Origin of the sequence: Arcicella sp. LKC2W, from assembly GCF_034931005.1 — a bacterium.
In the GTDB taxonomy this organism is placed as follows: Bacteria; Bacteroidota; Bacteroidia; order Cytophagales; family Spirosomataceae; genus Arcicella.
In genome coordinates, this window is sequence record NZ_JAYGIN010000004.1 from 230687 (window position 1) to 288357 (window position 57671).

The 57671-nt window shown below is 34.8% G+C and carries 59 protein-coding genes (2 of these 59 running past the window's edge); 20 read left to right on the plus strand and 39 right to left on the minus strand.

The window, feature by feature from the left end:
* The 9 genes from VB796_RS04520 to VB796_RS04560 form a co-directional block, all read right to left on the minus strand.
* On the minus strand, positions 1-402 hold the beginning of the coding sequence (locus VB796_RS04520; protein ID WP_323345322.1) for an AAA family ATPase. The gene continues 930 nt to the left of window position 1, outside the view; 402 of the gene's 1332 nt are visible here — the first part of the coding sequence; the start codon lies at positions 400-402; its stop codon lies beyond the left edge, outside the window.
* Positions 403-527: 125 nt separating this feature from the next.
* Positions 528-710: a hypothetical protein gene (locus VB796_RS04525; protein ID WP_323345323.1), complete on the minus strand. Its 183-nt coding sequence runs from the start codon at positions 708-710 to the stop codon at positions 528-530.
* Between the two features lie 138 nt (positions 711-848).
* Complete coding sequence (locus tag VB796_RS04530) at positions 849-1025, minus strand: hypothetical protein (protein ID WP_323345324.1); 177 nt, start codon at positions 1023-1025, stop codon at positions 849-851.
* Between the two features lie 291 nt (positions 1026-1316).
* Entirely contained in the window at positions 1317-1805 is a 489-nt protein-coding gene (locus VB796_RS04535) for a GtrA family protein (RefSeq protein WP_323345325.1), read from the minus strand.
* Between the two features lie 4 nt (positions 1806-1809).
* The gene (locus VB796_RS04540) at positions 1810-3225 is read right to left on the minus strand and encodes an NADH-quinone oxidoreductase subunit N (protein ID WP_323345326.1); all 1416 of its coding nucleotides are present in this window, start codon (positions 3223-3225) and stop codon (positions 1810-1812) included.
* Between the two features lie 121 nt (positions 3226-3346).
* Positions 3347-4801, minus strand: coding sequence for an NADH-quinone oxidoreductase subunit M (locus VB796_RS04545; RefSeq protein ID WP_323345327.1), 1455 nt, complete (start codon positions 4799-4801; stop codon positions 3347-3349).
* A gap of 14 nt (positions 4802-4815) precedes the next feature.
* Positions 4816-6717: an NADH-quinone oxidoreductase subunit L gene (gene nuoL / locus VB796_RS04550; protein ID WP_323345328.1), complete on the minus strand. Its 1902-nt coding sequence runs from the start codon at positions 6715-6717 to the stop codon at positions 4816-4818.
* A 166-nt stretch (positions 6718-6883) separates the two neighbouring features.
* Positions 6884-7210, minus strand: a complete 327-nt coding sequence (gene nuoK / locus VB796_RS04555) for an NADH-quinone oxidoreductase subunit NuoK (RefSeq protein ID WP_109742430.1) — start codon at positions 7208-7210, stop codon at positions 6884-6886.
* A 66-nt stretch (positions 7211-7276) separates the two neighbouring features.
* Entirely contained in the window at positions 7277-8092 is an 816-nt protein-coding gene (locus VB796_RS04560) for a 3'-5' exonuclease (protein ID WP_323345329.1), read from the minus strand.
* Between the two features lie 209 nt (positions 8093-8301).
* Between VB796_RS04560 and VB796_RS04565 the strand changes: the two genes are divergently transcribed.
* Both VB796_RS04565 and VB796_RS04570 read left to right on the plus strand, forming a co-directional pair.
* Entirely contained in the window at positions 8302-9273 is a 972-nt protein-coding gene (locus tag VB796_RS04565; RefSeq protein WP_323345330.1) for a polyprenyl synthetase family protein, read from the plus strand.
* A 47-nt stretch (positions 9274-9320) separates the two neighbouring features.
* Positions 9321-9947: a rhomboid family intramembrane serine protease gene (locus VB796_RS04570; RefSeq protein WP_323345331.1), complete on the plus strand. Its 627-nt coding sequence runs from the start codon at positions 9321-9323 to the stop codon at positions 9945-9947.
* Between the two features lie 56 nt (positions 9948-10003).
* Here the strand turns inward: VB796_RS04570 and VB796_RS04575 are convergent, their stop codons facing one another.
* Positions 10004-10753, minus strand: coding sequence for a copper homeostasis protein CutC (locus VB796_RS04575; protein WP_323345332.1), 750 nt, complete (start codon positions 10751-10753; stop codon positions 10004-10006).
* A gap of 207 nt (positions 10754-10960) precedes the next feature.
* On the opposite strand from VB796_RS04575, the gene VB796_RS04580 reads away from it, so the two are divergent.
* The 3 genes from VB796_RS04580 to VB796_RS04590 all read left to right on the plus strand — a co-directional run bounded on the left by VB796_RS04580 (position 10961) and on the right by VB796_RS04590 (position 14131).
* On the plus strand, positions 10961-11182 hold the full coding sequence (locus tag VB796_RS04580) for a DUF2795 domain-containing protein (RefSeq protein ID WP_026997867.1): 222 nt from the start codon (positions 10961-10963) through the stop codon (positions 11180-11182).
* Positions 11183-11301: 119 nt separating this feature from the next.
* A complete protein-coding gene (locus VB796_RS04585) occupies positions 11302-12753 on the plus strand; it encodes a leucyl aminopeptidase family protein (RefSeq protein ID WP_323345333.1) in 1452 nt (483 codons plus the stop codon).
* A 163-nt stretch (positions 12754-12916) separates the two neighbouring features.
* On the plus strand, positions 12917-14131 hold the full coding sequence (locus tag VB796_RS04590) for an ATP-grasp domain-containing protein (protein WP_323345334.1): 1215 nt from the start codon (positions 12917-12919) through the stop codon (positions 14129-14131).
* Positions 14132-14142: 11 nt separating this feature from the next.
* Here the strand turns inward: VB796_RS04590 and VB796_RS04595 are convergent, their stop codons facing one another.
* Positions 14143-14514 (minus strand): LytTR family DNA-binding domain-containing protein, encoded by a 372-nt coding sequence (locus tag VB796_RS04595; RefSeq protein ID WP_323345335.1) that lies wholly within the window; start codon positions 14512-14514, stop codon positions 14143-14145.
* 184 nt (positions 14515-14698) lie between these two features.
* On the opposite strand from VB796_RS04595, the gene VB796_RS04600 reads away from it, so the two are divergent.
* Positions 14699-15550, plus strand: coding sequence for a hypothetical protein (locus VB796_RS04600; RefSeq protein ID WP_323345336.1), 852 nt, complete (start codon positions 14699-14701; stop codon positions 15548-15550).
* Positions 15551-15572: 22 nt separating this feature from the next.
* Here VB796_RS04600 and VB796_RS04605 read toward each other — a convergent pair whose 3' ends face one another.
* From VB796_RS04605 to mutY, 5 genes are all read right to left on the minus strand, one after another.
* A complete protein-coding gene (locus VB796_RS04605; RefSeq protein WP_323345337.1) occupies positions 15573-16007 on the minus strand; it encodes a nuclear transport factor 2 family protein in 435 nt (144 codons plus the stop codon).
* Between the two features lie 61 nt (positions 16008-16068).
* Positions 16069-16956, minus strand: coding sequence for a hypothetical protein (locus VB796_RS04610; protein WP_323345338.1), 888 nt, complete (start codon positions 16954-16956; stop codon positions 16069-16071).
* 10 nt (positions 16957-16966) lie between these two features.
* The gene (gene gldE, locus VB796_RS04615) at positions 16967-18334 is read right to left on the minus strand and encodes a gliding motility-associated protein GldE (RefSeq protein WP_323345339.1); all 1368 of its coding nucleotides are present in this window, start codon (positions 18332-18334) and stop codon (positions 16967-16969) included.
* Positions 18335-18449: 115 nt separating this feature from the next.
* Complete coding sequence (locus VB796_RS04620; protein WP_323345340.1) at positions 18450-18920, minus strand: single-stranded DNA-binding protein; 471 nt, start codon at positions 18918-18920, stop codon at positions 18450-18452.
* Between the two features lie 45 nt (positions 18921-18965).
* Positions 18966-20030 carry an A/G-specific adenine glycosylase gene (gene mutY, locus VB796_RS04625; protein ID WP_323345341.1) on the minus strand — a complete coding sequence of 355 codons (1065 nt, stop codon included), beginning with the start codon at positions 20028-20030 and terminating at the stop codon, positions 18966-18968.
* A 361-nt stretch (positions 20031-20391) separates the two neighbouring features.
* Here mutY and VB796_RS04630 point away from each other — a divergent pair, with 361 nt between their 5' ends.
* The 3 genes from VB796_RS04630 to VB796_RS04640 all read left to right on the plus strand — a co-directional run bounded on the left by VB796_RS04630 (position 20392) and on the right by VB796_RS04640 (position 24036).
* On the plus strand, positions 20392-20676 hold the full coding sequence (locus tag VB796_RS04630) for an HU family DNA-binding protein (protein WP_323345342.1): 285 nt from the start codon (positions 20392-20394) through the stop codon (positions 20674-20676).
* Between the two features lie 100 nt (positions 20677-20776).
* Positions 20777-21631 (plus strand): tetratricopeptide repeat protein, encoded by an 855-nt coding sequence (locus VB796_RS04635; RefSeq protein WP_323345343.1) that lies wholly within the window; start codon positions 20777-20779, stop codon positions 21629-21631.
* A gap of 848 nt (positions 21632-22479) precedes the next feature.
* Positions 22480-24036 (plus strand): Rne/Rng family ribonuclease, encoded by a 1557-nt coding sequence (locus VB796_RS04640; RefSeq protein ID WP_323345453.1) that lies wholly within the window; start codon positions 22480-22482, stop codon positions 24034-24036.
* A 38-nt stretch (positions 24037-24074) separates the two neighbouring features.
* Here VB796_RS04640 and VB796_RS04645 read toward each other — a convergent pair whose 3' ends face one another.
* Together VB796_RS04645 and VB796_RS04650 are read right to left on the minus strand one after the other, a co-directional pair.
* Complete coding sequence (locus tag VB796_RS04645) at positions 24075-24326, minus strand: DUF2442 domain-containing protein (RefSeq protein ID WP_323345344.1); 252 nt, start codon at positions 24324-24326, stop codon at positions 24075-24077.
* A gap of 4 nt (positions 24327-24330) precedes the next feature.
* Positions 24331-24594 carry a DUF4160 domain-containing protein gene (locus VB796_RS04650; protein ID WP_323345345.1) on the minus strand — a complete coding sequence of 88 codons (264 nt, stop codon included), beginning with the start codon at positions 24592-24594 and terminating at the stop codon, positions 24331-24333.
* A 94-nt stretch (positions 24595-24688) separates the two neighbouring features.
* Between VB796_RS04650 and VB796_RS04655 the strand changes: the two genes are divergently transcribed.
* From VB796_RS04655 to VB796_RS04680, 6 genes are all read left to right on the plus strand, one after another.
* Complete coding sequence (locus VB796_RS04655; protein ID WP_323345346.1) at positions 24689-25294, plus strand: SprT-like domain-containing protein; 606 nt, start codon at positions 24689-24691, stop codon at positions 25292-25294.
* Positions 25295-25371: 77 nt separating this feature from the next.
* A complete protein-coding gene (porU, locus tag VB796_RS04660) occupies positions 25372-28788 on the plus strand; it encodes a type IX secretion system sortase PorU (protein ID WP_323345347.1) in 3417 nt (1138 codons plus the stop codon).
* A gap of 142 nt (positions 28789-28930) precedes the next feature.
* Positions 28931-30112 (plus strand): type IX secretion system outer membrane channel protein PorV, encoded by a 1182-nt coding sequence (gene porV, locus VB796_RS04665; protein WP_323345348.1) that lies wholly within the window; start codon positions 28931-28933, stop codon positions 30110-30112.
* Positions 30113-30247: 135 nt separating this feature from the next.
* Positions 30248-31525 carry a pitrilysin family protein gene (locus VB796_RS04670; protein ID WP_323345349.1) on the plus strand — a complete coding sequence of 426 codons (1278 nt, stop codon included), beginning with the start codon at positions 30248-30250 and terminating at the stop codon, positions 31523-31525.
* Positions 31526-31814: 289 nt separating this feature from the next.
* A complete protein-coding gene (gene rpmG, locus VB796_RS04675; RefSeq protein WP_323345350.1) occupies positions 31815-31997 on the plus strand; it encodes a 50S ribosomal protein L33 in 183 nt (60 codons plus the stop codon).
* A 94-nt stretch (positions 31998-32091) separates the two neighbouring features.
* Positions 32092-32244 (plus strand): DUF4295 domain-containing protein, encoded by a 153-nt coding sequence (locus tag VB796_RS04680; RefSeq protein ID WP_323345351.1) that lies wholly within the window; start codon positions 32092-32094, stop codon positions 32242-32244.
* Positions 32245-32679: 435 nt separating this feature from the next.
* On the opposite strand, the gene VB796_RS04685 is transcribed toward VB796_RS04680, so the two are convergent.
* Positions 32680-34473 carry a hypothetical protein gene (locus VB796_RS04685; RefSeq protein WP_323345352.1) on the minus strand — a complete coding sequence of 598 codons (1794 nt, stop codon included), beginning with the start codon at positions 34471-34473 and terminating at the stop codon, positions 32680-32682.
* Between the two features lie 329 nt (positions 34474-34802).
* Here VB796_RS04685 and panB point away from each other — a divergent pair, with 329 nt between their 5' ends.
* Both panB and VB796_RS04695 read left to right on the plus strand, forming a co-directional pair.
* Positions 34803-35618: a 3-methyl-2-oxobutanoate hydroxymethyltransferase gene (gene panB, locus VB796_RS04690; protein WP_323345353.1), complete on the plus strand. Its 816-nt coding sequence runs from the start codon at positions 34803-34805 to the stop codon at positions 35616-35618.
* 98 nt (positions 35619-35716) lie between these two features.
* Positions 35717-36442, plus strand: a complete 726-nt coding sequence (locus VB796_RS04695; protein WP_323345354.1) for an RluA family pseudouridine synthase — start codon at positions 35717-35719, stop codon at positions 36440-36442.
* Here VB796_RS04695 and VB796_RS04700 read toward each other — a convergent pair.
* The 6 genes from VB796_RS04700 to VB796_RS04725 form a co-directional block, all read right to left on the minus strand.
* Positions 36408-36593 (minus strand): hypothetical protein, encoded by a 186-nt coding sequence (locus tag VB796_RS04700; RefSeq protein ID WP_323345355.1) that lies wholly within the window; start codon positions 36591-36593, stop codon positions 36408-36410. The genes VB796_RS04695 and VB796_RS04700 overlap by 35 nt on opposite strands.
* 283 nt (positions 36594-36876) lie before the next feature.
* Entirely contained in the window at positions 36877-37434 is a 558-nt protein-coding gene (locus tag VB796_RS04705; RefSeq protein ID WP_323345356.1) for a YceI family protein, read from the minus strand.
* Positions 37435-37600: 166 nt separating this feature from the next.
* On the minus strand, positions 37601-38506 hold the full coding sequence (locus tag VB796_RS04710; RefSeq protein ID WP_323345357.1) for a DUF5777 family beta-barrel protein: 906 nt from the start codon (positions 38504-38506) through the stop codon (positions 37601-37603).
* Between the two features lie 159 nt (positions 38507-38665).
* Positions 38666-39121: a Rieske 2Fe-2S domain-containing protein gene (locus VB796_RS04715; protein WP_323345358.1), complete on the minus strand. Its 456-nt coding sequence runs from the start codon at positions 39119-39121 to the stop codon at positions 38666-38668.
* A gap of 493 nt (positions 39122-39614) precedes the next feature.
* Positions 39615-40028: an Rrf2 family transcriptional regulator gene (locus VB796_RS04720; RefSeq protein WP_323345359.1), complete on the minus strand. Its 414-nt coding sequence runs from the start codon at positions 40026-40028 to the stop codon at positions 39615-39617.
* Positions 40029-40252: 224 nt separating this feature from the next.
* Positions 40253-40375: a hypothetical protein gene (locus VB796_RS04725; protein WP_323345360.1), complete on the minus strand. Its 123-nt coding sequence runs from the start codon at positions 40373-40375 to the stop codon at positions 40253-40255.
* 20 nt (positions 40376-40395) lie between these two features.
* Between VB796_RS04725 and VB796_RS04730 the strand changes: the two genes are divergently transcribed.
* Positions 40396-41235: a hypothetical protein gene (locus VB796_RS04730; protein WP_323345361.1), complete on the plus strand. Its 840-nt coding sequence runs from the start codon at positions 40396-40398 to the stop codon at positions 41233-41235.
* A gap of 159 nt (positions 41236-41394) precedes the next feature.
* On the opposite strand, the gene VB796_RS04735 is transcribed toward VB796_RS04730, so the two are convergent.
* The 6 genes from VB796_RS04735 to VB796_RS04760 form a co-directional block, all read right to left on the minus strand.
* On the minus strand, positions 41395-42153 hold the full coding sequence (locus VB796_RS04735) for a WG repeat-containing protein (protein ID WP_323345362.1): 759 nt from the start codon (positions 42151-42153) through the stop codon (positions 41395-41397).
* A gap of 355 nt (positions 42154-42508) precedes the next feature.
* Positions 42509-43141: an LON peptidase substrate-binding domain-containing protein gene (locus VB796_RS04740; RefSeq protein ID WP_323345363.1), complete on the minus strand. Its 633-nt coding sequence runs from the start codon at positions 43139-43141 to the stop codon at positions 42509-42511.
* A 14-nt stretch (positions 43142-43155) separates the two neighbouring features.
* Positions 43156-43635 (minus strand): gliding motility lipoprotein GldH, encoded by a 480-nt coding sequence (locus VB796_RS04745; protein WP_323345364.1) that lies wholly within the window; start codon positions 43633-43635, stop codon positions 43156-43158.
* A gap of 106 nt (positions 43636-43741) precedes the next feature.
* Entirely contained in the window at positions 43742-45553 is a 1812-nt protein-coding gene (gene ricT / locus VB796_RS04750) for a regulatory iron-sulfur-containing complex subunit RicT (protein ID WP_323345365.1), read from the minus strand.
* Positions 45554-45710: 157 nt separating this feature from the next.
* Positions 45711-46991, minus strand: a complete 1281-nt coding sequence (gene purD / locus VB796_RS04755) for a phosphoribosylamine--glycine ligase (RefSeq protein ID WP_323345366.1) — start codon at positions 46989-46991, stop codon at positions 45711-45713.
* A gap of 103 nt (positions 46992-47094) precedes the next feature.
* Entirely contained in the window at positions 47095-49449 is a 2355-nt protein-coding gene (locus VB796_RS04760; RefSeq protein ID WP_323345367.1) for an ATP-dependent DNA helicase RecQ, read from the minus strand.
* A gap of 300 nt (positions 49450-49749) precedes the next feature.
* On the opposite strand from VB796_RS04760, the gene VB796_RS04765 reads away from it, so the two are divergent.
* Complete coding sequence (locus VB796_RS04765; RefSeq protein WP_323345368.1) at positions 49750-50718, plus strand: KpsF/GutQ family sugar-phosphate isomerase; 969 nt, start codon at positions 49750-49752, stop codon at positions 50716-50718.
* A gap of 86 nt (positions 50719-50804) precedes the next feature.
* Here VB796_RS04765 and VB796_RS04770 read toward each other — a convergent pair whose 3' ends face one another.
* From VB796_RS04770 to VB796_RS04785, 4 genes are all read right to left on the minus strand, one after another.
* Positions 50805-51281: a DUF4293 domain-containing protein gene (locus tag VB796_RS04770; RefSeq protein ID WP_323345369.1), complete on the minus strand. Its 477-nt coding sequence runs from the start codon at positions 51279-51281 to the stop codon at positions 50805-50807.
* Between the two features lie 123 nt (positions 51282-51404).
* A complete protein-coding gene (rpsG, locus tag VB796_RS04775) occupies positions 51405-51875 on the minus strand; it encodes a 30S ribosomal protein S7 (RefSeq protein WP_184130865.1) in 471 nt (156 codons plus the stop codon).
* A gap of 129 nt (positions 51876-52004) precedes the next feature.
* Positions 52005-52415 (minus strand): 30S ribosomal protein S12, encoded by a 411-nt coding sequence (gene rpsL / locus VB796_RS04780; protein WP_323345370.1) that lies wholly within the window; start codon positions 52413-52415, stop codon positions 52005-52007.
* A gap of 1070 nt (positions 52416-53485) precedes the next feature.
* Positions 53486-54313 (minus strand): PepSY-like domain-containing protein, encoded by an 828-nt coding sequence (locus VB796_RS04785; RefSeq protein ID WP_323345371.1) that lies wholly within the window; start codon positions 54311-54313, stop codon positions 53486-53488.
* 295 nt (positions 54314-54608) lie between these two features.
* Between VB796_RS04785 and VB796_RS04790 the strand changes: the two genes are divergently transcribed.
* A complete protein-coding gene (locus tag VB796_RS04790) occupies positions 54609-55217 on the plus strand; it encodes a PepSY-like domain-containing protein (protein ID WP_323345372.1) in 609 nt (202 codons plus the stop codon).
* A gap of 129 nt (positions 55218-55346) precedes the next feature.
* Here the strand turns inward: VB796_RS04790 and fabG are convergent, their stop codons facing one another.
* From fabG to VB796_RS04810, 4 genes are all read right to left on the minus strand, one after another.
* The gene (gene fabG / locus VB796_RS04795; protein ID WP_323345373.1) at positions 55347-56084 is read right to left on the minus strand and encodes a 3-oxoacyl-ACP reductase FabG; all 738 of its coding nucleotides are present in this window, start codon (positions 56082-56084) and stop codon (positions 55347-55349) included.
* 80 nt (positions 56085-56164) lie between these two features.
* Complete coding sequence (locus VB796_RS04800; protein WP_323345374.1) at positions 56165-56623, minus strand: MaoC family dehydratase; 459 nt, start codon at positions 56621-56623, stop codon at positions 56165-56167.
* Positions 56624-56756: 133 nt separating this feature from the next.
* Complete coding sequence (locus VB796_RS04805) at positions 56757-57149, minus strand: hypothetical protein (RefSeq protein WP_323345375.1); 393 nt, start codon at positions 57147-57149, stop codon at positions 56757-56759.
* Between the two features lie 160 nt (positions 57150-57309).
* On the minus strand, positions 57310-57671 hold the 3' portion of the coding sequence (locus VB796_RS04810; RefSeq protein WP_323345376.1) for a hypothetical protein. 31 nt of this gene lie beyond the right edge of the window; 362 of the gene's 393 nt are visible here — the last part of the coding sequence; its start codon lies off the right edge, out of view — the gene reads right to left on this strand; it ends in the stop codon at positions 57310-57312.

Sequence of the window (57671 nt, forward strand, 5' to 3'; positions counted from 1 at the left end):
CGCCTCAAATTCATCTTCATTTAGCTTAAATAAACTTCCTTGATTATTTTTTAGAATATCAGAATCTTTAAAAAAATGGATAGCTTTCAAATCGTCCCAGTCGATAGGTTCTGGAACTTTATCAATTAGTTTCAAAGAAATAACTTCATCTAATTTTGTGTCACGATGTAATGGTTTGATAATTTCAAAAATGGCTTTTATTTGTTTGATAGGGGTTGATTCGTAGCCAATAACTAAATCTCCTTTCTGCACCATTTCAAAGTTTTTATAGATGCGTCTTTTATTCCCAAACTCATTGTAAGATGTATAATGCAGAATTTGGTCAACCTTAAATGAATTAATTGTCCAGATTCGTGGATTAGCATTTAGCCACCAATAATTTCGAGTTTTCTTATCTTGCATTTATATGAATTTTGGATGGTAACAAATATAATCAAAAGTGCTTTTATGTTATTCATAAAAAAAGAGCCTTGACATAGTCAAGACTCTTTTTTTTGTTTTCTTTCGAAAGAAACTATTGGCTCTAATTACTTAGCAGCAGCAGTATCAGCAGACATAGCAGCAGCAGTATCAACAACAGCAGCAGTATCAACAACTACAGTAGTATCAACAGTTACTGAATCAGTTGCAGTAGTTTCAGCTTTTTTCTCAGAACAAGCAGCTAATGACATCATTGAAGCTACTAATGCGAATGCAAAGAATTTTTTCATTTTATTGTTAAGTTATTTTTATTAAATACTATAATATTGTTTTTCTAAGGAAGGAGAATGTTTAATTTGAAAACATAAAAGTCCTGACTATGTCAAGACTTTTATATGTTCTCTTTCGAAAGAAACTATTGGCTCTAATTACTTAGCAGCAGCAGTATCAACAGCAACAGCAGTATCAACAACAGCAACAGTATCAACAGCTACAGTAGTATCAACAGTTACTGAATCAGTTGCAGTAGTTTCAGCTTTTTTCTCAGAACAAGCAGCTAATGACATCATTGAAGCTACTAATGCGAATGCAAAGAATTTTTTCATTTCTGTGGTGAATTTGGGTTTGATTTGATACAAATTTATGTACAAGTTTTATTCTGTGCAAGAAATCTTAATGAAATTTTAATAATTCTTAAAAGTTCTTTCTTTTTGATTGCTTTTTCTGAGAAAAGTACAAATTTATCCTTAAAACTATGTTAAACTTAACGACATTTTCACTTTTTTAAGGCTACTTTATTAAGTTTTAGACCTGTTAAATCTTGAATAAGTAATATTTTTGGTTTTTTTTATAAAAAAAGCTTCCGTATTAAACGGAAGCTTTTTGATGTTTTCTAATTAAGAAACAAGTTTCTTTAGTCTATCATAAAAACCTGTGCTTCTAAAAGTGAAAGTTTTATGTAAAATATAATTAAATACAAAACTTACGCCCATTCCGACAATCTGACAACCCAATTCATTAAGATTCATGGGTTTTTCTGAAAATGGTAGTATTATCGTGTTTTTACCTAAAGTTGATTCTACAAACTTGAGTGAAGTAACAGAGAAAAAGACCGTTATTCCCCAAGAACCTACTGCGACCATCATGAACTTGAGCATCTCCCTGCGAGTCTGATTGGTATTACGGGCATCAAAAGCGAACATTTTAGTCAAAACAAAACCAACAATGAACGAGATAAGATAAGCCAACGAAACGGCAGAACTGTATGAAAAATGGAAACTATTCCGAAGAAAACTTCCAGCTATCAGTTGAACTGCTGCTCCCGTTCCTGCTACTAAAAAATAGGCAATGAGGTCTTTTTTATTGATTAAGTTTGATTTCGGCAATGTGTTAGAATAGTTTTTTGACTAAGTCTGGAGCAATTCCCAAAATGATAGTCAAGGCTGTTGTTAAGATTAGAGTATATTTATAAATGGGCGAAATTTCGATTTTTTCAGTATCTCCATTTCTCATGTAAGCGGCAATGATTGGTTTAAAATAATAGTAAATACCAACTGCTGACATTAAAATTGCGATTACCAATAACCCTTTAAATAATATTGATGGATTGGCAAAAGCATCTGTAAAGATAAAGAATTTACCGAAAAATCCTGCGGTTAAAGGAATTCCTGCTAACGACAACATCGAAACTGTTAATACAAATGCTAAGAATGGATTGTTTTTAGCTAAGCCATTTAAAGCATCAAAACTTTCATCTGCTTTTCCTGCTTTTGCTTTCGCTTCTGAAACCACAATTAATACGGCAAAAGCTGAAATTGTTGCAATCGAATATGCCAATGAGTAAAATAAAATTGATGAGTTTGTTTCAGGTCGTTTTGCTAATACGGTAATCAATAAATATCCTGCGTGCGATATGCTTGAGTAAGCCAACATACGCTTGAAACTTTGTTGATAGACTGCCGTGATATTACCGATGATTAAAGTTAAACCTGTAATATATACTAATGGATTTCCCCAAAGACCGTACATTGCTGGAAATGAAGTAGATAATAAACGGTATGTTGCGGCAACACCTGCTGTTTTTACAACTGTTGACATGAAGGCTGTAAAAATTGTCGGGGCTCCGTCATAAACGTCTGGCGTCCAGAAGTGAAATGGTGCTGCTGAAATTTTAAATAACAAACCTACCATTATCAAAATAGTACCAGCCATCAAGATTGGGCCATATTGTCCGCCCATTTGTGCTTTTGCTTCGTTTACTGCTGCACCAATTCCATGAATTTGGAATGAACCTGTTGCTCCATAAACCAGTGCTACTCCGAAGAGTAAAATACCCGTTGCAAATGAACCCATCAAGAAATACTTTAATGCCGCTTCATTTGAACGTAAATTTCTCTTATCTGACCCTGTAAGTACATACATGGACACCGAAAGAATCTCTAAACCTACAAAAAGCATTATTAAGTTTTCGTAAGTTACCATCATAATTGCTCCAACGACCGAGAAAAGCATGATGGCATAGTATTCAGCAGGATGTGAATGTTCTTCATCATCACCAAAATGTCTTGAGATTGCAACTACAAGCAGTGCTGCTACTAAGATTACGGTACTAAAATTGATGGATAAATTATCGGTTTTTAGCATACCGTTAAACCAAAAATACTCATGATTCCAGTCTGCAAAATTTAACCCCAAAGCAATGAGGATAAAAATTAAGGTCGCAGGTAATAAGATTTTACGGTTGTTTAAAAACCCTAAAAACAAACTACTTATTCCAAAAAGTGATAATGCTATAATTGCGTTCATAATATCAGTTATCAGTTATCAGTTGTCAGTTATCAGTTATCAGTTTCGGTTAGTGATTCAGTTTTACGCTAATTTCACTTACCTCAATCCCATATCTCATACCTCATACCTAAACTTCCTATTACTTAATGATTGATAATAATTGAATAACGGCTGGTTCTGTTAATTTTAAGAACATATTAGGAGCAAGTCCTAAGGCAATAACCATAAATGACAAAGGGAGTAATACTGCTTTTTCAGAGAAAGTTAAGTCTGTAAAACCTTCAGTGATTTTTGAAGTTATTCCAAACATTGATTTTTGAACCATTCTCAACATATACACGGCACCCAAAATGATTGTCAAACCTGCTATTGCTCCAACCCATACATTGTAAGCGTAAACTCCTTTCAATAATAAAAATTCACCCACAAAACCATTGGTTAATGGAAGTGCAACCGAACCTAACATTAAGATAATGAAGTACACGGTCAAGTTTGGTGTTGTTTGCGTGATACCACCTAAACGAGCCAATTCACGAGAATTAGTGCGTTGTTGAATAATTTCAACGATGAAGAAAAGACCTACTACGTTGATACCGTGAGCCAACATTTGGATTAATGCTCCTTGAATACCGTCAATATTTCCACTAAAAATACCCGCCGACATCAAACCTACGTGTGCAAATGATGAATACGCAATTAAACGTTTCATATCTTTTTGCTGAATGGCAATGATTGAACCATACACAATACCGATGACAGAAAGAATAACTGCAATCATTCCGTATTTATCAACTGCCAATGGAACGATGGGTAATATAAAGCGAATTAAACCGTAAGTACCCATTTTCAACATAATACCTGATAATAACATTGTTCCAGCCGTTGGAGCTTCCACATAAGTATCTGGTTGCCAAGTGTGGAATGGGAACAAAGGCATTTTGATAGCAAATGCAATGAAGAATGCTCCGAAAATATAACCTTGTTGTGTAATATCTAACATTTTCGCTGCATCATAAATAGAAGCAAAGTCTGATTTATGAGCAATCCCTGGTGTTTGAAGATACAAATAAACCAAAGCCAACAACATAAATAATGACCCGAAGATGGTATATACAAAGAATTTGAAAGTAACCTTAATACGATTTTCTCCTCCCCAAATAGCAGCGATAAAATACACTGGAATTAAGGCAACTTCAAAGAAGAAATAAAATAAGAAAATATCCCTTGCCGTAAATACACCAATTAATGCTGCTTGCATAAACAAGATAAGAGCATAGAAAGTTGGAGCATTTTTATAATCATTCCCAAAAGTTGATAGAATGATAAATGGAACCATCAAAGTGGTAAGACAAACCAGAGTTAAACTAATTCCGTCGATACCCACTGAGAATTTAATCCCCGCTGAATGAATCCAATCGAAACTTGTGGCAAATTGCGTGGTTGCATCAGGGACAAATGAGCCATAAATAAATAGACCCAAAGCTAATTCTGCAAAAGCAAAAGCAGCCGCAACTTTTTTAGTATTTTCCCCTTTAGTCGTGAGGGTGATTAGCCCTGCAATGATGGGTAGGAGAATTAGTGAAATTGTTAGCATCTTTATATTTTATATTACCCTAAAATAAAACTTTTCAAACTATAGATAATGATGATGGCAATTGACAATACCATCGCAAAAATGTAGTAACCCGTAGTACCATTTTGTAATAAACGAGCTTCTGCCGATAACGATTTTACCAATTTGCCTACGCCTTCTACAATTAAATCTATTACTAAGAATTCAAATACAGAAGAGAAGAAATTAGACAATGCCGTGATTGGCTTCACAAATACTTTATCATAAAGTTCGTCAATATAGTATTTATTATAAACAACTTTTTGGAATCCAGCTACTTGTTCATCTGCTACAGGAACTGTCTTTTTACCTACATAAATAACATAGGCTAATCCTGCTGAAATCAAAGCGGCAATTACTGAAACAACCATTAATGTTTTTTCTAATGATTCATCAACTGCGGCGTGTTCTACATTTGAATGAGCAAAAAGTGGAGCCATAAATTCAGCTAAACTTGCGTGACCACCAAAAATATGCGGTAAGTTGAAGAATCCACCCACTGCCGAAAGCACTGCCAAAATCATTAATGGAGCAGTCATCGTAATTGGAGATTCGTGCAAATGGTGTTTTTGTTCGTGCGTTCCTCTGAATTCTCCGAAGAATGTCAAAAACAACAAACGGAACATATAGAATGAAGTCATCATTGAACCAAATACGGCAAAACCCCACATCACTTTATCATGCTCGAAAACGTGAGCTAAAATTTCATCTTTCGAGAAGAAACCTGCAAATGGAGGAATACCTGAAATGGCAATAGTTGCAATCAAGAACGTAATAAATGTAATTGGTAAAGCTTTACGCAAACCACCCATTTTACGAATATCTTGCTCGTCTGACATAGCGTGAATTACCGAACCTGCTCCCAAGAATAATAATGCTTTGAAGAAGGCGTGAGTCATTACGTGGAAGAATGACGAAGAATAAGCCATTACACCCAAGCCCATAAACATATATCCCAATTGAGAAACCGTTGAGTAAGCCAATACTTTTTTAATATCGTTTTGGAATAAACCAATTGAAGCCGCTAAAATTGCCGTTGCCGTACCAACCCAAGCCACAATGTGCAAGGTATCTGGTGCAAGCGAATACATAAAGTTTGAACGGATAATCATGTAAATACCCGCCGTTACCATCGTAGCTGCGTGGATAAGTGCAGATACAGGTGTTGGACCTGCCATCGCATCGGGTAACCATGTGTATAATGGAATTTGAGCTGATTTACCCATTGCTCCTACAAATAACAAAAGTGTAATGTAGAATAATGTTTTATCTCCTGATAAATATCCGCCGTCAGTTACTCTTTCTAAAACATCTGCATATTCAACTGAACCGAAATGCGTAATGATTAAGAAAATACCTAATAAAAAGCCTAAGTCACCAATACGGTTCATAATAAAGGCTTTGCGAGCGGCATTTCCATAGTTGTTGTTTTTGTTCCAGAATCCAATTAATAGATAAGAACACAAACCAACACCTTCCCAACCAATGAACATTACCACGTAATTTGACCCCATTACTAAAAGTAGCATGAAGAATAAAAAAAGGTTTAGGAAAGCAAAAAACTTACCGAAACCTTCGTCGTGGCTCATGTAGCCGATTGAATAAATATGGATTAATGAACCAACTCCCGTGATGATTAACAACATCAATAAAGATAATTGGTCAATTAGAAATGACATTGATATGTTCAATTTTCCGACGGTAATCCAATCGAAAACTGAAACTACTTGTGGTTTACCGTCGAATCCGAAGAATAAAGACAATACACAAGCAAAAGATGCTAAAGCTGCTCCCGAACTGATGATTCCAGCCAATGACTTGGGTACATGGCGAAACCCGATTCCGTTAATAAGGAAACCAAGGAGGGGAAGAAGTGGAATTAGTGTAATTAAAGACATAATTTTTAGCTATGAGTGATGAGTTACGAGTTATGAATTTGTGAAGTTTACTCCTTGATAACTTTTTAACTCAATTCTAAGTATCTGTAAAGAATTAGTTTAAGATTTAGAATTAATGTTATTTCCTGAACACTAACCCCCAACTCCCAAAACCTAACCCCTAACATTACCATTTCAATTTATTCAACAAGCCAACATCAATGGTTTGGATATTGCGGTAAATCATAACGATGATTGCCAGTCCAACTGCTACCTCTGCGGCGGCTACTGCCATGATGAAAAATACAAAAATTTGACCAGACGGGTCAGACTTGTACGATGAAAATGCTGCTAAGAGGAGATTCACAGAGTTGAGCATTAACTCAACAGACATGAAAATAATAATGGCATTTCGGCGAGTCAATACGCCGATGATTCCGATACAAAACAGAGCTGTGCTGAACCAAATGTAGTAGTTCAAAGGAATTTGTCGGATAATGTCAGGTATTTGCATAATGCTTGGTTTACGTAATAAGATGCAAAAATACGGTTTTGCCTTTAAAATTGAAACGATTATTTTCTACTTATTGTTAAAAGCTCTCAACTTTATTTCAGTTAATTTTCTTTTAGTGTCCATCGGGAAATCTCCTTTCATCATCCAGTCATAATAAGAAGGCTCTTCTTTTAAGACTTGCAAAACGGGTTTTCCTGCGTGTTTTCCAAAATTAATTACCTCAATTCCATCTTTATTGTAGGTCATTCTTTGAGCGAAATCCACTAATTTTGAAGCAGTTATCTCATGTAAGGCATCCATATCGTTCTTTACAGGTTCGATTTCTTCTCCTTGTGAATTTTTGATTTTTACGCCTTCATAATGTTGAACTTGAGCGTTGAGAACCTCCAAAGTAGCGATGGTATCGGCTTCGGCAGAGTGGGCATCAATTAATTCTTTTTGACAATAAAATTTATACGCAGCTCCAAGATTACGAGGTTCCATCAAATGAAAAATACGTTGAGCATCAATCAAACGACGATTTTTTACATCAAAATCAACTTCATTTCTCAAAAATTCTTCTACCAACATAGGTACATCAAAACGATTTGAGTTGAAGCCCGCCAAATCACAACCTTCCAAAAACTGAGCCATCGATTTGGCAATTTGCTTGAAATTGGGTTCGTTTGCCACATCTTCGTCATAAATTCCGTGAATTAACGATGACTCCAAAGGAATGGGCATTCCTGGATTTACTCTTCTTGTTTTTACCGTAACTGTTCCATCAATATTAGCTTTGGCGATACTGATTTCTACAATACGGTCTTTTATCATATTGATACCCGTAGTTTCTAAATCGAAAACTGCGAGTGGCTTACGGAGTTTTAATTGATGAGTTAACATTATGCTTGTTTACAGTTTGGGAATTTTAATGTAAAGTTCCTTCGACCGCAAAGTTAGCCAAAATAAATCTGAAACGAGTGAGGGGTTTAAATTCTTCTTTCTAAATTTGGTGGAATTTAATGTTTGTTAAACATGACTTCATTTTTTTAGTTGAACTAAAATGAGTATTTTATTCATAATTAGAGATTCATTTTCCAAATTTCGTTTTAATGACTACCAAACACTTCCAACAAGCTCTCAACGAAGAATTTGCCCAACAGACTTACGGTGAAAATCCTCCAGAATTATACGAACCAATCCGTTATTTGATGTCATTAGGCGGTAAACGATTACGCCCAATGATGACTTTAATGGCTACTGCTTTATTTACCGACGATTGGCAAAAAGCCGTGAAACCTGCTTCTGCGGTTGAAGTTTTTCATAATTTTACCTTGATGCACGACGATATTATGGATAACGCTCCTTTACGTCGTGGAAAACTAACGGTTCATGAAAAATGGAACGCCAATATTGCTATTCTTTCGGGTGATGTGATGCTCGTGCAGGCGTATGAATTATTGATGGAAGTAGAAGATAGCCGTTTCAAAAAAGCCATGAAACGCTTTAATCGCACGGCGGCTGAGGTTTGCGAAGGTCAGCAATTGGATATGAATTTCGAGAGTCGTGAAAACGTAACTGAATCGGAATATTTAGAAATGATAAAGCTAAAAACCTCTGTTTTATTAGGTTATGCCTTAGAATTAGGTGGGATTATTGGCGGAGCAAGCGATAAATCTTGCGAATTATTGTATGAAGTTGGTATCAATATCGGCTTAGGATTTCAATTAAAAGATGATTTGTTGGATGTTTACGGCGACCCTGTAAAATTTGGAAAGCAAGTCGGGGGCGATATTATTTCCAATAAAAAAACCTATATGCTTATTGAAGCTATTGAAAAAGCAACGGGCGAAACTAAAGAATCATTGAATTATTGGTTAAATGCCAAGGAATTTGACAATGCCGAAAAAGTAAAAGCTGTTACCGCTATTTATGATACTTTGGGCATCAAACAATTAGCCGAAGCCAAAATCAATGCGTATTTTGATAAAGGTTTGGAATGTCTTGCCAAATTAAAGGTAGAAGATGAACGTAAAACCGAACTCAAAGCTTTTGCAGAAATGTTAATTGATAGAGAAGTGTAGTCAGTGAATAATTAACAGAAAACAGTTAACATTTTTAACAGAAAACCATGTCATTAACTTTCATTTTTATAGGAATTACCGTTGCTTTGAGTCTCTATGCTTGGAACAATTATAGTATCATGAACAAATGGATTATGAATCCGTATTCAGTGCAGCGAAACCATGAATATTACCGTTTTCTAACGTCGGGTTTTCTTCATGCTGACTATGGACATTTGTTCTTCAATATGCTGAGTTTATACTTTTTTGGAGCGAATGTAGAATATTATTTTTCCGTTCTTTTTGGCGAAAGCACAGGAAGTCTTTTATACGCTGCCTTATATTTAATTGGAATTATTGTGGCTAATTATCCTGATTTTGCAAAATATAAAAACAGTAGCGGATATAATGCACTTGGGGCATCTGGAGGAGTTTCTGCCGTTGTTTTTTCGGCAATTTTATTTAACCCAACCGCCACAATTTTGATTTATTTTATTCCAATGCCAGCATTTATGTATGCAGTACTTTATTCGTTTTATTCATATTATATGTCAAAACGAAATTTGGATAATATCGGACACTCTGCTCACCTTTACGGAGCAGGTTTTGGCGTTGTATTTACCTTATTATTAAAACCCGATTTAGCATTGAGTTGTATGGCTCAGATAACGGAATATTTGCAGCGTTTCTTATAGTAACACAGACTTCAGTCTGTCTGTAACGATTAACGGACAGACTGAAGTCTGTGCTACTAAAATAAATCCACTACCGCCCGAATTTTATCTGCATCCGAATAAACAATATCATATTCTGGCACTTCTGACAGCCCGCCCATCGCAATTCCTTCTTTTCTGTACACCATTTCAGAATCTCTGCTTGACTTTCCTGTTAGGTGTAAGGCATTTACGCCCGTGCTTGCGAGAGTTTGTGCATTTTGAACATTTACGCCACTGCCAGCCATGATTTGAATACGTCCGTCGGCACGTTTTACCAATTCGGTAAGGTCTTTAACTCCCTCCATTGCGGTATTTTTTTGTCCAGACGTTAAAATTCTATGGCAACCCGCTTCAATAATATCTTCAAGAGCCTCAAAATAGTCACGAGCCATATCAATAGCACGGTGAAAAGTAACTTGTAGGGGTTTTGCTAAATCAACCAATTCTTTTGTTTGGGCAATATTTACCCGACCATCTTTTTGTAAAATACCCAAAACGATACCGTCGCAAGTCAAAGATTTAACCATTTGAATATCGGCTTTCATTACTTCGATTTCATCATCAGAATAACAAAAATCACCCCCACGTGGGCGAATCATGGCATGAATTTCGATAGAAGTTTGTTGTTTAGCTAAAGAGATTAATCCTGCTGACGGAGTAGTGCCACCTTCGTATATACCAGCACAAAGTTCAACTCGTTTTGCTCCGCCTTGTTGGGCAGTAAGGCACGATTCGAGGGAAAAAGCACACACCTCAATGATAGGTGAAAACTTAGAAAGAGTCATAGAAATAAAATTTATTTTAGGCAAAATATAATGTTTTCAGAAATTTTGTGTTATTTGGAAGTAATAATTTTTAAATGGAAACAGTTTTTCATAAGGAAAAAAATTATACTTTTGCAATCCTAAGAAAAATAGCTAAAAATACGAAGTATAAGAAACTTATTCTCAGGGTTTTAAATTAGTAATTAATCGTAACCAAATTCATAGATTATGTACTGGACACTTGAATTGGCATCATACCTTGAAGATGCACCATGGCCTGCAACCAAAGACGAACTCATTGACTACGCTATCCGTACTGGGTCGCCGTTAGAAGTAGTTGAAAATTTACAAGAACTTGAAGATGACGGTCAGCCGTATGAAAGCATCGAAGAAATCTGGCCTGATTATCCGACCAAAGACGATTTCTTCTTTAATGAAGACGAATATTGACAAACACAAAATGCCACCCGCAAGGTGGCATTTTTTTATGTAACTCGAATCTCCTGATTCGAGAACTTTCATTTATTTTCGATGAGAAACGAATTTCCGCCCAGCTCGGGTTACAAAACATGAAAATCAACCATATTACTCAATTAAATGCTGATTCAAAGGTTATTGTTCAGTCTTTCTTACAAGATGAAAATTTTGATGGTCAACTACAAAAATCTTGTGCTGATTATGCTCTTAATTTCGATTTAGTAAATCAGGATTTTAAAGCTGAATTGAAGGAATTTCAAATCTTTCATTCAGCTAATAATCAAAAGGTTATATATGTGGGTTTAGGGGAGAAACCTAATTCGTTAGACATTATCAAAGCTTTTAGAACGCTATTTTTAAAGCAAAAAACGAAATTGCCTGATGGCGTAACAATTGATGTTCAAAATTTGCCTAATGAATGGATTGAATATGCCGTGATTGGCTCAATGTTAGGAGGTTATGATTTGGATTTATATAAAACTGAAAGAAAGGGGACATCGCCAATTTTTCAGAAAGATGGGGTTTTGAATATCCTTTCATCCCTTGAAAATACGAATGATATTATCTCAAGAGCGAAAGCAATTGCTAAAACTCAAATGCAGATTTTTGACTTGATGAATGCTCCTGCCAATAAAAAAACACCTCAAACGTTGGCGGATTGGGCGGTAAATTCGGGTAAAAAGTTTGGATATTCTGTCAATATTTTAGAAAAACAACAACTAAAATCGCAAAAATTAGAGGCACTTTTAGCCGTTGGACAAGGTAGCGAACACCCGCCAGTTTTGATTGTGATGGAATATAAATCACCAGAAGCAAAGCAAAAAGTAGGTTTAGTGGGTAAAGGCGTGACGTTTGATACAGGTGGAATTTCGATAAAATCTTCAACCAATATGCACTTGATGAAGTCGGATATGGGCGGAGCAGCTGCCGTTTTGGGTACGATTGAATTGGCGGCAAAATTGCAATTACCCGTTCATTTAATTGGCGTAATTCCCGCTTGCGAAAATGCCGTTGATGGAAAATCTTTCAAACCAAGTGACGTAATTGGCTCGTATTCTGGAAAAACCATTGAAATAATTGATACCGATGCGGAAGGTCGTTTGATTTTGGCAGACGGTTTAAATTATCTCGTGAAAAATTATCAACCAGATACGATGATTGACTTGGCAACGCTTACAGGTAGTTGCGTGGCTACTTTGGGTTATCATGCGGCAGGTTTATTTACAAACAATGATGAATTAGCCCAAAATCTTGCCAAAGCAGGCGACCAAACAGGAGAAAGATTGTGGCGTTTACCACTTTGGGATATTTATAAAGAAGACATTACTTCTGATGTTGCCGATGTCCGTAATTATTCTGGAAAACCAATGGCAGGTGCAATTTCTGCAACAAAATTCTTAGAAGTTTTTACCGAAAATCACCCAAATTGGGCTCATCTGGATATTGCAGGGACGGCTTTTGGTGATATTGAATTTGCTCCACAAAGAGCAGGGACAGCTTTTGGCGTTAGGTTGTTATTGGAGTTTTTAGAGAAGATGGTTTAGGTTTTGATTTTCAGAAAATTAATGATTAATTTAAACCTTATGGAATAAAGAACACTGGTTTTATGGATTAGACACGAATTTTATTTTTAAAATGATTTTTTCATATTATTAATCCGTGTCCAATCGGTAAAATCAGTGTTCCATTTAAAACTCTAAAATCAAAATGACTCAATCGCTCTCTTTTCTCTGCATTTCAACTTTTTTTAAAGGCAATGAATTTTTACGCTCGTGCAAACAAGCGGGGAATACCGTTTATCTTTTGACCAATAAAAAATTGGAATATAAACCTTGGGTTCGGGAATTTATTGATGAAGTTTTCTACATTGAAGAAAAACCTGATGGCTCATTTTCGATGGATGAAATCATTGCGGGTTTGGCATACATGATGCGGTCGAAGAAAGTAGATAGAATTGTGGCTTTGGATGATTTTGATGTAGAAAGAGCGGCACATTTACGGGAACATTTCCGTATTCCAGGAATGGGACAAACCACCAGCCGACATTTTAGAGATAAATTGGCGATGCGAATGAAAGCTCAAGAAGCAGGTATAAAAGTGCCAATGTTTACAAGTCTATTTAATGACCACGATATTTTTGAATTTACCCAGAAAGTAACGTTTCCATGTGTGGTAAAACCACGTTCTGAAGCTTCTGCAACTGGTATTAAGAAGGTCTATAATTCAGAACAACTATGGGAAGTGGTTCATCATTTGGGAGATAGACGACACGAATATTTAGTGGAGCAATTTAAACCTGGCGATGTTTTCCACGTAGATTCGCTTTCGGTAAATGGTAAATTTGTCTTCACTCGTTGTAGTCAATATTTATCAACGCCAATGGAAGTGGCTCATGGCGGAGGAATATTTAGGTCAGTAACCGTACCGTTTGGCTCAAAAGATGATAAAGCTTTGCAAAAAGCTAATACCCAAGTGATGAAAGCTTTTGGCATGAATTATTCTGCGAGTCATTCAGAGTTTATCAAAGACCACGAAACGGGCGAAATTATCTTTTTGGAGACGGCTTCAAGAGTAGGAGGGGCAAATTTAGCCGAAATGGTGGAAGCCTCTTCAGGCATCAATTTATGGCGTGAATGGGCGATTATCGAAACGGCAATGGCAAAAGGCGAGGAATACGTTTTACCATCTGTTGAAAATAGCTATTCGGGAATTATTATTTCTTTATCCAATCATCAACATCCTAATACAGAAGGTTTTAACGACCCAGAAATTTATTGGAGAATGGAGATGGAATACCATATTGGTTTTATTGTAAAGTCAGATAAGCGAGAAAGAGTTATAGCGTTATTGGACGATTATGCCCAAAGAATTTATGATAATTTTCATGCTTCTGCTCCTATTTCTGCGAAATCAACACATTAAATAAATAGAGGTTAGGCTGATTTTAGCCAAACTCTATTCATTTGTTTTTCAAAAACTTCCTTCTTCCTACGAGACGTAGAAACGGTATAATTATTCGTTAGACGTGCTTGTCCCAAAGTCGAATCATAGGCTTGTAAATGTTGAGAATTTATCAGAAATGCTCTATGAATTCTATAAAAATGGTGGTTGAATAATAATTCTTCAAATGATTTCAGGGTTTTAGAAACCATAATTTTCTTGCCATTCATTAAGTGAATCGTCGTATAGTTAATGTGTGCTTCAAACATAATGATGTCAGCAATTTCAATCTTCAATCTACTTTTGTATAAATATAAATCGAAGGCTTTAGTAGAGATACTTAAATTGTTTAGGGTATTCATCATAAATTTAATTTAGAGATTTGACAATTGAGGGTTTTATTTATTTTAACAGAAGGCGGTCTGTGAATGAATAATGGGGCTATTTTATAAACTCAAAATTATTTTTTAAATGGTTAATTTGAGTGCAAATGACTTTCTTATTTTTTCCCTTATATTTACTTTATGAAATAAACACTGCCGAAAATTTATGAAAACTTCCCGTTTTATTACCGAAATCCTTCCTTCTGCCTTTCTTGATAAAGATTTTAGCCTAAAAAACTTGAGAGATGATGTCAAAAAACGTTATCTGTATTATCATAAGTTAGATACAGACCGCTTCCCGATTTTTGAGTACAATACAAATAGAAAGAATTATGAATCGTTGAAAGAGTCTTTTGAAGAGGAGTTTTTTACTCGAAGAGGTATAAGCAGAACGAAGAATAATTTGCATATACCAAGCACAAATACCTTAGCATTGCTTTTTACAGATAATAACTACACGCCAAGCCAAAAGATTTTAAATACTTGTCGCTCATATACAAAAGAAAGTAGCATCAAAACAAGTGCTTTGCTTGAAGATGAAACATTAAACTCATTGTCAAAACCTACACCCACCAATCCTCCATTTATAGTAGGTAAGCCATTATTATTGGTAGCTATTATTCTACTTTTAGGTTTCGTTTTTTATCAATTATTTATGGATAAACACGAAAGACTTTACATTGATAGTCCTTCTACAAATACTATCGTCCCTCGTATTTTACCTATCGAAGGCACAGCCGAAAATACAAATGAAGTTTGGGTCGTTGTGAAATCTAAAAGTACAAACAAATATTATGTTCAACAGCCAATAGAAGTTCAAAATGGGAGGGATTGGGTTGGAAGAGTCATCATTGGTAGTGTAAGTAGTGAAGATGTAGGGCAAGTATTTGAAATTAGGGCTTTTATAAATCCTGTAAAGACAATAAAAAAAGGTGACGAACTCACCGCATGGCCAATCTCGGAAGTTTCCACAGAAAGTATCGAAGTTATTCGTGGCTCAAAGCTCACTGAGGAATAGAATAGCATTCAAAATAAACTTATCAAAAGTTATCATAATAGGTAAAGTCCTTTGTGATAATGCCATTTTTGATGGTAAAAATAGTACAGATTGGAAGTTTGAATGCTGATTTGTCGGCAGCCGTTCCAGTGGAAATAAATTCGACAATGATATGATTTGAGTCAGAAGGGTAAACACTCACAACTTCATCTTTTATATTAGGAAATACAGTATTCAATTCACTATATTTTTTGATGGTCTGTTCTTTGGTTTGCGTTACAATTCCTTGTCCGAGTGATGGGTCTTTAAATTCAGTAGTATCGGCATACATATTTGCCATTTTTACCCAATCGTGATTATTGAAGTGCTGATAATACTGTTTGATTAACTGCTCATTAAAGTCCGTTTTTTCTTGTTGTTTAGGAGCATTACAGGCACTCAGACATATTAAAGCAAAGTGAATAAAAAACCTTTTCATAGCTGATAATTTGTTTAAGTTTTGTATAATGTTTCAGCCTAAATTTAGAGAATTTTTAAATTTATTTTCTCTGATAATAATGTAGTTTTACAGGTATTTTATTAGAACTTTCTTCACTAATTGTATAATATCCTGCTCCATCTTCCCCAAAACAAATGCCTTCACCTTGTGCCTCTGCGGTGTAAGGAAGCATAATTGGTGTACGTTTTAAAGCCTCGGCAATACTTTCATTTGTATTACGTCTCCAATGAAAAATTTGGAGGTAATTTTTAATGATAATTTCCTGATTGTCAGCCGAAATATTGCCGTCAGTAATGAATAATGGAGTGGCAGTACCAGTTGAAAATGCTAATTCTTGCACAAATTCTGCCGTTATTGTACTGGTATAAGACTGTGGATATGGCAAACGATAAAGGCGTTTTAGATTATCTCTTTTACTAATAATGTAAATATCTTTTGAAACTTGGTCAATCAAAAAACATTCTACATCTCTTGCTCCGTCTGGATATTTGTAGGTAATTTTTTGGACGTTTTTTAGCGTATTGCTCTGCGGGGTTGTACTGGTAATAGTTGGTTCGGGAACACGATAAATGGCAGAAGTAGCGTATTCTGCATTATTATCGCCAATTTCACCGATATACAAATATGAACCTTCTGTAAATTTGGCAATAGCAATTGCTTCCCAATCACGATTTGTAGCTCCTTCTAAATAAAACTCACGAGTGCCTTTTCCCTTGGTATCTATTGAAAAAATACGATTACTATCTCCACTGTCATTATGCGTCCAAAGCAACCCTTTGTTTTGATAACTCGCCACAATGCCAGATGCTTCTTTGATTTGAACGTTTTCAATTATCCCCAAATCTTGAGCATCATTGAAACTATCAGAAGGCGAAACCACCTTTTGGCACGATAACAATGGAATAAGGAATAAGAGGTATTTTTTCATGATTGTTGTATTACGAAAGCTCCTTACTCACTTCATCAATTTCCATTTTCGGAGTTACTTTCACTTTTTTAATTCTTCGGGTATCTACCGAAGCAATTCTAAATTTAAACTTTTCGTATTCAATTTCTTCGCCAGCGTGAGGCAGACGAGTGAACAATTCAATGATAAGCCCACCCAATGACTCACTGTCACCTCTGACTTTATCAAAATAATCATTGTCAATATCTAACGCACGACATACGTCATTTAGTGCAACTTTTCCTTCAAATTCATAAGAACCATCTGGCAATTTTACATAACCCAAATCTTCAACGTCCGATTCATCGTGAATATCTCCCACAATTTCCTCAATAATATCTTCCATCGTTACGAGTCCTTCAGTTTCTCCGTATTCATTCACAACAAGTGCCATGTGGACTCTTTTTTCCTGAAAATCATACAATAAATCATCAATTTTCTTACTTTCAGGAATAAAAAATGGTTGACGAATTAACTCTTGCCAAAGGTAATGTTCGTCTTTTTCGAGGTGTGGCAGCAAATCTTTGATATACAGAACCCCTTCAATTTTATCAATCGTTTCTTTATAAACAGGCACTCGTGAATATCCCGATTTATTGATTTTATCCATCAATTCATGGAAATCATAAGTAATGTCAAATGCGGTAATATCTCTTCTTGAACGCATCACACTTTTGGCAGAAATACTCCCAAAATTGACAATGCCTTTCAAAATATCTTTTTCTTGTTCAGAAGTATCTTTTCCAGTGGTTATTTCTAAGGCGTGATTTAATTCATCCGCTGTGATGGTATAACCTTTTCGTTCCACCCGTTTTTCGATGATATTGCTAAGCCCCAATAATAAAGACGAAAGTGGTTGAAAAATGGTTGTTGCAATGCTAATCAATGGAGCAGTTATTTTGGCAAAACGCAGATTGTTTTGTTGAGCCCAAACTTTAGGGATTAATTCTCCGAAAAAGGTAATGATAAAAGTTACGCCCACTAATAAAATTAATGTAGCGACCAAACCTTCTTTTTGCTCTTCGCCTACAATTTGTTCTGTAACATACGTCGAAATGGTAATGAACGTAATGTTGACTAAATTGATGAAAATCAGGAGTGTTGCCAGCAATAATTGAGGTTTATCCAACAATTTGGCAATGGTGCGTTCGCTACTACTTTCGCTTTCACGGCAAGCAGAACGTTCTTCGGCAGAAAGAGAAAAGAATGCAACTTCAGAGCCTGCTAAGAGGGCAGAAAGTAAAAGCAATCCAATTAAAACAAGTGCGTTGATTCCATAAACGCTATATGAGGAGGTGCTTTCAACTTGTGCTAAAAGCACCCAAATCGGGTGAGGTTCGTCGGACAATCGTGTTTCCAAGGGTATTGTGTTGAGGTTTTAGGGGTTAGGGGTTAGGTTTTAGAAATTAGATATTCATAGAGTTTTTATTCCCTAACTGACCCCTAAAACCTAACCTCTAAAACCTTAAAATAACTTAAAATGGTAAATCGTCTCCACCTTCGCCACCAGCATTTGTATCAAATTCTGGAGCAGGAGGTGTTGTTTGTACAGGAGCAGGGCGTGGAGCTTGTGGTGCAGGTGCTGAACCTCCACCTTCTTGATTTTCTCTACCACGTCCACTACCCACCAAAGTCATGGAAGTTCCTCTGATTTTGGTAACTCTGCGGTTAATATTATCTTTATCCGTATATTCTTCAGTACGGATTTTCCCTTCTACATACACTGAATCTCCTTTGTGAAGGTACTGTTCGGCAATATTTGCCAAATTGTCCCACAGTTCAATTCTGTGCCATTCGGTTTGTTCTACTCTAACTCCTTCTTTGTTGTTGTAAGCTTCAGATGTAGCAATGTTAAATGTAGCCACTTTAGAGCCACTTGGTAGAGAACGAATCTCAGGGTCAGCCCCAAGATTTCCTAATAAAATTACTTTGTTTACGCCAGCCATGTCTATGGTTTTTGTTTAAATTTTTATGAATTTACTGAAAATAGATTAAAATACGAAGTCAATTAAGTAATTATTCACTAAGGTAGATTTGGGTAAATTATCAACTTCATCAAGAGAAAACCATTTTAAATCTGAAGGCAAATTTATAAGAAAATCATCATTGATTACTAAATGCCAAAATTTTGTATAAATTCTCTGATGTGTCAAAACGTGTGTGTAAGTATTTGATTCTCTTTTCACGATAGAATTTTTTAAAACTTCAGTCAAAAATAAATCTTCGCCAATAATGTCATCAAACGCTTGAACATTTTCCACAAACTCCTTTAAATAGAAATCGTACATACCCGACCATACATCCTTATGTGTACGCTCGTGCATCACAAAATTACGATTTTGTTCAATCACAAAATAATTAAAAAATCTTTCTCTAACTTTTACCTTTTTAGATTTTATGGGCAAAACGCTCACTTTCCCCGTTGCATTTGCCACACATTCAAAAGTTAATGGACAAAACATACAATTGGGCGAAGCAGGCGTACACTGCATCGCTCCAAATTCCATGATGGCTTGGTTATGAATATCCACATTTTTTTCTGGGAGAACGGCTTCGGCTAATTTTGTAAACACCTTTTTAGCTTCATTACTCGCAATGTCTGTTTCTTCTCCAAAAACTCTCGAAAGCACCCGATAAACATTCCCGTCCAAAACCGCTACTTTTTCGCCAAAGGCAAAAGAAGCAATGGCGGCAGCCGTGTAAGTACCAATACCTTTAAGCTTTAATAATTCGGAATAGGTATTTGGAAACACGCCTCCATAATTTTCTACGACCATTTTAGCGGTTGTATGTAAATTTCTTGCTCTTGAATAATAGCCTAAACCTTGCCACAGTCGCAAAACATCTTTTTCATCTGCCGCCGCCAAATCTTGTACCGTAGGGAAGGTCTCAATGAATTTAAAGTAATAAGGCATTCCTTGCACAACCCGAGTTTGTTGAAGAATAACCTCCGAAAGCCAAATAAAATAAGGGTTATGAATATCTCGCCAAGGTAAACTTCTTTTATTTTGATGATACCAAGTAGTTATTTTTTGAGAAAATATATGGTCTTGCATTCGTTGTGTTTGCTGAGGAATGAAATACTTTTTTAACAATATCTATGAGAGAATATATCCACAAGTTACAATCTTCTTTTACAAACATAATAAAATGAAAATGTTCAATTATATATGTTAATTTATCATTTGTTCGCTCAAATGTCTAACAATTAAGCATTTACAAAAAAAAAGTTATGACAATTATTTTTTGTTTCTTTCATAATTAAAAGCAAAACCGTACCTTTGTGTCCCCTAATGCTAAAGGGTTCTCAAAAATGGTGAGATTGGCTTGTAAAAATAGAGCTAACGCCTTCATTATCAGATAAAAAGGAAGTAACCATTATTGTTTAATATATTTTTAACTTAAAATTTTCAACAAGTGACTAAGGCAGACGTAATCGTAGAAATCGCAGACAAGACTGGCATCGACAAAGCAGATGTTTCAAGTGCAATTGAGTCTTTTTTCTCAGTAATTAAAGACAATCTCGCAAAAGGAGAGGCTGTATATGTAAGAGGGTTTGGTAGCTTCGTGAACAAAAAGAGAGCTCATAAAATTGCTCGTAATATCTCAAAAAATACCACCATTGAAATTCCTGAACATTATATCCCAAGTTTCAAACCTGCAAAAACTTTTGTTGAGCAAGTGAAATCTAACGCAAAATAATATTGGAATTTATGAGTTGAAAGTTTATGAGTAATTAGATTTTTGAAATACCTTTACTCATAAACTTATATTTTCTAATTCATAAACCAATTTATAGCAAATGCAAAAGTCTTTTATAGTAATCATTGGTATCGCACTTGTAACCGTTGGCGGATTGTACAGTTTGCCGAAAGTAGTAGTGAACGATGAAAAAAAGACCTTAGAACAACCCATTAAAGAATCGACAACTGGTTCAGCCAATCGTGATAAAGGTGTAAAAGAAGAAACTCCACAAGTTACCGAAAGCCACACTGAGTCACTGACCAAAGAACAACAAACAGTAATAGATAATTTGAAGGGAGTTTATACGAAAGCAAGTGGAAAGGGCAAAATAAAGCCAGCCGAAGATTTAATTAATCAGTTTGTAAAATATACCCGATACGATAGTGCGGCACATTATGCAGACGAAATTATTAAGATTGACCCTTCGGAAAACAATTTGATGAAAGCGGGTGGGTTGTATTATGAAGCCTTTACTTACGCTCTCCAGAGCGATAAGACAGTGAAGATGGGTGAAAAGGCTCGTGAGGTTTATCAAAAAGTTTTGGATAAAAACCCTAATAATCTCTTAGCAAAAACCAATATGGCAATGACCTATACCGCCACTCAAACTCCAATGCAAGGAATTATGATGTTGAGAGAAGTCATCGCTAAGGAACCAGATTATGAACCAGCATTGTTTAGTTTAGGAATCTTGTCAATTCGGTCAAATCAATTTGGTAAAGCCGTTGACCGTTTCAAGCAAATACTGAAGAACAATCCATCAAATTCAAAGGCGGCATTAAATTTGGGATATTGCTTAGCGGAGTTAGATAGAAAAGAAGAAGCCACACAGATTTTAGAAAAGGTCTTGAAAAATAGCCAAGCCCCACAAGAAAAAGCTGCAGCCAACGATATTTTATCAAAGTTACATTAGAGTTCAGATTGTAGAGAATAGATTGTAGAGTAAAGATTATATAGTAAAGAGAATGTATTTGGGCATAATATGCTAAATAACTGCACTCTTCATTTCTGTCATCTAATCTCTAAACTCTATCATCTAATTAAATATTTTTTTAACATTTAAAACTTTTAAAATCATGCCTTGCGGAAAGAAAAGAAAGAGACACAAGATCTCAACGCACAAAAGAAAGAAGCGTCTTAGAAAGAACAGACATAAGAAGAAATAGTTTAGGGATTAGAGGTTAGATTTAAGGTTTAGATTTTTATCAGTATAATCGAAAATAGACCTTATTATTAAACCCCTGACCCCTTTATAAAACAGGCAAAATTCAGTCTCTGAAGTTTGCCTGTTTTTGTCGTTTTGTGAGATTGTTGTCTTGAAAAATAATTTAGTTGCTTAATGCTTTAATTATCAGGCATTTATGTAATTATCGGTTATGACATTTGGTAAAGATTGGTACTGGTCAGCAGTTTTTAGAGATATGTTTTGACATGCTAAATCTGTATAATTATCCGTCTTTTAGCTAATAAACCAAGCACGTCACCCACATTTAAAAGTCAAACTAAGAAAAATAGTATAGACAAAATTTTATTAATTATTGATTAAGAGTCGTAAGCATTGAACCATGAGTTCTCAAAATGCACATAAAGACGGCTAATAGTTGAATACAACGTCAATAATTTTCCTGATTTAGAAATCGTTTTCCCTTTTCTCAACAGGCTCGAACATATCTATAATTTATTGATTATTAGAGGCTTACCTAAGAACGCTCACGACGCAAATTTCTTCTCATTTTGTCAATCTAAATGCTAAATTCACCTGTGAGTAACGAATTAATTATCAATTCGACTCCCAAAGGTGACCGCATAGCTTTGTTGCAAGACAAACGCATTGTGGAGTATCACTTAGAGGAGTCCGAACCACACTTTTCCGTTGGAGACATTTATCTCGGAACGGTCAAGAAGATGGTTACGGGATTAAACGCTGCCTTTATTGACATTGGTTATGAGAAAGACGCCTTTCTTCATTACCACGATTTAGGACCAAACGTTAATTCCCTAAACAAGTTTACTAAAGAAGTTATCGCTGAAAGAATAAAATCTGGACGTTTAGATAATTTCAAATTAGAGCCAGAAATTGACAAACACGATAAAATTGATAAAGTGTTGAGTAAAAACACACCAATTTTAGTACAAGTTGTCAAAGAACCTATTTCAACAAAAGGACCACGTTTGTCGTGTGATATTTCTATTGCAGGACGTTATACGGTGTTAGTTCCTTTTTCAAATGGGGTAAATATCTCGAAAAAAATTACGGCAAAAACCGAACGCCAACGTCTGCAAAGATTGATGTCGTCGATTAAACCTGCCAATTTTGGGGTAATTGTTAGAACAGTCGCAGAAGGCAAAGAAGTGGAGGAATTGGATAAAGACCTCCGTGAATCAATTGCCAAATGGGATGCGGGTATGAAAGCTCTGAAAAGTGCCAAACCCCGTGATAAAATAATCGGAGAGATGAGTCGGGCAACGTCAATGTTGAGAGACTTATTGAACGAAAATTTTGATAGTGTTGTCGTTGATACTCCCGAATTATACCAAGAAGCTCGTAATTATGTCTTGAATATTGCTCCTGAAAAAGAGAAAATCGTCAAGTTACACCAAGGTAAAACGAAAGTTTTTGAGCAATTGGGTATCGAAAAACAACTAAAAATGTTGTTTGGACGTTCGGTAAGTTTACCACAAGGCGGTTATTTGATAGTTGAACACACAGAGGCGTTGCACGTAATTGATGTCAATTCGGGTAATAAATCCAACAGTGAAGAAGACCAAGAAGCCACTGCATTGAGTGTAAACCGTGAAGCAGCGAAAGAAATAGCTCGTCAGTTGAGATTGCGAGATATGGGCGGAATTATCGTTATTGACTTTATTGATATGAAGAAAGCTGAAAATAAAAAGCTGATTCAAGACATCATGAAGGAAGAAATGAAATCCGACCGTTCTAAATTCACAATTTTACCATTGACGAAGTTTGGTTTGATGCAAATTACTCGCCAACGTGTACGTCCAGAAATGAATGTAATAACGGCAGAAAATTGCCCTGCTTGTGGTGGAACTGGAAAAATTACGGCAAGTATTGCTATTTCAGATATTATTGAACACCATTTAGAGCATATTTTGGAAAAGCAAAACGAGAAAAAACCAACTATTATCTTGCATCCATTCTTGCACGCATTCTTTACCAAAGGTTTTCCGTCGAGACGAATGAAATGGTTTTTCAAGTATAAAACTTGGGTAAATCTGATTCAAGATACTTCATTTGGTATTACTGATTTCAAATTTTTGAATGACCACAGTGAACCAATTGAATTGATGGGATAAAATAAAAAGCCTGATTATTGAAAAATAGTCAGGCTTTTTTATTTTGAAATATGATAAAGATTATCGGGGTCAAAATCAACGCCATTATCCCAAGTGAGCGTGCCATAGGAGTCTAAACTCACTGTTTTAAAATAATTAATATCAGCTAATTTGCTCACTAACCCATCATTGATTTTTTTGTATTTTTCGATAATTGTTTTGAAATCAATGGTTCTAACTTCCGCTGTGTTGAATAAACAAACAACAGAATACTCTTCAACATTTATTATTTTCTGAATATAATGTAACATGATTTTATTGTAGAGGTTCGATTTTACTCCACGATTTGATGTCTTTTCCTAAATTTTCAAAGTTCTGCAATAATTCTTCCTCATGTAAAATAGCCCATGCTTGAACTAATTTTAACTGTTTTGATGGTAAATATCCTTCGGTTAACTCAGCAGTTCTTATTTCAATAATTGCTTTGTACTCACTGTATTCTACATGAAAATGTGGCGGATTATGGTCATCAAAGAACATTTTAATGATGATTCCGAGAAATCTACTAATTTCGGGCATATTTTTTATTTCAAAATTAACGAATTTCTATACCAACCGCAATAACTCAAAACCAAAGAATTTTCTATCTTTGTATAAAGTCATACCAACCAAAATGAATAACGACTTAGCCATTTTTCAAAAATACTTTCCAGAAACTACTACCGAATATTGCTACAAACTTTGGAAAGAATATCAATTCAAATTCAAAATTACTCGTCCACGCCAATCAAAATTGGGGGATTATTGCTACCGTCGTGACCGAGGGCATCAAATTACGGTCAATAGTAACCTTAATCCTTATTCATTCTTGGTAACTTACATCCATGAAGTTGCTCATTTACAGACCTTTAAAAAGTATGGCAATAAACCAGAACCACACGGAAAAGAATGGAAATGCTACTTTAAAGAGACATTTCTGCCTTTATTAAACCTCGAAACTTTACCAATTCAAATCCTAAATCCTTTGGTTGATTATTTGCAAAACCCTGCTGCCACTACGCAAGGAGCAAGACCATTAATGATTGCATTGAGACAATTTGATACCAATATTGACGACGACTCGACGGTTCTTACGAGTTTGCAATCGGGAGAAAATTTTGAACTAAACGGACGTGTTTTTACCAAAGGTGAACTACGGAGAACTCGTTTTTTATGTACCGACCACAAAAGTGGAAAACGTTACGTTATTTCTTCGACTGCTTTGGTGAAGAAGGTGTAAATCTTCGTCATTCTTCGTCATTCTTAGTAATTTTTGTCTATTCATATCGTTATTCTTCAAAGCAATAAATTAACATCTTGAAAATAAAATTACCATATATCATCCTCATTTTTTTTGTTTGCTCTCTTTCAAAATCTTTGGCTCAAAACTCGGTTTTGTCAAAAGGTAATTGGGTGAAAATTGGCGTTATTAATTCTGGCGTTTATAAATTAGATGCTTCTTTTCTACAAAAAGTGGGTTTTGATATTGCTCAAATAAACCCTCGAAATATTAAGATTTACGGTAATGGTGGTGGAATGTTGCCCCAATCCAATATGATTACTCGCCCCAAAGATTTAATTGAAAATGCAATTTCTGTTGAAGGAGAAACCGATGAAAAATTTGATAATCAAGATTTTATCTTGTTTTATGGTCAAAGTCCACACGCCATTAATTATGATTCATTGAGTAAATCTTTTAGCCATCAATTTAATATTTATTCAGATACAACCTTTTATTTTTTGACGGTTTCAGATACAAAAGGACTAAGAATTAAAGACCAAGATTCAGTATCAGCTACGCAAGAAATTATTGCTTTTGATGATTTTGTTTTTCATGAAATTGACCGTAAAAATATTCTTGCTCAAGCTCCTTTTGCAGGTTCTGGACGTGAGTGGGTAGGAGAGGAGTTTACAGGCAATGTAGAGCAAGTTTTTCCATTTAATCAAACAGGAATTATTCCTAATTCACCACTCAAAATTAAGGCTTCGATAGCCGCCGCTGCTTTTGGACAAACTGAATTTATGATAAAAGCGAATGGACTATCTGTTGGCAATATAACTCTCAATGCAATAGGCGAAGACCGTTATGATTATAAAGGTGCATTCAGTTCAAAATCTTTTACAATAAATCCTGATTTTACAAATACTTCAGATTTGAAAATTGGTCTAACTTACAATCGTAAATCTTTAAGTTCGGGTGTGGGTTATTTGAATTTTTTGGGCATCCAAACGGTTCGAAACCTAAAATTATATGGTAATCAAACCATTTTTAGGTCAATTGAAAGTCTCCAATATCAGACGGTCAAGTTTTCATTGAATGAGACAAATATAAATTTCAAAATCTGGGATATAAGCAATCCTGCACAGGCTCAAAATCAATTATATACGCTACAAAACCAAAAGCTAAGTTTTGGCGTAAGTACATCAACACTCAAGGATTTTATCGTTTTTAATAATACCAATTTTTTAGACCCAGTATCTTTCAGTAAAATTAATAATCAGAATTTACAGCCTTTAGAAACCCCTGATTTACTGATTGTTACTTCTGAATCTTTAAGAAAACAAGCAAATCGTTTAGCTGATTTTAGAAGACAAAATGATAAATTATCGGTAGAGGTTGTATCAACTCAAGAAATTTACAACGAGTTTGCATCTGGAAAACAAGATATTTCTGCCATTCGAGATTTTGTAAAATCTTTGTACGAGCGTAATAGTTTGAAATTGAAATACTTATTGCTTTTTGGAGATGCGTCTTTCGACTATAAAAAACGTTTAAATGTAATCTCTGACCAAACCAAAGAAGTCCTGATTCCAACGTATGAAAGCAGAGAATCGTTACACCCAATTTATAGTTTTTCATCAGACGATTATTTTGGCTTTTTGAGTAATAATGAGGGCACTTGGGAAGAAAATAGTAGCGGAAATCATACGCTTGAAATTGGCATTGGTCGTTTACCTGTGAAGAGTATTCAAGAGGCTGAAGATATGGTAGATAAATTGATTTATTATAGTTCCAACAAGACTACGATTGGTAATTGGAGAAGTAAACTTGCCTTTATTGCTGATAATGGCGATGGAAATATTCATCAAGAAGACGCCAATACATTTGCCCAAATAATTGAAAGGCAATATTTTGATTATCAGCCAGAAAAAATTTATGTTGATGCTTTTCCATTAATTTCCTCAGCAAGCGTACAAAGTTCACCAGAAGCTAAAAAAGCAACACTTCAAGCATTCCAAGAGGGTGTTTTGATAATGAACTATAATGGACATGGGTCAGAAGTGGGCTTGACAGATGAGCAAATTCTTACTATTGGGGATATTGTTAATTTGAAAAATTATAATACTTTGCCATTGATGTTAACGGCAACGTGTCAGTTTGGAAGGTTTGATGACCCCAACCAAGTATCGGGAGCAGAACTTTCTATTTTGAACCCTAATGGTGGAGCAATTGCCCTTTTGACAACAACCCGCCCCGTTTTTCAGAATACCAATTATGTGATTAATCAGGCTTTCTATCAATCAATTTTTAAGCCAATAAATGGGAAAATGCCACGCTTAGGCGATGTCATGGTTTATACCAAAAACAATAGTTTACAAGGAGTGATAAATAGAAATTTTACACTTTTGGGTGACCCTTCAATGCGGTTAAATTATCCAGAAAATGAGGCGGTTATTACTAAAATTAATGGAAAAAATACTACTAAGGGTGATACATTGAAGGCATTGACAAAAGTAGTTTTAGATGGAGAAATTGTAGAAAGAGATACGAAAACAAAAGTGTCGAGTTTTAATGGAATCGCTCAAATTACCATATATGATAAACAAAAAAGTATCCAAACATTGGGAAGTCAAGGAAGTAAATTTGTCTATCAGGATTATCAAAACATACTTTTTAATGGACAAGTAAAAGTTCAAAATGGTAGTTTTTCATGCTCATTCGTAGTACCTAAAGATATAAATTATCAGTATGGTGAAGGTAAAATATTTGTATATGCTCAAACAACCGATGCAACCTCTGATGCGTCAGGTTCGTCTAAACCAATAGTGGGTGGGGCAAGTAATCAGAACTTACTCGACAATCAACCGCCTCAAATAAGACTTTTCTTGAACGATGAGAATTTTATTGATGGCGGAACAACTAATAATAGTCCAGTTTTAATTGCCAAAATAGCCGACGAAAACGGTATAAATATTGCAACTGATGGATTGGGTCACGAACTATTATTGACCCTTGATGACACAGTAAAAGTAATTGTTAATCAATACTTTATAAATAGTTTAGATGATTTTTCATCAGGTGTTATTCGTTACAATTTTAAGAATTTAAGTGAAGGAAAACATAAGCTAAAATTAAAAGTGTGGGACAATTACAATAATTCATCAGAATCTACGTTAAAATTTGAGGTAAATAGTGCTGAAAATGATTTACTCAAAAATGTATTTTGTTACCCTAATCCTTTCACCCAAACAACAAATTTTAGTTTTGAACATGAAAGAGTAGGCGAAGACTTTAACATTATCATAGAAATTTACGATAGTTATGGTCGATTAATAAAGCAAATCAACAAAAATGTGTATCAAATAAGTAGTCCATTCGATAAAATTTCATGGAATCTTGCAGAAGATTCTGTTCCGATTGTTACAGGTAACTACTTTTATCGTATTTTTGCAAAATCGCTAATAACAAATTACCAAGCCTCAGGAAGTGGTAAAATAGTGTCCGTTAAATAATTTACTATTGTGAATTTAACAGTAAGTTTTGCTTAGAAAAGGTTTATTGATTACTTTTGAGAATACCCAACGGATTTTTGTTAGTTGATATTTTACAATGCGTTATTAAGCCTCGTTCCGAGAAACTTTAACCTTAAAGACAATGATTAAAAATGTTACTAACGCTCTTAGAGCGTCTTTAATGCTTGGATTAACCATGTCAACTGCGACGATTTTCGCACAGACAACTGTACCTCTATCTTCAGATACTCGTATTCCTACCCCAGCTATTCCATCATTAATCATTACTCCTGATGCTCGTTCTGCAGGTATGGGTGATGCTGGTGTTGCAATTTCTGCAGGCGATGGTGATGCAAATTCAATTTTCTGGAATCCAGGTAAAATGCCATTCGCAGGTAAAGACATGGGCGTTTCGCTATCATATACACCTTGGTTGCGTCAATTGGTAAACGACATGGCATTATTAAATGGTAGTTTTTATAAGAAAATTAAAAACAATCAAGTAATTGGTGCTTCGATTCATTATTTTGACCAAGGACTTTTTCAAGCTACTGATAATAATGGAGGTTCTTTAGGTAATTTTAATTCAAAAGAATATGCAATTTCTGTTTCGTATTCTCGTAAATTATCTGAAAAATTAGGGTTAGGGGTAAACATTAAATACATCAATTCGACTTTATTGAGCGGTTTGGCAACAACTTCTTCTATAGGATTTAATGTTCAGCCAGCTTCAACTGTAGCAGCAGATATTGGTTTATTCCATACTTCAAAGAGTGATAAAAAATGGAACTATAACTGGGGTGTAATGATTCAAAACATTACAGGTAGAGTTTCTTATGGTGGTTCAGAGTCGAACTTTGTACCAACAAACTTGAAAGCAGGTTTCGCCGCAATTAATACAATTGATGCTCATAATAAGTTAACTTTAACCGTTGATATTAATAAATTGATGGTTCCAACTCCAACAATTGACCCTGCAACGGGTAAATTGAAGCAATCAAGTACAGCTATTGGTGGCATCTTAGGTTCATTTGGTGATGCTCCAGACGGTTTTGGTGAAGAGTTGAAAGAAGTTAATCTTTCTGCAGGTGGTGAATATATTTACAATGATATGTTCGCTGCTCGTGTAGGCTACTTCCACAGAAGTACAGAAAAAGGTGGTAATCCATACTTCACTGCGGGTTTTGGTGTTAAATTAGAGAAGAAATACGGTTTAGATTTCGCTTATTTGATTCCTTCAGGTAGCGGAAGCCCTTTGGCTCAAACTTTAAGAATTTCACTACATGCTAATTTTAATGCAGCTCCAAAAGTAATTGCTAATTAGAATTTATCGGAATATACAATCCGAACTAATATAGATTATTTAAAATGACATTTCTTCGGAAGTGTCATTTTTGTTTGTAACCATATAGAAAATATAGCTTCGTGACTTTGTTGCACATAAATACCAACTTAAAATATGTTAGATAGAACAATAAGCCCTGATTTTCAGACCATCCAAAGTATAAATATTCCTTCCGTAAAAGCAATTACGTTATCAAATGGTATTCCGTTATATGTGATAAATGTAGGAGAGCAGCCAGTAGTTAAAATAGAGTTTAGTTTTGATGCAGGTAATTTACAAGAACCACAAAATGGTGTTTCTTTGTTTACAGCTAAAATGATTACCGAAGGTACAACAAGGTATAGTTCGGCAGCAATTAGTGAATATTTTGACAAATTTGGCTCGTTTACTGAGACTGGGCAAGGCTTAGACCGAGCGAGTTTTACTGTATATGGATTAAAAAAACATCTTTCTGCATTACTGCCGATGGTACAAGAATTATTAAGTGATGCTGTTTTTCCTGAAAGTGAATTAGAAACACTAAAGAAGATTCAACAACAAACATTACAAGTAAATTCAGGTAAAACAGCGTTTATTGCTAATAAAACATTTCGTAAAAAGATTTTTGGAGATAAACATCCTTACGGAAACTCAATAACCGAAGAGGCAATTCAAGGAATTAATCAAGATTTGCTGAAGAACTTTTATCTGGATTTTTGGAAAGGAAAACCCTTTAAAATATTTCTATCTGGTAATATTGGAGACACCGAAATTTCATTAATAGAGCAATACTTTGGAAATGTTAGTTTAGGGCAAATGCCTGCCTCAAAAGAGCTTTCAGCCACCCTATTTAGTAAAGGAGAAAATGTATTAATAGAGAAAGAAGGAGCGATGCAATCATCCATTCGAATGGGTAAGCAGTTTATGACTCGTAAACATCCAGATTTTTTTACTATGTTATTGCTAAACGAAACTTTGGGTGGATATTTTGGTTCGAGGCTGATGAAAAATATCCGTGAAGAGAAAGGCTTCACTTATGGGATTTCATCTAATTTAGCCTTATTTGGCCAAGCAGGTTATTTTGTGATTGGTACAGATGTGAAAAGAGAATTTACTCAACAAACAATTGATGAAATACATAAGGAAATTAAAATTCTGCAAACAGAATTAATATCTGGTAATGAGCTGGAAACAGTAAAGAATTATATGGTAGGTTCATTTGCAGGGTCACTAAATACTCCTTTTGATATTGCAGACCGATACAAAGTGATATTTTCAGAAAATCTTCCTTTAGATTTCTATCAAAATTATATTCCTAATATTCAACAAATTTCAGATATTATGCTTTTGGAGGCTGCAAATAAGTATTTAGACATTGAATCCTTATTTGAGATAGTAGTTGGTGGAAAATAGCTTCCTCAATAGGGAAACACAACTATTTGATTATAAGTAAGTTATCGTAATTATTAGTAGTTCTTGTTCTGTCGAATAATCTATTTCTTAGATAACTAAAAAAAAACGAAAACTTTTTATGACATATTTGCCTAAAACTCAAAGATTTACTACCTTTGCAGTCCTGTTTGGGAAATAGCTAATCGTTATTGGTTGTTGCTTATTCATAAGTAACTTATAATCAGTTGATAACAATGATGATTGCTTCATTTACGTCACAACGATTAACGCATAATTTTATCATAAAGCAATGGCTAAGAAAGGCAATAGAATCCAAGTAATTTTGGAATGTACTGAACAAAAAACATCAGGAGTTCCAGGAATGTCTCGTTACATTACCAAAAAGAATCGTAAAAATACTACGGCTCGTTTAGAGTTCAAAAAATACAATCCTTTCTTGAAGAAAGTAACAGTACACAAAGAAATTAAGTAATCCACTTAGGAGTTAGCAATTAAGAACTAATATGCCATGAGTTTTCTCATCATATAGATTTAAGATTGTAAACTTCATAACTTATTATAAAAAAATGGCAAAGAAGGTAGTTGCAACCCTGAAAAAAGAAGGTGGTGTAAAATACGCTAAAATTATCAAAGCTGTGAAAAGCCCAGTAACTGGCGCTTATACATTCAAAGAAGAAATTGTACTTCAAGATGAAGTACAGTCAGCTCTTAAAGGATAATTAATTCCAAAAGAATTTTGATTAAATCCTCTGTTTTAACTAACAGAGGATTTTTGTTTTACCGCTGCTCCAATGTTGAGTGTAATAGTAGCGATAAGAAAACTGAGAGAGCGTTTTCCCTAATTCATGTTATTTTGTGGGAGTTACCTAATCAATTTGAAAATCAGTTTAGGCAGAGAAAAAGTATTGATACAAAAAAAGCCCAAAGAAAGATTCTAAGGGCTTTTAGCAGTCTCCATAAGCTATTTATATTATCTTTTATTCTGTAATTATATACGAGGTGATTATCGAAATAGTTTGCTGTTCAATCTAATATTAATTAACCAATCCATTCTAAGACGTAAAAATGAATGAAAAGGTTGTGTCACGGATAAAATAAAAGTCCTCTCGATATTCATCAAGAGGACTTTTATTTTATCCATAATCTAAAAAAAATTATTTTTTAGGTTTGTCAGGAATGATACGAATATCTTCAGGTTTTTTAGGGTCAATATAGAATTTATATTTAGCCACTGTACCAGTTGGTTTACAATCTCCTGCATTTAAACGTTGTACTTCATATTCATATACTGATGGGTTTTTAGGAAGAGGAAGATCCTTAGGCCATGAGATATTTGGATTTGTAGCAACGTTCTCGTAGTTAACTGTTGAACTGTATGTTTTTACACCTGTAACACCTGATACTGATTTCTTACGTCTTGGAACTAAACGTTTTGGTTTAGCAACTGCAACCGCATCAGCTGATTTTGCTGGAGCAACTGTAGATGTAGCCTTGCGAGCTTTACGACGTGGTTTGTAAGCTGAAGTTCCTCCAAAGTATTTAGTTGCTGTTGAGCCACCAAAGATTTTGAACATATATTGGTCTTCAACTGGTTTTGCAACGATATTCTGAACAACTGGCTTCGCTCTGTAACCGAAACTTGCTGCTGATGCTTCTGACAAACATTTGCCTTCTACACTTGACTGAACAGTGTAGTAGTAAAAACTACAATCATCTCCATTAACTAATGAAACGTTTGCTGGTAAGCTCAAGTTAGCATTTTTAGTAGTTTGTTGATAGATTGGAGTTCCTGAACCGTCAGCTTTGTAAAGTTTGAAGATATACTCTTCATTCTCTGGAGTAGCTGAAGTGCTTTTCCAACGGAAAGAAGGAATTGTCGTTGACCCATTGTCATACATCATTCCGTTTTCTCCTTGTAACGTAGGAATAGCACAAACAACTGGTGCTGGAGGAGGAGGTAATAATGAATAAATCGTATTTCCTGTTTTCTCTCCAAATGTGTGAGAAAGAGCTAAACCGAAATTACAACCACCGTGAGTACGAGTTGCTTCTTTAGATAAAACTTTTAAAGACCCAGGAGCAACATCAGCTCCTATTGTTGTAAATGGAGTGCTTGTTAAGAAACCTTGACCATTTACGCCAATAGCCCAATTTTTAGCGAAGTTATAAAGGATATCTACACTTAATAAACCACCTAATTGATTTTTTGAAGCGGATGGTGTAGTACGGAAAATAACTTCGTCAGCACCAGAAGAAGCAGGGCCTGGAATAGTTGCTCCAAATCTTGGGGCAGAAGTATTAAATAAACCTCCTTTTAAATCTACATCTAAATTGATTTTTTTACTTAATGGTAAGGCTAATGCAGGACCAATTAACAAGTAAAAATCTTCATAATCGCCTTGTTTATCATATTTTAACGAACTTGGCGTAATTCTATCACTATTGGCTCTTGTTAAGTTCATCGTAGTGACATTCTTAGCAATTTGCCCTTCAGCACCTTTGTAGTCATCACTAACGCCAAAGTTTTGATAACCTCCCATTAATCCTAAACCAAAAATACCCCAAAAACGGTTAACCGATAGAGAGTTATAGGCTCCAGGTTTTAAAAACATTGTCTTGTCTTCGCCTTCTTTACAGAAAGGAATTGCAACGCCAACACGGTCTGTGATTTTCCAATAACTTTTTGGTTTAGTTGAACGCAAAACATTACTGTTTTTATAAAATGCTGAATCAAGATAATAACCATCAGCTACGGTTTTTACAACCTGTCCATTTGAATAGGTAGTAGTAGTGATTCCATTATCGGTTAAAGAGCTAACGATTGTAGGTTTAGTCTTCAAGTCTTGGGCTGATGCTAAATGACCTATACTAAGGCAGGTCAGTAGCCCCATAGTTAGCCTTTTTGTAGTTTTCTGCAAAAGACTATTTCCTGAAAAAATCTGTGTCATATTTACTTAATTTTGATAAAATGATAAAGTTTTGCGACGGACTAATTTAGTAGTTTGACAATTCTTGTGAGTAAAAGTAACGCTTTTTCTAAAAAAACAAGTGGTAAAATGCGAAAATTCATATTTTTTTCACAAAAAAACGTGATATACTCGGCTTTTAAGCGTTATTCCGCACTATTAATCTTAATTTTGTGATAATTTTATTGTTGCACAAATATACTATAAGAACCTCGATATGTAAATACCGTAAACTCAAAGTGTTTTTATATAATACCAAACATATTTTTGCCTATCAATTATCTTCTTTTTTAATTATAAATAAAAAATTCATGTCTGTACATACTGAAATTAAGCGAGTTACGACGCATATTTTGCAAGAAATGAAAAATAGGGGAGAGAAGATTTCTTGCCTTACTGCTTATGACTATTCAATGGCTCGTATTGTTGATGCTGCTGGGGTTGATTTAATTCTTGTAGGAGATTCGGCTTCCAATGTTATGGCAGGGCATGAAACAACACTTCCAATTACCCTTGACCAAATGATTTATCATGCTGCTTCGGTAGTGAAAGCGGTAAAAAGAGCTTTAGTTGTGGTAGATATTCCTTTTGGTTCTTATCAAGGAAACTCCACTGAGGCTTTACGTTCTGCGATTAGAATCATGAAGGAGTCGGGTGGGCATGCAGTAAAAATGGAAGGTGGTTCTGAGATTAAAGAGTCGATAGTGCGAGTTTTAAGTGCTGGAATACCTGTAATGGGGCATTTGGGGCTTACTCCACAGTCAATTTATAAATTCGGAACTTATACTGTCAGAGCCAAAGAAGAAGAGGAAGCAAAAAAATTGTTGGAAGATGCCAAAATGTTGGACGAAGTGGGTGCTTTTGGTGTTGTATTAGAAAAGATTCCTTCTGAATTAACCAAAAAGGTGTCCCAAAGTATCACTATTCCTACCGTCGGGATTGGTGCAGGTGCTGATGCTGATGGACAAATTCTGGTCGTTCATGATATGTTGGGCATCAATAAAGAGTTTAAACCGAGATTCCTCCGTAGATATGCCGACTTAGACGGTATAATGAACGAGGCAATTTCTCAATATGTTAAAGATGTGAAATCTGTTGATTTCCCAAGCGAAAAAGAAAGTTATTAAAATTAGTCGTAAGTCATAAATCGAAAGTGTTTTGGGAATAAATATTTTATTTTCTATCATTTTTGACACAAAGACTTATGCCTTATGACTCCGAAAAAATGAAAGATTTTCACGTAGTTTACGAAGATAACCACATCATTGTGGTAAACAAAAGAGCTGGTATTTTGGTACAAGGAGATTCTACGGGCGACCGTACTCTTACCGATGCAGTTAAAGATTATATCAAAAAAGAATATGGGAAACCTGGAGATGTATTTCTTCACCCTGTTCATCGACTTGACCGCCCTGTAAGTGGACTTGTGGTTTTTGCACGTACCTCAAAAGGACTGGAAAGAATGATGGAATTGTTTCGTAAAAGAGACATTAAGAAAACGTATTGGGCGGTTGTTAGACGAAGACCGAAAGAATTGAAAGGAAAATTAACACACTGGTTAATCAAGGATGAGTCTAAAAATGTAGTGACAGCTTATGAAGAAGAAGTAAAAGGTTCTCAAAAAGCTGAACTAAACTATAAAGTATTAGGCGAAATTAATAAGTATTTTCTTTTGGAAATTGAATTACTAACGGGAAGACCACATCAAATTAGAGTTCAACTCGCCACGATTGGTTCCCCTATTCGTGGCGATTTGAAGTATGGTTTTGATAGACCAAATGCTGATGCGAGTATTAATCTTCATGCCAGACGTATATATTTTATTCATCCAGTCAAGAAAGAACCAATAATTTGTAAAGGTGCTGTTCCTCCAAATCCTTTTTGGGAAGAATTCTTAGAACTTGACCCTGATGATTTTAAGCAAAAAAATCTTGATTATCTTCATGAATAAGAGGCGATGAAATATCGTTTCTTATTTGGTCAACTAATCCTAAAAAGGCGTGCTTAATGCCCTGCAATGCTCCTGAAGCAATACTCAAAGGAAGAATTAATGGCAAGAAAATTAGCCATTGTAATATCATGAATTGATTTAACTTTTTCATATTGATTTTGATAGCGGTCAAAATTGTTTGATAATTTCATTTAAAATAGATAACATTCTTATTTTGAATTATTTACAGACAAATTTCGTGCCGAAGTGGTTTGGTTATAGATTTATTTATATCGTAAAAATAGAAATTATTCTTTGAATAACAACATTAATTTTTCAAATAATGTTTATTTTTTAATAAAATAATAATATTTATTTCACAGATATGAATTTAGAGGCAAAAATAAAAAGCCATGACTGTCAACAGTCATGGCTTTTTAAATAGTTTTATCTCTTTATTTCCGAATGTATGGGCTAAAAGTGTATTTTGATTTTACGGCGATTACCTCTGCAATTTTAGAAAAAACCAATTTTGGAACGTCAATTTTATGGTCAACTAATTTTACGTCAAAATTACTCGTTAAAGTTACCTTCTGATTCTCTACAATTAGCTTCCCTTTTAGTTCACGAGCTTGGGTTATTCCGTGCAAGGTTAGCTGTCCTTTGGCAGTAACATCGTATGTTCCATTTTTTGTAAAATCAATATCGTCAATAATTTTTCCTTTAAAAACACCTGTCGGAAATTTACCTGACTCCATATAATTTTCATTGAAATGTTCTTGCATCAGTTTGTTAGGAAAATCAAAAGAAGTCATTTTCATACTTACTGCAATTTCTTTGGTGGAAGTATTTAGAATTGCCCCAACCGTTTTGTTGATACCCGAAATATTTTCAACGGGAGTTTCTGAGAAAAAACTTGTCTCGCCACTTTGAGTCGAATACAGTTGCCCAAATGATAGCGATGTATTTGAAATGATAAAAGTTATGATGAGTAATTTAATGATGTTTTTCATGAGGAAATAATGTTTTCTTTGATATACGTGAATTCTAAATTTTAGGATTGAAAAGTAAAGTATGTACAATTACGAATTAAGAATTACGATTATCATAAGCCTGAATATCAATGGTTTGTAGGATTTTAAAATAGTGTTTTATTTTGTTCCATTACTTATTGATATTTTATTTATTCATGCCTTTTGCTCGTTTATCAAAGCTAAAACTTCTGGAAATATTGAAACCATAAAAAATACCGCCATCGCTCCATTGTTTTGTAGTTTGTGCAATAAATTGACGCTCAACCATTCCTCTTGAATTAGTTAAATGAAATTGAAAAACGTGTCCTCCTGTCTCAATATCAAAACCAAGTGCTAACGAATTATGATAGTTACTGGTAGCGGGACGGTTAAAATTGGCATAATATTCAGCACTTAGGCTTAGTCTTTTACTTAATTTTAGTCGCCCACCAACGCCCAAAGCAATCATATCGTTTGGCGTATCAGTCGTTTCGGTTTTGTTGAAGTGTAAAAATGTTGGCATTAACTGCAACGATAGATTTTCATTGAATTTTCTTGCTATAATAGCCTGTCCTGTGTAGGTCATTCTTTCAAGATTGTTGTAGTATTTCATCACTGTTCCAGACTCCAACGCCGAACCTGTTGCAACTGTACTGATGGCATTACTTCCATATAAAGTCAAGGTTACGGGCATGAAATTGGATTGACGAAGAAGTTTATATTTGGCATAAAAATCATACATTTTTTCTTGTGAACTTCTCCCAATGCCAACCGTAAATTGGTCAGTAATTCCATACTCTAAACCTAATCTGATACGTGCTTCGTCAAGACCAAAGAAATTCTCGATAAAACCAGAGTTGATGGCTCCGAAACGGTGAGAAATCCAGAAATTTAAGTGGTTTTTATTCACCGTCTCTATCGTTTGTCCATTAATCAGTCTTGTACCTTTAAATGTAGCAGTAGCATAATCTACTTGATTTTTGCTTTCTGTATCAAGTATTTTCATCAAATCATCCTGCGAAAATACTGACGTTGATAATGAGCATAATAGTATAATAAATAGCTTCTTCATGATTATTGTTGATAAAGAACGTGCTTAAACTGATTCTTTTCGCTCAAAACGAAAAGTTTAGACAGGTTCAAAAATTTGGAATAAAGGTTCATTAATTTTCAAGCACTTTCCTAAACTAATTTGGGAGAGTGCTTGAAAATAAAACTGTAATAAATAGCATTAGAGAGTAACGGTCAAAACATTTCCCGTTTGAGATACTTTATACGTTGTTAATGCTCTTGAAGCAACAGAAAGAGCATTTCCTTTATTGTCGAAAGTCGCTCCGTGAGCTGTACAAAGGAATTTGTTAGTTGAATATTGGACTTTTCTTTGTCCTTCGTGTGTACAAACGAGTGTAACAGCTACATAACCATTGTCACTGGTATTGGCAATGACGATGCTATTGGTACTATCAACATGAAAGCCTCCTTTGGTTAATAATTTGGCATAATCGGTTGTACCCATATCAAAACTAACAGTTTTGTCTGTTGTTGTGGCAGGTGTTGTACTTTCTTCGTTTTTACAAGAAGTCATAGTTACACCACAATAAACAGCCATGAGACTTGCTCCACTGAGACCTAATTTTTTGAGAAATTCGTTACGATTAATTTTTTCTGCTTGATTTTCGGTTTGCATTTTAATAGAGGGTTTAAATGAAATAATCGTTAAAAAAGTTTTAATAGCTGGTTTTAGACTTAGATACGTATAATTATATTTAAAAGTTGCTTTGTTTTCAAAAAATATAAGTTTTTTTGAAATGTTAGACAATGTAAGTAGGGCTGAAGTTGTAAATAGCTTGATTTTAAAGGTTTAATTTTAACCTGCCAAAGTAGAATTAGTGAGTTCCAAGGTTTTATTGCGGAAGTATATACTTATTGATATAACTCAATAATTCGCCTTCAACAACCGCTGAAGGCGGTTTTTCTCTCCGTCAGCAGTTTTGCGTCAAAAAGTACACTGTTCCGTTTTATTTTTTGTGGTTAAGATTATTTTAATGCAAAATGCTATAATGGACAGTATGCTAAATTTGATATGAAAACAAACAAAAAAGCATTGGGATTGCCAATGCTTTTTAAAAATCTTTTATTTATTGATGATATTTAATCTAACGAAATAATGGATTTAATGTTTAGTTATTGATTAAATCTAAAAGGGTATTTTGTTCTAATACAACTAAGTTTGCGTCACGCCATTTTACCATTACTTCACGAAGCGAACAGGCTTCTTCATCCCCACAGTCGTCGCATTTACCATAAAAATGTAATGAAACACATAAAGTAGGAGAGATTGGTCCGTCAATGATACGGATGATTTTGGCAAAAGTTACTTGGTCTGGTGGGATTCTCAGATAGTAGCCGCCACCTTTGCCTTTTTGACTTTGTAGAATTCCGTGATTGCGTAATTCAAGCAAAATAGCCTCCAAGAATTTCTTAGGAATATTTTCTGATTCAGCGATATTTGAAATTAATAATGGACCTTTTTCGTATTCTCGTGCCAACACTTTTAAGGCTTTAAGTGCGTATTTTGCTTTTTTAGAAATCATGTCTAAGAAGTTGAATATTTTCGAAAATCAATCAGTAAAACTATCAATCGAAAACAAATTTTACATGGTTGGCTAATGAAATGTGCTATTCTATATAGCTTATAGACAAAATTACACATTTTTATTAACACTTTGAGAATAGTCATAATTTACCTTAAATATTATTCATGGTTAAGTAAAATTTATTCTATGAATAATTCAAACTAATAGTTCGCTAATTGAAATCAATTAATGTGAATATTGTCGGTTATCTTTGTGGTCACAAACAAAACCACTAAAATATAAAACCATGTATTTGCCAAAATCATATCTTGGGCTTCTTCTGCCCCTACTTGTCTGTATATCATGTGGAAAAGTAAGTAAAAAAATGATAATAGATAATCGACAGTTGTTCGAAAAACTTTATGCTAATGACCAAAAAACTTTAGAAGCAGCCAGCAAAATAGATAGTTTATCTAAAGCCAAGTTAGAAGACGGAGAAATAGACGATGAAATTGAGAAAATCTTTACGCTCAATGCTCTTTTAGTTCAGAAAAATATTGCTGCCCGTGATAGCATTATTAGGTTAAATGCAACCAATGATAAAGTGCTGAAGGAAACGTTGAAAAGTGATTTGAAAGGTGAAACAAATGTGTTTTCAGAATTGCGAGCGAAAGCGATAGATGATTCATTAACTTTAGTGATGATTCAGGAGGGAATAAGAAATAGTTCTATTTATAAAATCCCAAATGAAGTTGTTTTTGCGGGAGGGTATAAAATTTCAGAAAAAAATGTGCCTAAAATGCAACAGTTTTTTGAGCCAATTTTAGATTCTATTGTGGTTTCTGCAAATAGATATGTTAATAAAAAGCTGAGAATAAAAATAGTTGTGTACGGCTATGCTGATGCTGACCCAATCAATACAAAATCAAAACTTTATACTGAAATTGGACAAAGTTTGTATCATGAAACCGTCGATAGTTCTTTATTAAGTAATTCATCGAGGCTTAATCAGGAATTGTCGAGACTCAGAGCAGAGGAAGTAGGAAATTTGGTAAATACCATGATTTTTGCCAAATTAGACTATATCACAGGGGTAAAATCAATATTTGTAGATTTGCGAAAGGAAGGAAAAGGAGAAGAATTTCCAGAAAATAAAATTAAATATAATGAGCTTGACGCAAGACGTAGAATTGTTAAGTTCTACTGGAAAATTCTACCAGATTGATAGGACGTTTTTCTCTTTTGACTTAGCCGTCGTAAGGCACAATCTCTATTGAATCATAAAATGCTGATAACGAGTGGCTTGTTAGTTTTTCAACTTTTACATACTTAATATTCAAGAGTGTTTAGCTATCGAAAAACACTCTTGAATAATTTCAAAAACTTAATGAATATTTGCATAAGTTTCCATTCCTTCCAAATTAATAATTTTTGATTCAGAGCCAGATTGAACTTTGAAATTTTGTGTATTTAGAGGAATAATACTATCAAATATATCAGAAATTGGTGTTTGGGTTTTGGCAAAATTATTGTCTATAAGAGCATATTTGCCATTATTAAATCTGACCAAACTAATACCTTTCGTCAATGAAATAGCATCAGCGACATCCCGCAAAGATTCAGATTGCTTTCCTTCAAAATCTATAAAAAACCATGATTCTTTTTTTACCAATGCCTTGCCATTATTAAAATTTTCGGCGTGTGTATATTGACATTTTACAATTTCTTCCCCACAAATATTTAAAAAACCATATCCGTTTTTTTCTTGTTTTACACGTATAAATCCTTGCTTGAATTTATCCATAGAGCTATATTTTGTGTTATTTTCCAAAGATTGAGTCATCATGTCCCGCCCATCAATATCCTTTATTCTGACAAAATCGCCTTCAGTTTTGTTTACCAAACAATTGGCACTATTCACTAACGAAAATCTACTGTGCAAATCGGCTAATTGTTCTAATTGAAAAATATTTTTGATGGCATCATATTCTAAAATATTGATTTTCTTTTTCAATTGCACAGACATTCCTTTTATATAATCTGGATAGCTTATTTGTTCAGGATTGGCAAAAAAATGTCTAAAGTGTTTTAACAAAGAATCTTTATTATAAAATGGTGTGGGCTTGGCTAAAGTAGCCATCATGATTTTTTGAGTTTTTTCAAGATTAAAAAACGTTCGATTATTATTTTTAGGATTATTTAAAGAATCCTTCTGGAAAGAAGCTATAACGGGAGTACAACTCAGTGTACACAGAAGTAGTATTGCTGAGAAGCAATTTGAAAACAATTTCATGATTTTATGTGGAATGGTTAGGTACTAAGTAATTGATAACTAAAACTATACCAGTTTTCAATGACTGACTGATTATTTATTGAAAAATAAATAGCACAACATTATTTATGGGGCGGGTTAAATCATGAATTATGATTTACAGATAATTTGTGTTGTAAAATTACTAAGAAATGAGGATAGATTGATATTTTAAAGATAGAACAAATTAAAAATTCAAAGGGTCGAGATTTTTGAAATGACCGTTTAGTTTAATCCGTTCTTTGGTGCGTTCAACTTCTTGTAAAACAGAAATAACTCGTTCTAAATGTTGAATTAAAAAACCTTGACGTTCTTCTTCGCTGGGCATTTTCAATAAATTATATTCCTCTTCCAATGATAAACCAATTTTATGAGCAATTTGATAGGAATATGGCTGTGGTTTGTTGGTATCAAAGGAATGTTCTTCGCCTAATAATTGATAGAGTGTTTCTACACGTTGTGATAAACCTGCCATTACCAATGGGCTAATTTCTGGTTCTGGAAGTAGTTCTACAATACCGCCAGCATATAGTTTCATCTCCACAGGATTTTGAAAATCAATCATTCTGAATGTTCTAATGCCTTGTGTTTTGACATCCATACGCCCATCATCATATTTTTTTGATAGTTTTATGATTTTGACTTCTGTGCCAAACCCTGGTAATTTTCCATCTAAAAAAACAGGAATTCCAAAGGTTGTGCCATTGTCCAAACTTTCATTAATTAACTGTCGATAACGGGGTTCAAAAATATGTAAATTGAGGTCTTCTAAAGGAAAAGGAACTAAGTTTAGCGGGAATAATGGAAGAAATTTTTGCATGACTTATAGAATGATTACTTCACTGCTTTTTCAACTGAAACACCTGCACTGATAATGTCCACTAATGGGTTCTGACGCATATATTGACGAATTTGAATTTTATATTTTCCTGTTTTGAGGAATTTAAAATCTTTGAAAGCCAATACTTTATGGTCATAAATATCCCCTAATCCTTCTCCCATCGGTTTGCCAGTGATAGGGTCGAAAAGTACAATCTCATCTAAGTGTTGGTGAATTACTTTGCCCTTTTCATCGGTCAAATAATGCGTCATATAAAGGTTATGATACAAATAATCTCGATTGTTTCTGACATTATAAAACACATTGTAGGGTACATTAATATCAGTTATTTCAAAAGTAAAAGTGGGCGTATCTTTTATAAACCATTTAGCGTCTGGAATATCATAATTATCCTTCAAAATCGTGTTTGAATCGCACGAAAGGAGGAAAGTAACAACAAAAATTGAGAAGATAATCTTAAATGAGTAACTCATTGTGTATGTTTTGGGAGATAGTCAAATGATAATGTTCAACAAATAATTTTCAAAATAACGAATATTGAAGATTATTTGTTGAACATTAAGCATTAAAATTTATAACCTAAGCTTGTCCATCGCTTTTATTTTCAGGTGGGCGGTTGTTTGGTTTTGGACCTTTGTTCCCTCCATTTGGTTGATTTTGAGGTCGTGGTTGGTTCTGCTGAGGCTTATTTCCTTGTTGCTTATTGTTTTGCGGACGTTGCTGGTTTTGTGGTTTTGGTTGTTGCCCTTCACCATTTCCTTGCTGACGTTGCTGATTTTGTGGTTTTGGTTGTTGTCCTTCACCATTTCCTTGCTGACGTTGCTGATTTTGTGGCTTTGGTTGTTGTCCTTCACCGCTATTTTGCTGACGTTGCTGATTTTGCGGTTTTGGTTGTTGTCCTTCACCATTTCCTTGCTGACGTTGCTGATTCTGTGGTTTTGGTTGTTGTCCTTCTCCGTTAACTTGTTGGTTATGTGGGCGAGGATTTTGTTGCTTATTCCCTTTTTGTCCTTGTGGGCGTTGCTGATTATTCCCTTTTTGTCCGTTTGGCTGTTCTGCTTGTGGTTTATTTACCGCTTGATTTACAGGTTTTTCGGTATTTTGAGATTTATTGTTATCAGGTTTAATGTCTCTTTTCTCTTGTTTGAAATCCTTACGTTCTGGACGAGGGTTATCCTTTTTGAAATCCTTACGTTCTGGGCGTTGTGAATTAGTTCTTTCTTGTTTGAAATCAGGACGGTCAGATTTATTTCTATCGAATTTTTTCTTATTTCCTCCACCGTATTTTTTGTCCATTTTATCCAAATCGGCATTCAATGGGCCACTTCCTTTTTCTAATTCTAACTCAATTTTTGCTGATTCTGCTCCGTCGATAGTTTGTGGTTTTTGACCACTTTCATTCATGTTTAAAATCTCACGAACACGGTCAACCGATACAGGAATCCAGTTACTTTCTTCACCTCTATATCCAAACCACATTACTCTTTTAAAAATATCGGTCTTCTGTAAAAAAGCGTCTCCTTTAAGTGTTTGAAGAGGTTTTTCAATAGTCGGAATATCTTTCAACGCATCCATGTAAGTCTCTAATTCATAATTCAAGCAGCATTTTAAACGACCGCATTGACCAGAAAGTTTGACAGGATTTAAAGAAAGATTTTGATAACGAGCTGCCGAAGTTGTTACGTTTTTGAAGTCAGTCAACCATGTAGAACAACATAATTCACGACCACAAACGCCAATACCTCCCACACGAGCGGCTTCTTGACGAAGTGAAATCTGTTTCATTTCAATTCTGACCTTAAATTCACCCGCTAAGGTTTTGATAAGTTCACGAAAATCCACACGGTCGTCGGAAGAATAATAAAAAATAGCTTTTGTATTATCAGATTGAAACTCAACGTCAGAGAGTTTCATATTTAACTTCAACTCTTTGATGATTTCACGAGTGCGGTACATCGTTGGATAATCCCGAGCAACGGCTTGTTCGTGCTTTTCAAGGTCTTTATCGTTAGCTTTTCGATAAATAGCCTTGATTTCATCATTGTCTTTGATGCTTTTTTTGAGCATCTGCAAACGAACTAATTCGCCTTGTAGAGACACAAAACCTAAGTGATGTCCACTCGGAACATCCACAATAACGGGGTCGCCAGCATAGAGTTCAACTTGGTTGGTATTTCTGAAAAACTCCTTTCTTCCACCCTTAAACTTGACCTCTACAATATTGAATTTACTAAAAGTAGGCACATCCATATTCGACAACCAGTCAAATACGTTCATTTTATTACAACCGCCAGAACTACAAGCTCCATTGTTTTGACATCCACCTACTTTTGTTCCGTCTTCTTTATTTTTAGTTCCGCAGCTACCCGAGGAACATGATTTACATCCCATAATTATTTATTATTTAGTAAGGATGAGGTTTAATTTTCAAATGGAAGATTAAAGCTTAATTTAGATATTCTAATCCACACGGAAGTCGTCACTTTATGCGACGACTTCCGTAATGTATTCAATAAGTCTTTGAAATTAATGTTAAATCACTCCCAAATTAGTACCTCAACACATCAAGCCCAATATCTTTACGATAATATTTGCCTTCAAAAAGCACATCATGAGCTGCTTTTTGAGATTTTTGTATGGCTCTTTCGAGCGTATTTGACATTCCAGTAAGAGCCATTACTCGTCCGCCATTGGTTACTACCAAATTACCGTCCAAAGTTGTTCCTGCATGGAAAATTGTTGCATCTTTTACGGAGTCATAACCGACAATTACATCGCCTTTTTTATAATCTCCTGGATAACCACCTGCTACCACAACCGTTGTAACAGCGTGTTGTTTGCTTACCACGAAATCTACTTCATGTAATTCTCCTTTGCCTGTTGCAATCATTAATGCTAAAATATCGGATTCGATTCTTGGTAAAACTACTTCCGTTTCTGGGTCGCCCATTCTTGCATTATATTCAATTACTTGTGGTTCACCTTCGTGGTTCATTAAACCAATAAAAATGAAACCATTATAATTAATTCCTTCTTTTTTGAGTCCTTCAATTGTTGGAATAATCACATCGTTTTCAACAGCTTGCATGAATTTCTCATTGGCAAAAGGTACTGGTGAAACTGCTCCCATACCGCCCGTATTTAACCCTGTATCTCCTTCGCCAATGCGTTTATAATCTTTTGCTTCGGGAAGAATTTTGTAAGAATTTCCATCAGTTAATACGAAAACTGACAATTCAATACCTGTCAAGAACTCTTCAATCACCACTTTACTACTGGCATCACCAAATTTGGCATCTACCAACATTTCAGAGAGTGCAGTTTGGGCTTCCTCTAAGGTTAGGGCAATAATTACGCCTTTACCTGCGGCTAAACCATCAGCTTTTAAAACGATTGGAAGTTTTTGGCTTTCAAGATATTGCATTCCTTCTTGAAGCGTATCTTTTGTGAAAGTTTCAGATTTTGCCGTAGGAATTCCATATTTCACCATGAAATTTTTAGAAAAGTCTTTTGAACCTTCTAACATCGCACCGTGTGAATCTGGACCAACCATCAAGATATGTTTCAAGTCTTCTCGTGCTTGAAAATAATCACGAATTCCTTTTACCAATGGCTCTTCTGGACCAACAATGACCAATTCAATATCATTTGAGATAACTGCTTCGGCAATTTTCTCAAAATCATTATAACCAATAGGTAAATTTATAGCGACTTGAGCAGTCCCAGCATTCCCTGGAGCTACAAACAATTTATCGCAAAGCGGGCTTTGGGCTATTCTCCATGCAAAAGCGTGTTCACGTCCGCCCGAACCTAAAATTAGTGTATTCATTTATTTAATTTAGCTGTCAGGCTTTCAGCAGTCGGCAGTCAATAATCAATGCAGATGAATTATCTAATTTGATTGCTGATTGCCGATTGTTGATTGCCGAAATTTAATTCGCTACTTCACTCAAAAACTTAATTCTCATCAATCGTAATTCCTCTTCTGTGATGTCCTCAATGTCGCATTCATCCATTGCTACGGCGATATTATCGCTTTCGGCTGCCATGAAATAATCAAAGATTTCGTCTTGTTTATCAGGTTCAATTACTTGATTGATATAGTAATCTAAGTTCAATTTCGTGCCAGAATAACAGATATGCTCAATTTCTTCAATGAGTTCTGCCATTGCCAATTCTTTTTGGTCAGCAATGATGTCTAAATCTACTTTTCTGTCAACTTGTTGAATGATATGAATTTTGATTTTTGATTTATTAACCGCAGATTTTACAACAACTTCTGATGCCGTTTCAATCTCATTATCTTCAACGTATTTTTTAATCAAATCAATGAATTGACGACCAAATTTTACTACTTTTCCCATGCCCACACCGTTGATATTTGCCATATCGTCTTTGGTGGTAGGGTAGGTAGTTGCCATTTCTTCCAAAGATGGGTCTTGGAAGATAACATACGGAGGAAGATTTTTGTCTTTGGCTAATTTTTTACGAAGGTTTTTTAGCAATTCAAATAACGCTACGTCATAAGAACCACTGCCGCCTGCTGCTTCTTTTTCTTCGTCCTCTTCAATTTTCTCGTTTTCATAATCGTGGTCTTTCGAGAGTGTCAAAGGGAATGGGTCTTTCATGTACGAACGACCTTTTTCCGACAATTTCAGAATCCCGTAATTCTCAACGTCTTTTTCCAAGAAGCCTAAAACTGCAATCTGACGCACCATTGAAACGCACTGTTCGATAGGCTCTGGTTCTGCATTTTTTCTGCTTTTTGAAGATTTTGGAGCTTTTTTCGCTTTTGCTTTCGGAATTGGATTTCCATCCTCATCTTCTTCATCAGAGAATTCTACTTCGTCATCGTCATCGTCGTCATCATCCTCCTCATCGTCTGAATTGAGTTTGAAATAACTTTTTGCTTTTCCAAAAGTAGCAATCTTTTGGTGGTCATTTGAGCCAACGAATTGACTTTTATATCCCATCAAAATATCTGCAATATGTTGTGCATCAAAGCTTTCTCCAGTTAATTCAACGGTTTGAAGTGCCAAAACAACTGCTTCTTCAATCTTGTATTTTGGTGTAGGCTTATTACAGTTATCACAGAATCCACAATCTTTGTCCATGTGTTCGCCAAAATAATTTAATAATTGACGACGACGGCACGTTCCTAAGTTTGCATAATGAACCATTTCGTGAAGCAACATTCTGGCTGTATCACGTTCAACAATGGTTTTATCTTTATTGAATTTGTCTAATTTATTGATGTCTTCTTTGGCATAGAACATAATACACGTTCCTTCCAAACCATCACGTCCTGCACGACCTGTTTCTTGATAATAGCCTTCCAACGATTTTGGAGCGTCATAGTGAATCACAAAACGAACATCTGGCTTATCAATTCCCATTCCGAAGGCAATCGTGGCAACCATTACTTCGGTTTCTTCATTCAAGAAAGCCTCTTGGTTTGCCATTCTTACATCGCTATCTAAACCAGCGTGATAAGGAAGAGCTTTAACGCCATTTACGTTTAGTAAATTAGCAATTTCTTCAACTTTCTTGCGACTCAGGCAGTAGATAATTCCTGATTTCCCGTGATTGACTTTGATGTATTTAATAATTTGCTTATCAATATCATCACGTTTTGCACGAATTTCGTAGTAAAGATTTTTACGATTAAAAGAAGATTTGAAAAGACGAGCATCGTCCAAATTCAAATTTTTCTGAATATCCTGCTGAACTTTTGGCGTTGCTGTTGCTGTAAGAGCAATAATTGGCAAAGCCTTATCCATACTCTCAACGATACTTCTGATACGACGATATTCTGGGCGGAAGTCATGCCCCCATTCAGAAATACAGTGAGCTTCATCAATGGCAACAAAAGAAATATTTGCTTGCTTTAAGAAGGTTAAATTGTCTTCCTTCGTCAGAGATTCGGGAGCGATATATAATAATTTAACTTCTCCTTTAATAACTGCATTCTTCACCTTTGTCATTTCTGCTCTGTTCAATGAAGAATTAAGAAATTGAGCATTAATGCCAAAAGCATTCATTTGGTCCACTTGATTTTTCATCAAGGCAATCAACGGCGAAATCACGATGGCAGTACCTTCCATAGCTATGGCAGGCATTTGGTAGCAAAGCGATTTTCCCGCTCCTGTCGGCATTATTACGAAGGTGTTTTCTCCTGAAAGTGTGTTCTTAATAATGTCTTCTTGTTCACCACGGAACTGAGAAAAGCCGAAGGTTTCTTTGAGCTTCTCTTTTAGCAAGTCGGTGGTTTCTTGGGTAACACTCATATTATTCAAACGTATTTGAGGTTTTGTAATGTATTTGGTGGTTGATTATTGAGTTAGGTTGCTCCAAATGGTTTTAGAGCATTTCACTTGACAATACATCGATTGTTTCAGTCTCTTTATATTTTAATTGATAGTTCTAAGATAATGCAAGGTTTTGGATTTATTGAATAAATATAATGAAATACGTTAAACTTTCTTTATACTTAATAAGTGTTTTTCCTGTCAATATATATACTCAATAATTGCTTATCTTTGCAATCAATTCAATAAAAAATCAGTCATTCAAAATAACTTCTAACATTGAAATTAATAAAAAATATTCAATCAACTGCAAAAAAAGTTTTAGAGGAAGAAGCTAATGCTATCCTAAAAATTATTCCTTTGATTGATTCCGAATTTGAAAACTGTGTAAATCACCTACTTACCTTACAAGGGCGATTGGTGGTTACAGGCATTGGCAAATCGGCAATTATTGCTCAAAAAATTGTGGCTACTTTAAATTCTACGGGTACGCCTTCTTTGTTTATGCACGCTGCTGATGCAATTCACGGTGATTTAGGAATGATTCAGTCAGGTGATACTGTTATGTGCATTTCGAGGTCGGGAGATACGCCTGAAATAAAGGTTTTAGTTCCTCTCATTAAAAGAACTAATGTAAAGTTAATTGCGATGGTGTCTAATCCAAGTTCTTATCTTGGAAAAAATGCGGATTTTCTCCTTCATGCACTCGCTGAAAAAGAAGCAGACCCACTAAATCTTGCTCCAACTACCAGTACCACAGTGGCTTTGGCTTTGGGAGATGCTTTGGCTGTTTGTTTGTTAGAATACAGAGGTTTTAGTAGTAAAGATTTTGCAAAATACCATCCAGGTGGAGCTTTGGGCAAGAAATTGTATTTGAAGGTTTCGGATATTTATCCTAATCATGAATTACCGATTGTCAATGAAAATTCAACCGTGAAGGAAACCATCTTAGAGATTAGCTCTAAAAGATTAGGAGCAACGGCTGTATTGACCGAAAATCAAGAATTGGCAGGAATTATTACGGATGGAGACGTGCGTAGAATGCTGAACAAATATGACTCTTTTGCTGGCTTATTTGCGAAGGATATTATGACGGTTTCACCAAAAGCTATTGCACCAGATGCCTATGCAGTGGAGGCTTTGCAGATTATGCAGGAAAAAAATATCACACAATTGGTTGTGGTAGAAGACAATAAACCTTTAGGCTTTGTGCATTTGCACGATTTGTTGAAAGAAGGACTTGTTTAATTGTGATTTAGTGAATTGTGATTTGGTGAGTTTGGCTATTGAAAGCTTACTAATCACTAATTCACAATTCGCTAAATATCAATTGATTATCTCATTCTGTCCGCAGATTTTACTAACATTTCGTCTCTACGAATAAAGCGATTTGCAATCATATTACACAACATTGCTAATACCGCAGCGATAAATCCCGCCCCATAACTTCCTTGATTTTCAGGTTCAAACATAGGAATTCCTACTTTGAACACTTGATAAAAAGTATAACCTAATACGGTTGCAATCATGATAGAGTTTACTAAGCCTAAAGTCATTTGCAACATTCTCTTTTTATATTGAGTAATAGAAAAGGCTGCTAATACTGCCGACACGATGGCTAACATTATAATAAAGATTGTACTGTCACTACTCACACAAGTAGTGCCTTTACAATGTTCTAAGGCAAAAGAAGTGAGTGTAACTTTTTCGTTTAAGGTAGCACTACTTTTTTCCCAAATAGGCAAAGCCGTTACCGATAGCATAGCAATTGCAACAACTGCTAATAATAGTGTTTGGATTCTTTGAAGCATAAGATTATAAACTTTTTGTTTTTGCAAAGTTCTGAAACTTCTGAGAGGTTCGCAAAACAAAAGAGCGAAAACCTTTCGATTTTCGCTCTTTTATTTGTGTGTATCTCGTTGTTAATTATTGAATTAGAATCTGAAGTGAGAGAATGCTTTGTTAGCTTCTGCCATACGGTGCGTATCGTCTTTTTTCTTAACTGCTGCACCTTCACCTTTAGCGGCTGCCATGATTTCATTAGCCAAACGGTCAATCATAGTCTTGTCACCACGCTTACGAGCGTAAAGAATTAACCATTTCATACCTACTGACAATTTACGGTCAGCACGTACTTCCGTTGGAACTTGGAATGTAGCACCACCCACACGACGAGATTTAACCTCTACCGTAGGCATAACGTTATTTAAAGCTTTTTTGAATAACTCTAAACCGTTTTTCTCTTTGGTTCTATCTTCAACTTTGTCTAATGCACCGTAAAAAATCGTGAATGCCGTTGATTTTTTTCCGTCGTACATCAAATTATTAACAAACTTAGTTACCATTACATCCCTAAATTTAGGGTCAGGTAACACGTATCTTTTCTTTGGTTTTGACTTTCTCATTTGTATTGTTAAGTTTTTAAATTTAGCCCATCTTCTGCCCTTAACTAAGCATACTGGACTGTTTTTAGTTAATAGTTAAGAATTAATAAGTAATAGTATCGCTATTCTCTATTAATTATACCCTACTTACTATTTTTTCTTTCCTTTTACTGGTGCTACAACTTGACCTGGTTTAGGACGTTTAGCTCCGTATTTAGAACGACGTTGACGACGACCGTTAACACCCGCAGTATCTAATGCACCACGAATAATGTGATAACGTACCCCTGGTAAATCTTTCACACGACCACCACGAATCAATACGATTGAGTGTTCTTGCAAATTGTGTCCTTCACCTGGAATGTAAGCATTTACTTCTTTACCGTTGGTTAAACGTACACGAGCTACTTTACGCATAGCCGAGTTTGGCTTCTTTGGCGTAGTTGTATAAACTCTTGTACAAACACCACGACGTTGAGGACAAGAATCTAATGCAGGAGACTTTGATTTGAAGGTCAATTGCTCTCTGCCGTTTCTTACTAACTGTTGTATAGTTGGCATTTTGTGTTGTTTTATTTGAGATACACGTTGCTGATATTTAGTAAATTAGTGATTTTATTAATTAGTGAATAGGACGAAAATCGCTAATTCACTAAATTATTAACTCACAACTATCTAAAATCAGGGGTGCAAAATTACAAGTATTATCTGATATTTAAAAAGTTTTTTACTTGTTTTATTTATATTGTAATTGTTTTATCTGATTGACCATTAGTAGGTTAGAGGTATTACATATATTTGTACTGAAAAATAATACAAATCTATGAAAGATATTTTTCTTAAATATTACCAGTTGGGGCTTCTATATTTCACTTTTTTGATTGATGTAAAATCTCAAAACCAAGAGGTAAAACTTACATAAATTGCTTCTGGATTATTCCATCCTACAAATATTGCTTCGATGGGTGATGGGTGTTTGTTTGTGTCTCAGTTAGATGGGAAAATTAAAATTGTTGAAAATGACACTATTTTGTTAACTCCATTTTTTGGATATTTCTGATAAAATAAGATATACTCATTGAGGAGGTATTTTGGGTTTTACTTTTCATCCAATATTATGCTCAAAATGGTTATTTATATGTTCATTATGTCCAAAAAAATGTGGAGGTTTCCGTTTATGCTCACTCAAAATGTTCAAGCAAATTTTCTTCAAATTAATGGCGAACTGATTTTTAATGGAAATCAAGTATCAGGGATGGGAGCGAACTGAGCTACTTTCTCAAGGTAAAATAAAATTTAAAAGCCATCTCTAAAAGAAAATGCTCTTTTAGGGATGGCTTTTAAAATTTCTAAATAAAATGTATTAAAGTTTACGGAACTATCTACAATTTGTCGCAGAATAAAATTAGCCCACAGATTGTACTGATTCAACGGATTTACACGGATAAATTTAAAGAAAAATCAGTGTAAATCTGTTTTATCTGTTCTATCCGTGGTCTAATTTTGTCTTGCGACAAATAGTAGATAATTCCGAAAGTTTATAAACTAAATATTCGTAATTGTCTGATAGTTAGACTTATAGAAATTGTCGTTTATTATTTTAAGTTGTACTCAAGAGAAAACCTGTTGAACTATTTTCTCTTACCAGATTTTTTCTTCCCAACACTTACAAAAACACCTGTTGCATCAAAAACAACATGGTAAGTTACAGAATTTGAAGTGATGTTTACGTCATAATTAGAAATCACACCTGCAACCGCTTCGCTATACGCATTTACAAAAGTATATCCTGCATAATTGGTGTTCAAATACGTAGAGATAGCCGCTAATAAATCAGCTTGAGCTACTGGAACATTGGTTGTGGCAGTTTTTACTTTTCTTGTTCCTGAACTGATGAAAACACCTGTTGCATCAAAAGTAACGTGATAATTTACGCTGTTATAAGTAATATTTACTGAATAGCCTGTTAACGTGCTACTTGAAGTTTTACTATAAGCATTAATGAATGTATAACCTGCATAATTTGTATTTAGGTAGGTTGTGATGGCTGCTAATAATTCTGTTTGAGTAACTACGGCAATTGATTGGTCAATTTTCCCTTTTCTTCCTGTTGAATTTACACTTACAAATGCACCCGCTGCATCAAAATGAATATGGTAAGGAGTGCTGTTTAAGGTAATATCAACTGAATAACCCGTAATTACACTGCTAACAGATTTACTATATGCACTTACAAAAGTGTATCCTGCATAATTTGTGGTTAAATAAGATGAAATTGCAGTTAATAAATTTGCCTGAGTAACTGCCACTTTAGTTGTGTTTTTCTTGGTACTATCAGCAGAACCTCTTGCTGAAGATACTGTTGAAGTGGTGTCAGTTGGAGTAATGTTTGATTGTTCATTGCATGACGCTAATGTCAATAAAAATAATCCGCATATTACTAAAAGATTCTTTCTCATGTTGTTTTGTTGTTATTAATTGAATTGAAAATTTAAAGTTTGGGGTTTGCAAATCCATTACTGTTTGATGAAGATTACATGACTTAATATTGCTGTATTGCCTGATGTTTGTAAAAAAATATATTATTTAAACGAAGTAAATATTTTAATAATATCACAAAATAAAAGATGAACGAATTACGTTTTGGGCGATTTTTACCTTTGAAATATTTTAAAAATTATATTTAATCAGGCAATATGAATAAAAAGTATTGCGTATTCTAAATCAAACATTTAATCTTTAATAAAAAATAGCATGAAAAAAATATTGTTTTTATTGACAGCCATCTCTGGATTATTTTTGGCAAGTTGCAATCAGCAGGATATCAATGCTGATAATTCTGATGACGTATTTTCAGCAATTGAGGCATCAGCCGCTCGTACCGCTGCCGTTAATGATACCGTCACAAAAGGAAAATGTAAGGGGAAATTGACAAGTGTTGATATTACAACTTTACCAGCTACTATTACTACTTATATCAATGCTAATTATGCAGGTTCAACTATCAAATTTGCAGGTAAAGATGAAAAAGGACAGTATGTTGTGGGTGTTTCTTTGAATAGCGTAGAAACTGGATTATTGTTTGATGCAAACGGTGCATTTGTTCAAACTTTAACACATTACGGAAAAAAAGCAAGATTAACAGAAGTTGCTGTGGCTGACCTTCCTGCAAGTGTTGGAACTTATGTAACGGCTAATTATGCAGGTTATACTATCAAAAAAGCAGGAAAAGATGCTGACGGAAATTTAATTGTAGGTTTAAGCGATGGTACAAACCACAAAGCCTTAAAATTTGATTCTGCTGGTGTATTCAAAGAAGAGTTACAAATTCCGCCTCATGGTAAAAGAGGCAAGAAGAAATAAAAATTAGACACATTGTTTAGTAAGTTTTCAACTTCCCGAAAGGTTTAGATCTTTCGGGAAGTTTCTCTAATTCAAACATGGAACGTTTGAATTTACAACTTTCCTAAAAATCGGCTTAATTCACAGAAATCAAGACGCTTGTCCTCCGTTTACGCCTAATACCTGACCATTTACAAAACTCGCTTCGTCTGAAGCCAAGAATAAATAAGCATTCGCAATATCCATTGGGTCGCCCATTCTTTTTACTGGAATTAACTTTACCATTTCTTGACGAACTTCCTCTGGCATGGCATCGGTCATTTCAGTTTTGATAAAACCTGGAGCGACCGCATTTGAGGTAATTCCACTTTTGCCCAATTCTTTCGCCCAAGTTTTTACCATGCCAATAACACCCGCTTTGGCGGCAACATAATTGGTTTGTCCGAAATTACCATGAACGCCCACAATTGATGAAGTACAAATAATTCGTCCATAATTATTTTGAACCATGTACGGTGCAACTGTTCTTGTGCAATTGAAAACGCCTGTCAAATTCACATCAATTACTTGTTGCCATTCAAGATGCGACATTTTCAAAAGTGTTTTATCTCTTGTAATTCCTGCATTATTTACCAAAATATCAATATGACCGAAACGCTCGAAAATATCAAGCGTTGCCGCTTCAATGGCAGGAACATCGGTTGTGCTAATTTGTAAAAACTCACACTTAAATCCTTGTTTGCGAAGGGCTGCGGCAGTTTCTATACCTGCATCTAATAAATCCCAGATGATAACGGTTGCTCCTTCACGGCAAAATAATTCGGCGGCTGCTTTGCCAATTCCTCTGGCTGCTCCCGTAATGATGGCTACTCTATCTTTTAGTCTCATGGTTTTGTTAATGTAACCCGACCTTTCTGGTTCGGTTTTGTTTATACCTTTTTTTCGATTCTGGAGAATCGAGATACCTATTACTCATAAAGCATTGAAATCAACTCGGCTACGCAAGCTGGTTTTTGTTGCCCTTCAATTTCAAAAATACAATTCATCGTAATTTTTAGTCCCGAAGGTTGAGCATCTTCTGCTTCTAATAAACTCGCTCTCATACGTACCTGACTGCCCGAAGGCACAGCGGAGGTAAAACGAACTTTATTTGCTCCATAATTCACGCCCATTTTCACAGATTCTACTTTAAAAAGGTCTGCCATAAATTTGGGTGCGAGTGAAAGGGTCAAAAATCCATGTGCGACGGTTGTTTTGAAGGGCGAATATTTGCTTGCCATTTCTTCATTTACGTGAATCCACTGAAAATCTTGCGTAGCTTTTGCAAAATCATTTATCATTTCTTGCGAAACGGTCATGTATTCTGTTGTACCTATTTCTTGTCCGACTTGTGCTTTGAGTGAGGCAAGGTTTTGAAAAGTTTGCATTGTTAAATATTTTAAGATTGTTCTGAATACCAATTTACGGATTGGTATGATTTAAACAAAAATAAAAAAGCCGTAACACAAATCAGATTTGAGTTACGGCTTCCATTTTCATAGAATAAGTCGAGAGGTTAATCTATTGTAAAGCAATTTGGCGGTTGATTGTAGCGGGTTGTGTTGTTACTAAAGTTACTTCTTTCACAATTTTTTCAGTGCCTTTTGTAAATTCAAAGGTATATTTTCCGTCTGCCAATTGGCTCATATCGTATTTGCCATGATAATTTTTTTCTCTTTTACTTACGTGTTCTCTCGCTAAAACTTCCCCTTTCTCATCTTTCAAAACCACTAATAAATCTTTGTCTGTTGTTTTTTCAATCATTACGTTCATTTTCAATGAATTAATGGTCTGAAACATTCCTACTTCAAAAGTTTTTGCTTTTGCTGGTTCTGCATTTTTATCGCTTGCGTTAGAGATAAAAGTCATTGCCGATAAAACTGTGATTGCGAAAGTTTTTATTAACGTCTTCATTTTTTGATTTGTTTAGAATAGTTTTTAAATTTTAAATATCGTTTAGAAATTATATTGAAATATATGTGCCAAATAGGTAAATAATTGATAGGCAATGTATTATGTAATATTTTGAAATGATAAGGTGTTCGTAATTGATACAGTAGGCGTTCGGTTTTAATTAATTTAAGTTAATAATACGACTTTCATTAGTTGGCTGGTCGGTTGTTAAATTTACTTCTTTCACTATCTTTTCATCTCCCTTGGTGAACTCAAAAGTGTAAATGCCGTCTTCCAAGCCTTTCATGTCATATTTCCCGTGATATACTGCTGAATCTTTATCGACATTTCCTTTATAAAGCACTTTTCCTTTTTGATTTTTCAAAACAACCGTAATGTATTTGTCTGTTGTTTTTTCAATCATAACATTCATTTGTAGCGTATTAACGGACTGATACATACCTACTTCAAAAGTTTTAGATTTGCTTGGTGTAGTGTTTTCATTGCCAGCATTTGACGTGAAAGTGATAGCTGCTAAAGCTG

Bases quoted from the DNA above. Each gene is read 5' to 3' on its own strand.
- VB796_RS04725 (WP_323345360.1), bottom strand. From the start codon at position 40,375: ATGATATACAGACAAGTAGGGGCAGAAGAAGCCCAAGATATGATTTTG.
- VB796_RS04785 (WP_323345371.1), bottom strand. From the start codon at position 54,313: ATGAGAAAGAATCTTTTAGTAATATGCGGATTATTTTTATTGACATTA.
- VB796_RS04705 (WP_323345356.1), bottom strand. From the start codon at position 37,434: ATGAAAAACATCATTAAATTACTCATCATAACTTTTATCATTTCAAAT.
- nuoL (WP_323345328.1), bottom strand. From the start codon at position 6,717: ATGTCTTTAATTACACTAATTCCACTTCTTCCCCTCCTTGGTTTCCTT.
- VB796_RS04580 (WP_026997867.1), top strand. From the start codon at position 10,961: ATGTACTGGACACTTGAATTGGCATCATACCTTGAAGATGCACCATGG.
- VB796_RS04710 (WP_323345357.1), bottom strand. From the start codon at position 38,506: ATGAAGAAGCTATTTATTATACTATTATGCTCATTATCAACGTCAGTA.
- VB796_RS04770 (WP_323345369.1), bottom strand. From the start codon at position 51,281: ATGCTTCAAAGAATCCAAACACTATTATTAGCAGTTGTTGCAATTGCT.
- rpsG (WP_184130865.1), bottom strand. From the start codon at position 51,875: ATGAGAAAGTCAAAACCAAAGAAAAGATACGTGTTACCTGACCCTAAA.
- rpmG (WP_323345350.1), top strand. From the start codon at position 31,815: ATGGCTAAGAAAGGCAATAGAATCCAAGTAATTTTGGAATGTACTGAA.
- VB796_RS04590 (WP_323345334.1), top strand. From the start codon at position 12,917: ATGACTCAATCGCTCTCTTTTCTCTGCATTTCAACTTTTTTTAAAGGC.
- VB796_RS04680 (WP_323345351.1), top strand. From the start codon at position 32,092: ATGGCAAAGAAGGTAGTTGCAACCCTGAAAAAAGAAGGTGGTGTAAAA.
- VB796_RS04645 (WP_323345344.1), bottom strand. From the start codon at position 24,326: ATGTTACATTATATTCAGAAAATAATAAATGTTGAAGAGTATTCTGTT.
- VB796_RS04735 (WP_323345362.1), bottom strand. From the start codon at position 42,153: ATGATGGCTACTTTAGCCAAGCCCACACCATTTTATAATAAAGATTCT.
- VB796_RS04655 (WP_323345346.1), top strand. From the start codon at position 24,689: ATGAATAACGACTTAGCCATTTTTCAAAAATACTTTCCAGAAACTACT.
- VB796_RS04720 (WP_323345359.1), bottom strand. From the start codon at position 40,028: ATGATTTCTAAAAAAGCAAAATACGCACTTAAAGCCTTAAAAGTGTTG.
- VB796_RS04740 (WP_323345363.1), bottom strand. From the start codon at position 43,141: ATGCAAAAATTTCTTCCATTATTCCCGCTAAACTTAGTTCCTTTTCCT.
- VB796_RS04620 (WP_323345340.1), bottom strand. From the start codon at position 18,920: ATGGCTGGCGTAAACAAAGTAATTTTATTAGGAAATCTTGGGGCTGAC.
- VB796_RS04600 (WP_323345336.1), top strand. From the start codon at position 14,699: ATGAAAACTTCCCGTTTTATTACCGAAATCCTTCCTTCTGCCTTTCTT.
- VB796_RS04700 (WP_323345355.1), bottom strand. From the start codon at position 36,593: ATGAAAAAGTTAAATCAATTCATGATATTACAATGGCTAATTTTCTTG.
- VB796_RS04585 (WP_323345333.1), top strand. From the start codon at position 11,302: ATGAAAATCAACCATATTACTCAATTAAATGCTGATTCAAAGGTTATT.
- rpsL (WP_323345370.1), bottom strand. From the start codon at position 52,415: ATGCCAACTATACAACAGTTAGTAAGAAACGGCAGAGAGCAATTGACC.
- fabG (WP_323345373.1), bottom strand. From the start codon at position 56,084: ATGAGACTAAAAGATAGAGTAGCCATCATTACGGGAGCAGCCAGAGGA.
- VB796_RS04565 (WP_323345330.1), top strand. From the start codon at position 8,302: ATGACTACCAAACACTTCCAACAAGCTCTCAACGAAGAATTTGCCCAA.
- VB796_RS04805 (WP_323345375.1), bottom strand. From the start codon at position 57,149: ATGAAGACGTTAATAAAAACTTTCGCAATCACAGTTTTATCGGCAATG.
- VB796_RS04605 (WP_323345337.1), bottom strand. From the start codon at position 16,007: ATGAAAAGGTTTTTTATTCACTTTGCTTTAATATGTCTGAGTGCCTGT.
- porV (WP_323345348.1), top strand. From the start codon at position 28,931: ATGATTAAAAATGTTACTAACGCTCTTAGAGCGTCTTTAATGCTTGGA.
- VB796_RS04670 (WP_323345349.1), top strand. From the start codon at position 30,248: ATGTTAGATAGAACAATAAGCCCTGATTTTCAGACCATCCAAAGTATA.
- VB796_RS04695 (WP_323345354.1), top strand. From the start codon at position 35,717: ATGAAAGATTTTCACGTAGTTTACGAAGATAACCACATCATTGTGGTA.
- VB796_RS04560 (WP_323345329.1), bottom strand. From the start codon at position 8,092: ATGTTAACTCATCAATTAAAACTCCGTAAGCCACTCGCAGTTTTCGAT.
- purD (WP_323345366.1), bottom strand. From the start codon at position 46,991: ATGAATACACTAATTTTAGGTTCGGGCGGACGTGAACACGCTTTTGCA.
- nuoK (WP_109742430.1), bottom strand. From the start codon at position 7,210: ATGCAAATACCTGACATTATCCGACAAATTCCTTTGAACTACTACATT.
- VB796_RS04800 (WP_323345374.1), bottom strand. From the start codon at position 56,623: ATGCAAACTTTTCAAAACCTTGCCTCACTCAAAGCACAAGTCGGACAA.
- panB (WP_323345353.1), top strand. From the start codon at position 34,803: ATGTCTGTACATACTGAAATTAAGCGAGTTACGACGCATATTTTGCAA.
- VB796_RS04540 (WP_323345326.1), bottom strand. From the start codon at position 3,225: ATGAACGCAATTATAGCATTATCACTTTTTGGAATAAGTAGTTTGTTT.
- ricT (WP_323345365.1), bottom strand. From the start codon at position 45,553: ATGGGATGTAAATCATGTTCCTCGGGTAGCTGCGGAACTAAAAATAAA.
- VB796_RS04610 (WP_323345338.1), bottom strand. From the start codon at position 16,956: ATGAAAAAATACCTCTTATTCCTTATTCCATTGTTATCGTGCCAAAAG.
- VB796_RS04685 (WP_323345352.1), bottom strand. From the start codon at position 34,473: ATGACACAGATTTTTTCAGGAAATAGTCTTTTGCAGAAAACTACAAAA.
- VB796_RS04635 (WP_323345343.1), top strand. From the start codon at position 20,777: ATGCAAAAGTCTTTTATAGTAATCATTGGTATCGCACTTGTAACCGTT.
- mutY (WP_323345341.1), bottom strand. From the start codon at position 20,030: ATGCAAGACCATATATTTTCTCAAAAAATAACTACTTGGTATCATCAA.
- VB796_RS04745 (WP_323345364.1), bottom strand. From the start codon at position 43,635: ATGAGTTACTCATTTAAGATTATCTTCTCAATTTTTGTTGTTACTTTC.
- VB796_RS04525 (WP_323345323.1), bottom strand. From the start codon at position 710: ATGAAAAAATTCTTTGCATTCGCATTAGTAGCTTCAATGATGTCATTA.
- VB796_RS04730 (WP_323345361.1), top strand. From the start codon at position 40,396: ATGATAATAGATAATCGACAGTTGTTCGAAAAACTTTATGCTAATGAC.
- VB796_RS04650 (WP_323345345.1), bottom strand. From the start codon at position 24,594: ATGCCCGAAATTAGTAGATTTCTCGGAATCATCATTAAAATGTTCTTT.
- VB796_RS04595 (WP_323345335.1), bottom strand. From the start codon at position 14,514: ATGATGAATACCCTAAACAATTTAAGTATCTCTACTAAAGCCTTCGAT.
- VB796_RS04530 (WP_323345324.1), bottom strand. From the start codon at position 1,025: ATGAAAAAATTCTTTGCATTCGCATTAGTAGCTTCAATGATGTCATTA.
- VB796_RS04760 (WP_323345367.1), bottom strand. From the start codon at position 49,449: ATGAGTGTTACCCAAGAAACCACCGACTTGCTAAAAGAGAAGCTCAAA.
- VB796_RS04545 (WP_323345327.1), bottom strand. From the start codon at position 4,801: ATGCTAACAATTTCACTAATTCTCCTACCCATCATTGCAGGGCTAATC.
- VB796_RS04715 (WP_323345358.1), bottom strand. From the start codon at position 39,121: ATGCAAACCGAAAATCAAGCAGAAAAAATTAATCGTAACGAATTTCTC.
- VB796_RS04575 (WP_323345332.1), bottom strand. From the start codon at position 10,753: ATGACTCTTTCTAAGTTTTCACCTATCATTGAGGTGTGTGCTTTTTCC.
- VB796_RS04790 (WP_323345372.1), top strand. From the start codon at position 54,609: ATGAAAAAAATATTGTTTTTATTGACAGCCATCTCTGGATTATTTTTG.
- VB796_RS04570 (WP_323345331.1), top strand. From the start codon at position 9,321: ATGTCATTAACTTTCATTTTTATAGGAATTACCGTTGCTTTGAGTCTC.